Below are 55,062 nucleotides of genomic sequence, written 5' to 3'. Positions count from 1 at the left end.
CGCTCAGCGCCAGATGCAGGAAGATGTGGTCGGTGCGTTTGCCGCCGAAGGCGCCTGCGAGCACAAGGCTGGTCGCACCGCGTTCGAGCGCGGCGGCGATAGCGAGTTCACCGTCGGTCTTGTCCTTTTCAGCGGGAAATACCTGCCGTGGCACGGCGGCCAGATCCTCCGGCAAATCGGCAGGCACCGAATCGAAATCGCCGACCCAGAGTTCCGGCCTCAGGCCCAGCATGCGGGCATGACCGATGCCGGCATCGGCGGCGATGACGCGCGAGCCTTCGACCTGGCGGTCGAGCAGCGGCGTGCGGATGAGATCGCCGCCAAGCAGGATGGTGAATGTGCTCATATCTCGTGGCCCTTACCAGCCCTGCCCCGGAAACGGAAGATGAAACGGCAGACGAAACGGAAGGCTGGGCTTTGGATGCCCGGCAAACTTCCGCTTGCGCAGCACTTCGGCCGGGCCTATGTGTCGCAACGCTCTAACGGGGTGCCGGACGCGATTTTCGCGGACCGGCTGAGAGGCAAGACTGCCAACCCGCTGAACCTGATCCGGTTTGTACCGGCGGAGGGATTAGACGTTTCGGACAGCCCGACGCCTCAATTCCTTTCAACGCGAACGAAGGAGGCGCCGATGCGCAGTTTTTTCCACTCTCTTGTCTCAATTGTCCTGCTTGCGGCATCCGCGCTCGCCCTGCCAGGGCAGGCATCGGCACAGGATAGACTGACGGTCTATACCTATGAAAGCTTCACCGCCGATTGGGGTCCGGGACCGGCGGTGAAGAAGGCCTTCGAGGCCGAATGCAGTTGCGTCGTCGAATTCGTCTCGGTCGCCGACGGCGTGGCGCTGCTCAACCGTGTGAAGCTGGAAGGCGCCGCGACCAAGGCCGACATCGTACTTGGCCTCGATACCAACTTAACCGCCGACGCCAAGGCAACCGGCCTGTTTTCGCTGCACGGCACCGTGTCGGGCGTCAGTGTGCCGGGCGGCTGGAGCGACGATATTTTCGTGCCGTTCGACTATGGCTATTTCGCCGTCGTCTACGATACCGAAAAACTGAAGAGCCCGCCGAAGAGCCTCAGGGAATTGGTCGAGGGCGATGCCGGAGAGAAGATCGTCATCCAGGATCCGCGCACCTCGACGCCGGGCCTTGGCCTGCTGCTGTGGGTCAAGTCGGTCTATGGCGACAAGGCGCCGGAAGCCTGGGCCAAACTCAAGGCGAAGGTGCTGACGGTAACGCCGGGCTGGAGCGAGGCCTACGGCCTGTTCACCAAGGGCGAGGCGCCGATGGTGCTGTCCTACACCACCTCGCCGGCCTACCACATGGTCGCCGAAAACACCGAGCGCTACCAGGCGGCGTCCTTCGAGGAGGGCGAATATCTGCAGATCGAGGTTGCGGGGATCACCACCAAGGGTGCGAAGAACCCGCTGGCAGAAAAGTTCATTGCCTTCATGACCGGACCGAAATTTCAGGATGTCATTCCCGAAACCAACTGGATGTTCCCGGCCGGCAAAACCGACAAGCCGCTCAACCCGGCGTTCGACAAGCTGGTCAAGCCGACCAAGACCTTGCTGTTCAGCCCGGAAGACGTCGCGGCCAACCGCAAGGCCTGGGTCGATGAGTGGCTTGCGGCGATGAGCAAGTAGGGCTCAAGCCTCGTCGGATGTTTGCGCCAAGCCACCCCCCTCTGGCCTGCCGGCCATCTCCCCCTCAAGGGGGGAGATCGGCAGCTTTGTCGCCTCTCCTCGTCCTGCCACTTGTGAGATTGGCGAAGGCGGCTGAGTGCGCAATCTCCCCCCTTGAGGGGGAGATGGCCGGCAGGCCAGAGAGGGGTGGGCTCGGCCATTGCCAGGTATTTCCTTCGATCAACACCTGTCGTAGTGTCGGGTAGCGCGACATGCGTACGCGTCATCCGGCCGATCCCCGCGTCACTGCCGGCATCGTCGCGCTCGCCGCCATCGCGCTGCTGATCGGCGGTGCATTCGCCGGGCTCGTCGTCGAAGCCACACGCGACCTGTCCGGCGCCGCCTCCGCTTTCGATTCCTATCTCTTGCGCGTCGTCCGTTTCACGCTCTGGCAGGCTCTGCTGTCGACCCTGCTCTCCGTCGCACCGGCGCTGTTCGTCGCGCGCGCCCTGTCGCGGCATCCGCGTTTTTTCGGGCGAGGCTTCATCCTCCAGCTTTTCGCCGTGCCGCTGGCGCTGCCGGCCATTGTTGCCGCACTCGGTGTCTTGGCGCTCTATGGCCGCGCCGGCTATTTTGCCGGCACGCTCGGCGCGCTAGGCGGCCAGAGCTGGCCCGGCATCTATGGCCTGTCGGGCATACTCGTCGCCCATGTCTTCTTCAACCTGCCGCTGGCGACGCGGCTGTTCCTGGAGGCGTTGCAGACCGTGCCGGCCGACCAATGGCGGCTGGCGAGCCAGCTTGGCATGGGTGCTGTGCCGGCCTTCCGGCTGATCGAATGGCCGCCGCTGCGTGCGGCCTTGCCGGGCGTTGCCGGGCTCGTTTTCATGCTGTGCATCACCTCCTTCACCATCGTGCTTACGCTCGGCGGCGGACCCAGCGCGACCACGCTGGAGGTTGCCATCTACCAGGCGCTGCGTTTCGACTTCGACCCGGCGCGGGCTGTGACGCTGACCCTGCTGCAGATTGCCCTGACCTTCGTCGTCGTGCTGGCCTTGACGCGGCTCGGCGCCAATATGGTCGGGGATGCCAATCTGCCGGTGGCGCCGCGCCGGTATTTTTCAGCCGGTGCGGCCGAGACCGTGCTGAACGCATTGGCGATCGGGCTGGCACTGCTGTTTGTCGCCGGGCCGATGGCGGCCACGTTGGCAGCCGGGCTTGGCGCCGATCTCGTCCGCCTGGCCGGCGAGAGCGCGGTGCGGCAAGCGACGGCGACCAGTGCCGTGCTCTCCCTCCTATCGGCGCTGCTCTCTGTGGCGTTGTCGCTGTCGCTGGTCATGGCGCGCCGGGCGCTGGCGCTCACCCGGCGGACAGGCCGGCGGACACTGCTCGAACATCTGGCCGACACCGGTGCGGGGTTCGTCCTGGTGGTGCCGCCCATCGTCATCGGCGCCGGCTGGTTCCTGCTCCTGCGCACCGTCGGCGATGTCTTTGCGATCGCCCCTGTCATGGTCGTTGCGGTCAATGCGGTGATGGCGATGCCGTTCGCCATCCGCGCCATCCGCCCTGCCTATGACGCGGCGAGCGAACGCCACGAACGGCTCTGTGCACAGCTTGGTATCTCGGGCTGGAACCGGTTGCGGCTGGTCGACTGGCCGTCGCTACGGAGGCCACTCGCCACCGGCTTCGCTTTCGCCATGGCGCTGTCGCTCGGCGATCTCGGCGTCATTGCGCTATTCGGCAGCGATTCCGTGCAGACCTTGCCCTATCTGCTGCTGGCGCGCATGGGCAGTTACCGCACCGAGGATGCGGCCGGGCTGGCGCTGCTGCTCGGCCTTGTCTGCCTGGCGCTGGTGTTGGCCGCGGACTGGCTGGGAAGGAGCGAGAAATCATGATGCCGATCAGCCCGGAACGGTCCATTTCGGTGGAAAAAGGCGCGGCCGTGCGGCTCGATAATGTCTCGTTCAGCTATGGTGAAACGCCGCTTGTATTCGATGTCGATTTCCCGGCGTCGGAAATCACCGCCATCATGGGGCCGAGCGGTTCGGGAAAGTCGACGCTGCTCAATCTGGTGGCCGGCTTCGAGACGCCGCGGTCAGGCCGCGTGCTGATCGGCGGCGCCGAAGTCAGCACTGCGCCGCCATCAGCGCGGCCGGTATCGATGGTGTTCCAGGAAAACAACCTGTTTGCCCATCTTTCCCTCGAGCAGAATGTCGGGCTCGGCCGCTCGTCTTCGCTCAGGCTGAGCGAGGCTGACCGCGCCGCAATCGCCGCAGCGCTGAAGCGCGTCGGCCTTGCCGGCAAGGAAAGCCGGCTGCCGCGCGAACTCTCGGGCGGCGAGCGGCAGCGCGTCGCGCTCGCCCGTGTCCTGGTGCGCGACCGGCCGGTGTTGTTGCTCGACGAGCCGTTCGCTTCGCTCGGACCGGCACTGCGCGACGACATGCTCGACCTGGTGGCCGACGTCCATTCGGAGCAGCGCATGACGGTGCTATTCGTCACGCACCAGCCGGACGATGCGCGCCGTATCGGCCAAAACATGATTTTCCTGGATGGTGGCACGGTTGCCGCGACGGGCACCGCGGCCGATTTTTTCGTCGGGGCTGGACCGGAGGCATTCCGACGCTATATCGGCTCGGGTCCGTTTGCGGTTGGATCACGAGATGTTGCCCGGAAGCGGACATAATTTATGGTCAAACCGGCGGAAGGCGAAGCGGCGCTTGCTTGCCATGGTCGAGGTAGTGTGGCTAGGTCCGCCAGGAGCTGGTCCGGCCTAGACCGTGATTTGCCCTTGCTGCCTCGTATCTGTCGGACGCACGAAGGACGCCGTAGCACTTGATTTTGCGCGTGATGCTTTCCGGAAATCGCGCCCGATTTTCGCGGTCACGTGCCAGGACTTGAAAGGACGCCGATCTGCCGACCGGCATCGACAATCGGAGGGTGAAACCGCTGGCGCGCTTTCTGGCGCTGGCCGGTCTTGCCGTGGCGCTGGCAAGCTGCCAGATGTTCACGCCTCCCGACGTGCAGGAATCGGGCTTCCAGCCCTCCGACAAGCCGATCACGGTCGACAATGTCGCCGCCAACGGCAAGCTCGCTCAACTGGCGAAGGCGCAGCACCCGCGCATCCTCGCCACCTATGGCGGCGAGTATTCCGACCCCAAGCTCGAGCGCATGGTGGCCAAGATCGTCGGCAGACTGACAGTGGTGTCGGCCAACCCAACCCAGACCTACCGCATCACCATCCTCAACTCGCCCAACGTCAATGCCTTCGCGCTGCCGGGCGGCTATCTCTACATCACCCGCGGGCTGCTGGCGCTGGCCAACGATTCCGCCGAGCTTGCCGCCGTCATCGCGCATGAGATGGGCCACGTTACGGCCAACCACGGCCTGCAGCGCCAGCAGCTGGAAGCCGAGGAGGGGTTGGCGACCAAGGTCGTTTCGGATGTGCTCGGCGACAACCCGACGGCCAAGGCGGCGCTGATCCGCGGCAAGCTGAGGCTGGCCCAGTTCTCGCGCAATCAGGAGCTGGAGGCCGACGCCATCGGCATCAAGTCGATCGGCGAAGCCGGTTTCGATCCCTACGCCGCCGGCCGCTTCCTGCAGTCGATGTCGGCCTATACCGATTTCCGCTCAATCAGCGGCGCTACCGACGCCAGCCTCGACTTCCTGGCGACGCACCCCAACACGCCGCAGCGTATAGACCTCGCGCAGCGCCACGCCCGCCAGTTCGGCGCGCCCGGTGTCGGGTCGCGCGACCGCGATTCATTTCTTGCCGGCGTAGACGGGCTACTTTACGGCGACACGCCGGAGGAAGGCTATGTGCGCGGCGAAACCTTCCTGCACCCTGGCCTCGGCGTGTCGTTCTCGGTGCCCAACGGCTTCGTCATCGACAATTCGGCGGCGGCGGTGACGGCGACCGGCCCGGGCGACATGGCGATCCGCTTCGACGGCGTTTCGATCGACAAGAACCGCTCGCTGACCGACTACATCCGCAGCGGTTGGGTTGCCGGCCTCAACGACAGCAGCGTGCGCCAGGAGACGATCAACGGCAACGAAGCGGCAACCGCGCATGCCGGCGCCGACGGCTGGCAATTCGATATTGCGGTGATCCGCGCCGGCGGCCAGGTCTACCGCTTGCTGACCGCGGCACCTTCGGCCAGCACCTCGCTGAGCACGGTGGCGCGCTCGGTCAGCGGCTCGTTCCGCATCCTGAGTGCTGCCGAGAAGGCGGCGTTGAAGCCACTGCGTATCCGCATCGTCACGGTGCAGCCCGGCCAGACAATGGGCTCCCTGGCCGCACAGATGGTCGGCGTCGACCGCAAGCTGGATTTGTTCAGGGTGCTCAACGCGCTGTCGCCGGGTGCCGCGGTTTCGGCCGGCGACAAGGTCAAGATCGTCACCGACAAATAGCAGCCGACGCGATTCAGGCTGCGAGAAATTCCGGATTCTGCTTTACCAGCGCCGCCTTGAGCTTTTCCATGGCGCGCGCCTCGATCTGCCGGACACGTTCCTTGGAGATGCCGAGCGTCTCGCCGAGCGCTTCGAGCGTCGCGCCCTCGTCGCTCAGCCGGCGCTCCTCGATAATCCTGAGCTCGCGCGCATTGAGAGCGCCGAGTGCCGTCTTCAGCCACACCGAGCGGCGTTCGACGTCGATCGTATCGCCGACGACCTCATCGGGCAGCGGGTCATCCGAAACCAGGAACTCCATCCGCTCGGTTGCGCCCGCATCGTCGGCTAGCGGCGTGTTGAGCGAGCTGTCCGGCGCCGAAAGGCGGGAATCCATCATCGCCACATCGGCCTCCGATACCCCGAGAGCCGCCGACACTTCGCGGTAGAGCGTGGCATTCGACATCTGCTCGGCGCCGTTTGCCAGGCGGGCGCGCAGACGCCGCAGGTTGAAGAACAGCGCCTTTTGCGCCGAGCTCGTGCCGCCGCGCACGATCGACCAGTTGCGCAGGATATAGTCCTGCATCGAGGCGCGAATCCACCAAGTCGCGTAGGTCGAGAACCGCACCTCGCGCTCGGGCTCGAAACGGGCCGCTGCCTCCAGCAGCCCGACATGGCCTTCCTGGATCAGGTCGCCCAGCGGAAGGCCGTAGTGGCGAAACCGCGACGCCATGGAAATGACCAACCGCATATGCGCGACGGTGATGCGGTGCAGCGCGTGCTGGTCATTGTTTTCCTTCCAGCGCAGCGCCAGGAGATGCTCTTCGTCACGTTCCAGATAAGGGGCTTTCATCGCCGCGCGAACCATGGTCCGTCCTGCACTGTCTTCCATCATGCCGCGCTCCTGCTCCAGGCGTTGCGGTGCGATCGAATCGTGAGTTGGCGCCGATGGTTGAAATGGCGGCGCCGCGCCCTACAACAGCGAAGAACGTGCCATGCGGGGGAATGTTCCCCCGGACTGTCATGTCGATTGCGCTGTTCCAGGCGATTCGCCACCGGCCTTGACTCAGCCGGATGGCGCCCGGAGATGCTGGTTGAGAATTGGATTTCAAGGGCGCGAGATTTTTGAAATTTAGTTTCTTATTCTGGCATCGCGCATCTGTCATTTTCCGGCACTCGCAATGACGCCGGACATCGGCCAAGGACGGGATCACAGAAAAATGAAATGGCTCAAATCGCTCATCATCGCCGGAACGCTGCAGGTTCTGGCCATCGCCGCCGGTCACGCCGGCGCCAATCTCGACCAGATCAAGCAGTCCGGCGTCTTCAAGGTCGGCACGGAAGGAACCTATGCGCCCTTCACCTATCATGATGCTTCCGGCGCGCTGGTCGGCTTCGACGTCGAGATCGCGCGGGCCATCGCCGAGCGCCTCGGCGTCAAAGCCCAGTTCCTCGAAGGCAAATGGGACGGGCTGATCGCCGGTCTCGATGCCAACCGCTACGATGCCGTCATCAACGAGGTCGGCATCACCGAGGCGCGCAAGGCCAAATATGACTTTTCGGATCCCTACATCGCCTCCAAGGCGGTGCTGATCGTGCGCGGCGACAACACCGATATTAAGAGCTTCGCCGATCTCAAGGGCAAGAAAGCGGCGCAATCGCTGACTTCGAACTTCGGCAAGCTGGCTGAAACCAACGGCGCCGAACTCGTCGGCACCGACGGCTTCGACCAGTCGATCCAGCTGCTTCTTACGGGCCGCGCCGACGCCACCATCAACGACAGCCTGTCCTTCCTCGACTTCAAGAAGCACAAGCCCGACGCCAATGTGAAGATTGCCGCCCAGGAAGAAAACGCCGACTATTCCGGCGTCATCGTGCGCAAGGGCGATCCGGAACTGGTGGCCGCCATCAATAAGGCGCTGGCCGACATCAAGGCCGACGGCACCTACAAGAAAATCGCCGACACCTATTTCGGCCAGGACGTTTCGAAGTAAAACGGCTTTCTCGTGTGGGCCGAATGCCGGCCCGCGTCGTTCGTATCGCGGCGAGCTGTCTTTCGACGGCCCGCCGCTTTCGCGTGATATGAGCGACGGCAATCTGGCAAGGAGGAGCCTTCGTGCCGCACTGGCTGCAATTGATGCTGGAATCCCTGCCTACGCTGCTGTGGGCTGCACTGATCTTCACCGTGCCGTTGACGCTGCTGTCGTTTGCATTCGGTCTTGTTCTCGGCCTGGTCGTGGCGCTTGTCCGGCTGTTCGGTCCCAAACCGCTGGTCGCCGTGGTCCGCTTCTACGTCTGGATCTTCCGCGGCACGCCGCTTCTCGTGCAACTGTTCCTTATCTTCTACGGCCTGCCATCGGTCGGCATCCTGCTCGACGCCTTTCCGGCAGCACTGATCGGCTTCACCTTGAACATCGGCGCCTATTCGTCGGAAATCATCCGCGCCGTCATCGGTTCGGTACCGAAGGGCCAGTGGGAAGCGGCCTATTCGATCGGCATGACCTGGGCCCAGGCAATGCGGCGCACCATTCTTCCACAGGCGGGGCGCGTCGCGGTGCCGCCGCTGTCCAACACCTTCATCTCGCTGGTCAAGGACACTTCGCTCGCCGCCGCCATCACCGTGCCCGAGATGTTCCAGGCAGCGCAGCGCATCGTCGCCACCACCTATGAGCCGCTGATCCTCTATGTTGAGGCAGCGGCCCTCTATCTGGTCATGAGCTCCGTGCTGTCGGCCTTGCAGGCGCGGCTGGAAACGCGGCTCAACCGTTATGGCGGCTTCCTGGAGGCGCGCGCATGATCGGCCTCACCAACATCGAAAAGCGTTTCGGCGACAATTTGGTGCTGAAGGGCGTCACCGTCACCATCGAGGAAGGCAGCGTTACGGCGCTTGTCGGGCCGTCGGGCGGAGGGAAGAGCACGCTTTTGCGCTGCATCAACCTGCTCGAGCTGCCGACTTCAGGCACGGTACGGATCGGCGACGATGCACTCGAATTCCACCCCGGCGGCAGGGTCTCGACCAGGGATATCCAGCGGCTGCGGCTGCAGACCGGCATGGTGTTCCAGAATTTCCAGTTGTTTCCGCATCGCACTGCGATCGAGAACATCATGGAGGGGCTGGTGACGGTGCTGAAATGGCCCAAGGAGAGGGCGCGCGAACGGGCGCTGGCCCTGCTCGAAAAAGTCGGCATGGCGCACAAGGCCGATGCCTGGCCGGCGACCCTGTCAGGTGGCCAGCAGCAGCGCGTGGCGATTGCCCGGGCGCTGGCGCCTTCGCCGAAGGTCCTGCTCTGCGACGAGCCGACCTCGGCACTCGATCCGGAACTGGCGCAGGAGGTGGTCGACGTGCTCGGCAAGCTCGCCAGCGAGGGCACGACCATGGTGATGGCGACGCATGACCTGCGGCTCGCCTCCAAGATCGCGCGGGAAGTGGTGTTCCTCGATGCCGGCAACATCGTCGAACAAGGCCCGGCCGCGGTGCTGTTCAGCAACCCGGAACGCCAGCGGACCAAGCGGTTCATTGCCACGCTGAAGCACGAGGCGGAAAGGGAGGGCGGCGAAGGTTAGATATGCCCGTCGCCGGTCAGCTAAGACAAAAAAACCCGGCGCGAGGCCGGGTTTTTCTGAATTCGAAGACGAGAAAAGCTCAAGCAGCTTCTTCCTGCTCGGCTTCCTCGTTGTCGGCCTTGGCGCCGCGCTTCGGGCCCTTGTTGAGGTTCACCTCGATGAGACGGACCGCTTCGGTCTCCGACATGCGGTTGACGGCCGCGATCTCGCGGGCCATGCGGTCGAGGGCCGCCTCGTAGAGCTGGCGCTCGGAATAGGACTGCTCCGGCTGGTTATCGGCGCGGTAAAGATCGCGCACCACTTCCGAGATCGAGATCAGATCGCCGGAGTTGATCTTGGCATCATATTCCTGGGCACGGCGTGACCACATGGTGCGCTTGACGCGGGCGCGGCCCTGCACGACCTTCAGCGCGCGCTCGACATAATCCTCTTCCGACAGCTTGCGCATGCCGATCGAGGTCGCCTTGGCGACCGGCACCTTGAGGCGCATCTTGTCCTTCTGGAAGTCGATGACGAACAGCTCCAGCTTGTGGCCCGCGACTTCCTGCTCATCGATCGAGACGATCTGGCCGACACCATGCGCCGGATAGACGATGTACTCGCCGGTCTTGAAACCGTGGCGCGCTGCGGTGGACTTCTTCTGCGGGGTGATCGTTGCCATTACGCCCTGAACTCCTTGTTGTGGTACCGGCATCGTGCCGGCCCGAACTCGTGCGACCGGGGTGACCGGTCCTTAGCCACACAACGATGAACTCACCGGAAAGGCCAGGACCGGCAAATCGCAACATTGCGACCGCCTGCCCCAGATCGCTCTGGTCCGGATTGAGAAATTCACCTTTCAGTGATTTGGGGCGTTTGCGCCATAAATCGACGTTGTGTCACCGGCATGTTTGGTTGATATAACACAAAAAGTCGGAAGAATCAAGGTTTTGCTGCACGCGCGAAGGCCACGCGCCGTCGCCGCCTGTCAAGGCAGTTAATGTATCACGTCTGTTACGCGGCGTCAGGCCGCCGCAGCCGGCAGGCTCGTCAGTCGCCTTCGCCGGGCTCGGCGGAGAAATATTTCTCGAACTTGCCAGTTTCGCCATCGAAATTTTTAGCGTCGGCCGGCGGCTCCTTCTTGGCGGTGATGTTGGGCCATTTGTCGGCATATTCGGTGTTGATCTGCAGCCATTTGTCGAGGCCCGACTCGGTGTCGGGCTTGATCGCGTCGGCCGGGCATTCCGGTTCACAGACGCCGCAATCGATGCACTCGTCCGGGTGGATGACGAGCATGTTCTCACCTTCGTAGAAGCAGTCGACCGGACAGACCTCGATGCAGTCCATGTATTTGCATTTTATGCAATTGTCGGTCACGACATAGGTCATTGGTCGGCTCCGGGACGTCCCATTTTATTGGGCTTTTTTGGTGAGGTAACGCCTTTGTCCGCTGGTGGCAAGGGCGGCCCCTGCCAGCGGTGCCGCGGTTTCCGGAATGGAATTCCGGAAGGCCGGCAAAGCGGGCGTTCGACCTTGCTCAATCGTCGCCGAGCAGGTGGTCGGTCTGGCGGCGTTCCTTCTTGGTCGGGCGACCGCTGCCGGCCTCGCGCAACGGCGGCACCGCATCCGGAAGCGCCTCGCCCTTGGGCGCGGGGGGCGGCGACATGTCCTCGTAGAGCAGGCGGGCCTCTTCGGCCGGGCCACGCCGTACGCCGGTGCCAAGGACCTTCCAGACGAAGATCCGCCGCTCCAGCGTGATGGTCAAAACGTCGCCCGGCCGGACCGTATCGGAGGCCTGCGCTGCTTTGTCGCGATTGATGCGGACGCGTCCGGCGACGACCAGCTTGGCTGCCAGCGTGCGCGATTTTACCGCGCGCGAGAAGAACAGCCACTTGTCGATGCGCTGGCGGGCATCAGTGACCATTGGACGAGCAGCCTACTTCTTCAGCTGGTCGCGCAACGCGGCGAGCTTGGCGAAGGGCGAGTCCGGGTCGAAGCGGACCGGGCGTTCCTCACGCGGCTTTGGCTGGAAGGCGGGTTTTGCGCCTTGGGCGCCGCCTTTGCCGTCCTGCCGGCCAGCCTTCCAGTCGGGCCGGTTTTCGCGCCGGTCGGGGCGTTCGCCTTGCGGCTTGCCGGCGCGCTGCTCTGCCGCCTCGCCTTGCGGCCTGGGCTTGAACTTGCTGCGGTCGAAGCGTGGCTTGCCGGCGCCGTCGCGCTGATCGTGACGCCCCTGACGGGCGGGCCGGTCGCCCGGCGTCGGCTGCCCGCCGGCATCTGCCGGCGCATCGCTGCGGCCGCCCGGCGCAGCTTGACCATTGCGCGCGCGACCGTCCCGATGATTGTCCCGGGGGCGGTTGTCATGCTGGCGATGACGCGGGCGCTGGTCGAAACGGCCCTGCCGCCATAACAGGATGGGTTTTGGCTCCTCGGCTTCTGGAGCAGCTTCGCCGGCGACGGCTCCTGCCGTCGCTGCAGGTTCGGCCGGCGATGCTTCCGTAGTGTCGGAAACCGGCGGTTCTGCCGGTGCCGCAGCCTCAGTTTCTGCCCCAAGTTCCGCCGTTGGCTCGGCCGCTGGTTCCGCAGGCGCTTCAGCAGTCGCCTCCGCGGCGGGCCGGGTCTCTTGCGTGACTTCTGCCGCAGCTTCAGGGGCTGGAGCTTCCGCGACAGGCTCTGCCGTCGCTTCGGTCACAGCTTCGGCCGCCGCCTCCGCAACAGGAGCCGCATCCGACACAGGTTCCGAAGCCTCCGCCGGCGGCTCTGCCGCGGCAGATGCTTCCGCCATCCTCGCCTGCTCGACTCGCGCAGCCTCTTCCGCCGCCTGCTTTGCAGCGGCAGCTTCACGCGCGGCATTGTCCTGTGCTTCGAGCCGCGCCTTGACCTCGGCCGCCGGTTTGGCATCGGCGCGATAGCCGAGTCCCTTCAGGATTTCTTCCATGTCGTCGGCGGTGGCGCCGAGGATCGACATCATCGGCGGCGTGACCATGAAGGACTGACCGTCATAGGCGCCGTCGGGGCGAGGGCCGAGGCCCGGCTTCCAGTTGGTCGCCGGCCGGATCAGGTCGGCCAGCCGTTCGAGAATATCGACGCGTACAGCACGCCGGCCAAGATTGCGGTAGCCGGCAAGCTTGTAGAAGGTCTTGTCGAAGGTCGGATCGATGACCACCGAGGTGCGGCCGGAGGCCAGTGCGTGAACGACATCGCCGAAGCCGGGCTTGTCCTTACCGTCGTTTCTCAGCGCCCACAGCAGCGTTATCAGCCCGGCCGGCGCCGGTTTGATCAGCGCCGGCACGAAGACATGGTAGGCGCCGAAGCGCACTCCGAGACGGCGAAGCGCCGCGCGGCCTTCCTGGTCGAGCGACTTCATCTCGTCGGCGATGTCGCGACGGTTGATGAGGCCGAGATGCTCGACAAGCTGGAAAGCGATGCCGCGGCCGATGCCGGTGATCTGCTCCGCATTCTTGAGGTCGACCAGCGGCTTCAGCAGGGATTCGATCTGGAAATTGACGAAGCGCTCGGCGCGCGCCGCAACCTTGTCGCGGGCCGGGCCGGTGAGTTGCTCGTCGGCGAGCAGAACGAGACGCGGCTTCAAAGCGTCTTCGCCGGCAACCAACGTGCCGATCGGGGCGCCGATCCAGCGCAGCGTGCCATCCGAACCCAGCGCAATGTCGCCATTGGCAGAGGCGCCGAAACGCTCGGCCCGCGACTCGAACTCGGCGGCAAGCGCCTTCTGCGCCGCCGCCCGCACCGCCTTGGCGTCTTCGCCGCCGGCGCTCTGGTCGGCGGTGAAGCGGAAACCTTGCAACTCGCCGACGTGATGGCCTTCGACGAGGACGGTTCCGGTTGGGCTGATTTCGGCTTCAGGCATCGTGTTTTCTCTAAGGCGCCGCATGAGGACGGAAGTCCTGCGGTCTACAAAACGTTTCGTCAACCGCTCATGCAGCGCATCCGACAATCTGTCTTCGATTTCGCGCGTCTTTTCCTGCCAGTGTGCCCGATCGGCCAGCCAGCCGGGCCGGTTGGAGACGAAGGTCCATGTGCGGATCTGGGCAATCCTGTGCGATAACGTGTCGATGTCGCCTTCGGTGGTGTCGGCACGGCGCACCTGCTCGGCCATGTAGTTCTCGTCGACATGGCCATGCCTGGCAAGGTCCATGTAAATGGAGGCAATCAAGTCGGCGTGCTGGGCCGGCGCGATCTTCCTGTAGTCGGGCAGCGCGCAGGCTTCCCACAGCAGCGCCACGCGCCTGGCATCGGTGGTGAGTGCCCGGACGTCCTCGTCGCGCGACAGATGCTCGAGCGCCTGCGCGTCTACTGCCGGCAGCGCGCGCGTCAGGCCTTCGACCGGGGCGTTGGTCTCAATCGAGCGCTTCAGCGCATCGAGGTTGGCGAAATCGAAATGCGCGGTACGCCACTGCAGCACTTTCACCGGGTCGAAATCATGCGCCTCGATCTTGTTGACCAGTTCATCATCCAGCGGATCGACCTGGCCGGTGACGCCGAAGGTGCCGTCGCGCAGATGCCGGCCGGCGCGGCCGGCAATCTGGCCGAGCTCGGCCGCCGTCAGGTTGCGGTACTGGTAGCCGTCGAATTTGCGATTCTGGGCGAAGGCGACGTGGTCGAGGTCGAGGTTGAGGCCCATGCCGATGGCGTCGGTGGCGACGAGGTAGTCGACGTCGCCCGACTGGAACAGCGCCACCTGGGCGTTGCGGGTGCGCGGGCTGAGTGCGCCGAGCACGACCGCGGCACCGCCCTGCTGGCGGCGGATCAGCTCGGCGATGGCATAGACCTCGTCGGCCGAGAAGGCGACAATCGCGGTGCGCCGCGGCAGGCGGGTCAGCTTCTTCGAGCCGGCATAGGCAAGATGCGACAGGCGTGGCCGGGTCACCACCGACACACCCCGCAGCAGGCGCTGCAGGATGCCGTGCATGGTAGCGGCGCCAAGCAGCAGCGTCTCCTGGCGGCCGCGCAGATGCAGGATGCGATCGGTGAAGATGTGGCCGCGTTCGAGATCGCCGGCGAGCTGGACCTCGTCGATGGCAACGAAGGCGGCGTCGGTCTCGCGCGGCATCGCTTCCACGGTGCAGACCGAGTATTTCGCGCCAGCCGGCTGGATCTTTTCCTCGCCGGTGATGAGCGCAACCTTATGGGCGCCGACCTTCTCGCAGACGCGCGTATAGACCTCGCGGGCAAGCAGCCTGAGCGGCAGGCCGATGACGCCGCTTTCGTGCGCCACCATGCGTTCGATGGCGAGGTGGGTCTTGCCGGTGTTGGTCGGGCCGAGCACGGCCGTCACGTCTCGACCCGACAGGATCAGCGGTTCAGTGTGTTTCGGATAGATGTTCATTGGCCTGGAAATAAGGCTCTCTGCCTCGCATTGTCGGGAGCGCGCCCATATTGGCCGCGTATGACAGGCGACACATAGGGATTTCGGGCACGAAGCGAAAGCGGAATATGCCGAGGGCAGGCCGATTGGTTGGTTCGAAGCCAGAAAATCTGTTCCCGATTAACAGTTGGAACGAGTCTGGAACGAATCAGCGACGAATCACTGACTCGCGCTGATTCAGGGTTTGTTCACGGCTACATCTGGGTTTTCTGTCGGCGTACCTCACCACATGCTGAATCACGGAAACTGGCCCGATTTATGCAGGCGGCATCCACGCGAGCACTGCGGTTAACCTCTGCCGGTGAATGGTCGTGGCTGGCCAATCTGCTTCGCACAACATTATGAAATTATTGATGTTTCCTAACGCGCTTTAATCATTTCGAGGGTGTTTTCAGCTCTCGCCGTTAACGTTCCGCTCAAAGCCGGAACGAATCGGCGACGAATCAGAGATAGCCGAAGTTTCTTGGTTTGTTCACCGCAGCATGTTGTGTTGTGAACAGCTTTTCCACCTAGAATCCACAGGCTGCCGGGCGGTTTTTGCACAGGCTGCGAGTTTGCCGTTAACCTTTGCGTGCCGGATTGGGGCAGCGTGCTGCATCGAGATCTTGCAACGGGAAGACCGCTATACACGGGCCGTTTTGCAGGCCCGTTCGTCCAAGCGCGTATCTGTCTCAACGTAAAGATAAACGATCAGGCGATGTACTGGCCGCCATTGGCTGATATGGTCGAGCCGGTGATGAAACCGGCATCGTCGGAAGCGAGGAAGACGACGCAGCGCGCGATTTCCTCCGGCTCGCCGAGACGGCCGACCGGGATGTGCGGGATGACGCGCTCGTTGAGGACCTTCTCGTCCATTGCCTTGACCATCTCGGTGGCGATGTACCCGGGGCAAATGACGTTGACGGTGATGCCGGCGCGCGCGCCTTCCTGGGCCAGTGCCTTGGTGAAGCCGATATCGCCGGCCTTCGAGGCCGAATAATTGACCTGGCCGGCCTGGCCTTTCTGGCCGTTGATCGAGGAGATGGTGATGATGCGACCGAACTTGCGGTCGCGCATGCCGCCCCACAACGGATGCGTCATGTTGAAGACGCCGGAAAGGTTGGTGTCGAGGACCTCTTTCCATTGCTCGCGCGTCATCTTGTGGAACATCGCGTCGCGAGTGATGCCGGCATTGTTGACCAGCACCGAGACGGGACCGAGATCGGCTTCGATCTGTTTGATGCCGGCGGCGCAGGCCTCGTAGTCGGCGACCGACCATCTATAGACCGGGATGCCGGTCGCGGCCTTGAACTTTGCCGCCGCTTCCTCATTGCCGGCGTAGTTTGCGGCGACCGAATAGCCGGCGCTTTTCAAGGCGACCGATATCGCCGCGCCGATGCCGCGCGACCCGCCTGTGACGATTGCAACCTTTGTCATGCGTTTCCCTCCCAGAGTGAATGGTGAATGGTGAATGGTTATTGCGTAAGCCCTCCGATCTTCCATTCACCATTCACCATTCACCATTCACAATTTGCCATTCATCCCATTGCTTCCACGCACATGGCAACACCCATGCCGCCGCCGATGCACAGCGTGGCAAGGCCTTTCTTGGCACTTCTGCGGCGCATCTCGTAGACCAGCGTGTTGAAGATGCGGGCGCCCGAGGCGCCGACCGGATGGCCGATGGCGATGGCGCCGCCATTGACGTTGACGATGGCCGGATCCCAGCCCATGTCCTTGTTGACGGCGCAGGCCTGCGCGGCAAAGGCCTCGTTGGCTTCGACCAGATCGAGGTCGCCGACCGACCAGCCGGCCTTGGCCAGCGCCTTGCGCGAGGAGGGGATCGGTCCCGTCCCCATGATCTGCGGGTCGACACCGGCGGTCGCCCAGGAAACGATACGCACCAGCGGTGTGATGCCGCGCCTTGCGGCTTCCGCTTCGGTCATCAGCACCACGGCGGCGGCACCGTCGTTGATGCCGGAAGCATTGGCAGCAGTCACCGTGCCTTCCTTATCGAAGGCGGGCTTGAGCTTGGTCATGGCATCGATTGTCGCGCCGTGGCGGATGTATTCATCCTGGTCGACTACGGTGTCGCCCTTCCTGCCCTTGACTGTAAAGGCAACGATCTCGTCCTTGAATTTCCCGGCTTTCTGCGCGGCCTCGGCCTTGTTCTGGGAAGCCAGTGCGAACTGGTCCTGGTCGTCGCGGGTGATCTGGAACTGGCGGGCGACGTTCTCAGCGGTGTTGCCCATATGATAGCCATAGAAGGCATCGGTCAGGCCGTCCTTGATCATGGTGTCGATCAGCTTGAAATCGCCCATCTTGACGCCACCGCGCAGATGCTGTGCATGCGGAGCCATCGACATCGATTCCTGGCCGCCGGCAACGATGATCCTCGCGTCGCCCTGGGCGATCTGCTGCATGCCGAGCGCGATGGCGCGCAAGCCCGAGCCGCAGAGCTGGTTCAGGCCCCAGGAGGTCGCCTCCTGCGGTACGCCGGCAGCCATTGCCGCCTGCCGCGCCGGGTTCTGCCCTTGAGCCGCGGTCAGGATCTGGCCGAGGATGACCTCGTCCACCTCCTTGCCGTCGACGCCGGCACGGACCAGCGCTTCCCTGACGGCGACGGCACCCAATTCATGGGCTGGGGTGTTGGCGAAGGCGCCGTTGAAGGAGCCGACGGGCGTGCGCGCTGCACTGGCGACAACGATGGCGTTGGAAGCGGACATGTTCTTCTCCAGGCTTTCGGGGAACGATTTCGGGTGCCGTCGGGGACTTTTCTTGCCCTTTCCACAACCCGAGTCAAACCCGAAATGGGCATGGCGTTCCTCCGCGGCAAGCAGGCCGCGCGTCGCTGCGATGACGGCCCATCCGTGCTGCGCAGCATAAAATGGTCCCGCACTGCACAAACTGCTTGGATTCATGACGCTTTTGCGCATATCCTTTAAAAAGGCGCAATCGTTACCGGCGGCTTACTTAAGCTGCCCGGTGTCCGGGGAGGATGCAGATGGCCGCAAAAGACGAACCTATTGTTATCAAGAAATATGCCAATCGCCGTCTCTACAATACGGGCACCAGCACCTATGTGACGCTCGAGGATCTCGCTGAAATGGTCAAAAGAGGCGAGGACTTTACTGTCCAGGACGCCAAGACCGGTGACGACATCACGCATCCGGTACTGACCCAGATCATCTTCGAGCTGGAGAACAAGGACGGGCAGAACATGCTGCCGATCCCGTTCCTGCGTCAGCTCATCGCCTATTACGGCGACCAGATGCAGATGATCGTGCCGAGCTTTCTCGAGCAGTCGATGCTGGCCTTCTCTAAGGAGCAGGAACGCTTTCGCGAGCAGATGAAAGATGCGCTCGGCAAGTCGCCGATGGACATGATGAAGATCGCGACACCAATCAAGGTGCTGGAGGAGCAGACGCGGCGCAACATGGAAATGTTCCAGAACGCCATGCGGCTGTTCACGCCGTTCCCGCCCGCGGGCTCGGCGCCGGCAGCAGCGCCGGCCGAACCGGCCAGGAAGGAAACGCCGGAAAAACCCGACGACCTCCAGGAGCTGAAGGAGCAGATCGCCGCGATGCAGCGTAAGCTCGACACGATGTCCTGACTGCCGGCTGGCGAAGTGCAGCGTCGAATCTCTCTTCAGGTGCCGCTGAGACTTCGCAAGCAGCGCGGCTAGAGCTGCTCCGGCAGCGGTCCCTGGTAGCGGGCGCGTGGCCGGATCAGGCCGTTGCTCGTCACCTGCTCCACGGCATGCGCGGCCCAGCCGACGCTGCGGCCGAGTGCGAACAGGCGGAACGGCGCATCGGACGGCAAACGGAGGCCGCGCGTCAGCGCAGCCAAGGCGAAATCGACGTTCGGGCGCATGCCCGTTGCCGCAAAGGCCACATCGCAAAGCCGTAACAGCCCATCATCGACATCTATCGCGGCCAGCAACGGTTCCGCACGCGGATCGCCGTCGGGATAAAGCGGATGGCCAAATCCGGGCAGCGGCCTGTCGTGACCGAGCCAGCGTCCGACAGCCGCATCCGGCCCCAATCTCTGCGCATCCTCCGCCAGCATCATGACCGCCTCCGCGGCGCCGCCATGACGCGGCCCGGAGAGCGTGGCGAGGCCGGCAAGCAGGCAGGCCGAAACAGGTGCGCCGGTGGACGCGGCGACCCGTGCGGCGAAGGTCGATGCGTTCAATTCGTGATCGGCCAACAGCACGAGCGAGCGGCGGATCAAGTCTGCGCCGGCCGCATCAAGCGACCATCCCTGCGCCAGCCTTTCGTGCACGGCACCAGTTCCGGGAATCGCGCCGAGCGCCTGGGCCAAAGCGGCGATGGCGCCGGCCGCATCGTGGTTGAGCGAAGCCGATCTTCGGCCGAGCGAAGGCCGGCCGTTGGCCGCCAACGCGGCCCATTCCGCGAAGGCAGCCGGCCGGCCAGTTGCGCCGTTGCCATGGCGGCTCGCCGAGACGAACGACACTGGTGCGCCAGATGCCCAAAGCAGGTTTGCCGTCTGCTCCAGCGTGGCAGCCTCGCAGAGAGCAACCGCATCCTGGCCGCGATAGACAAGGCGGCCATGCAAAACGGTCGAGATCGTGGTGGCGATCGCCGGCTCACCCCAGGCAATTGCACTTTCGGCGATTGCCTGGGGATTTCGGCCACGAGCCCGGCGGCTCGCCAGCGCCGCGATATCGTCGGCGCGATACTGGCTGCGGCGTGGATCCGCCCGGTCCGGCCGCACGCCGATGCGTCCGCGGCTGACATAGGCATAGAGGGTCTGGGCTCGCACCTTGAGACGCTCCAGGGCTTCGTCCCGCGTCAGCCACTCCGTCATGTCAGCCTTGTCATGTTGATTCCGTTGATCAAGATTGATGGTCCAGTCACCAACCCTTATCTTCCACCCGGAAAGGGTCAAGGAGAAAACCAATGGCGAATGGGCTCGATGATGTGGTGGCGGCGGAAACGGTGCTCTCCGATGTTGACGGTCTTGGTGGCCGCCTGACCATCCGGGGCCATTCGTTGCCCGAACTGGCAGGCCGCTGGAAATACGCCGAGGTGGTTCATCTGCTGTTCGACGGCTTTTTCGACGATCTTCCCGACGGCAGGGAGCTGGCGAACGCGATCGGTCGGGCGCGCAGCGAAGTGTTCGAGCAGATCAAACCCTTGCTGCCGTTTCTCGCATCCGTCGATATCTACAGCGCGATGCGCGCCGGTATTGCCCTGCTGCCGGATGGTGACAAATTGTCGGACGCGCTGCGGCTGGTTGCGGCACCTGCCGTGCTGACGCCGGCCTTGCTGCGCTTGCAGCGCGGCGAAAGCCCGATTGCGCCCGATAGCAAGGCCGATCATGCAGCCGACATGCTGCGGATGCTGACCGGCATTGTGGCCTCGCCTAAATTGGCGAAGGCGCTCGATGCCTATCTCGTGACGGTTTGCGACCACGGCCTCAACGCATCGACCTTCGCCGCGCGCGTGGTCGCTTCGACGCAGGCCGGGCTTACTTCGGCGGTGCTGGCCGGGCTCGGAGCGCTCAAGGGGCCGCTGCATGGCGGCGCGCCAGGTCCGGTGATCGAGATGCTGGATGCGATCGAGGTGCATGGCGACGCCGCCGGCTGGCTGCGTGGCGAGATCGCGCGTGGCGGCCGCATCATGGGCTTCGGCCATCGCATCTATCGCGTGCGCGATCCGCGTGCCGACGTGCTGAAAGCCGTCGTGCGCCAGCTCGGCGCCGAGGGCGAAAGCGGCCACCGGCTGGCCTTCGCCGAAAGCGTGGAGCAGGCGGCGCTCGAAGTGCTCCGCATCGCCAAGCCGTCACGCTCGCTCCAGACCAACGTCGAGTTCTTCACAGCGCTCCTGCTGGAAGCGGCGGGCTTTCCGAAAGAGGCGTTCACCAATGTCTTTGCTGCCGGGCGCGTCGCCGGCTGGATTGCCCATGCGCGCGAGCAGCAAACGAGCGGACGGCTGATCCGGCCGCAGTCGCGCTATATCGGGACGGTGCCGGACCTCGTCGCCTGACGAGCTTTCAGCGCATGCTTTGCGAAACGAGGCGACGACCTCTCTTAGGGGACGAGAGAGGTCTACATGACAAAAATTTCATGTCATTGCTCCACACATCCGCTGTTCTTGGGTGACAGAGAGCCTATATGCTGCAGTGCAGCATGGTTCCACGGGAGCCCGCCTCGAAAGGAATAAAGCCGCCTTGACCGCCAGAAAAACCGCCATCGTCACCGGTTCCACCTCGGGCATCGGCCTGGCCATTGCCCACGCGCTCGCGGCCGAAGGCTGCAACGTCGTCGTCAATTCCTTTTCCGACACCGCCGACGACCGCGCCATCGCAGACGCGATCGCGAAGCACCACAAGGTGAAGACCGCCTATGTCAAAGCCGACATGTCGAAGCCGGCCGAGTGCCGGGCTTTGGTGGCGAAGGCAGCCGAGGCATTCGGCTCGGTCGACATCCTGATCAACAATGCCGGCATCCAGCATGTCGCGCCGGTGGAAAGCTTCCCGATCGAGAAGTGGGATGCGATCATCGCCATTAACCTGTCATCGGCCTTCCACACCATCGCAGCCGCCATCCCGTTGATGAAACAGGCCGGTGGCGGCCGGATCGTCAACGTCGCCTCGGCCCACGGCCTTGTCGCCTCGCCGTTCAAGTCGGCCTATGTCTCGGCCAAGCATGGCATTATGGGCTTGACCAAGACTGTCGCCCTGGAACTGGCGCGCGACAAGATCACCTGCAATGCCATTTGTCCGGGCTATGTGTTGACGCCGCTGGTCGAGGCGCAGATCCCCGACCAGATGAAGGCCAACAAGATGGACCGCGAGACGGTGGTCCGTGAGGTAATGCTCGAAAAGCAACCGACCAAGGAGTTCGTCACCGTCGAGCAGGTTGCGGCGGCCGCGGTGTTCCTATGCTCGGATGCGGCGGCGCAGATCAACGGCGCGCACATCTCTGTCGATGGCGGCTGGACCGCTCAGTGAGGCTTCCAGCGGTCAAGGGCCACGCCATGCCGAAAAATGGCAAGGCGGAAGAGCCAAAGAAGATCAATGTCGCGCTGCAAGGCGGCGGTTCGCACGGGGCGTTTTCCTGGGGCGTGCTCGATCGGCTGCTCGAGGACGGGCGCCTCGACATAACGGCGGTTTCGGGCACCAGCGCCGGCGCCATGAATGCCGTGGCGCTGGCCGACGGCTTTGTCCGCGGCGGTGTCGAGGGCGCGCGGCGGAAGCTCGACGATTTCTGGCGTGCGGTGGCGGCAAAGGGCCGCTTCAGCCCGGTACAGCGCATGCCTTGGGACGTCGCCTGGGGCAATTGGTCGATCGAGAACACGCCCGGCTATTTCCTGTTCGATACGATGTCTCGGGTATTTTCGCCCTATGTCGCCAATCCGCTCGCCATCAATCCGCTGCGCGACGTGGTCGAACGTGAGATCGATTTCGACAATGTGCGCGCCTGCAAGTCGATGGAACTGTTCATTTCCGCTACCAATGTCGAGACCGGCCAGTTGCGGGTCTTCTCGGACGGCGAGATCGACCTCGACACGGTGATGGCGTCGGCCTGCTTGCCGCAATTGTTCCGTGCCGTCGAGATCAAGGGCGTGCCCTATTGGGATGGCGGTTATGGCGGCAACCCGGCACTGTTCCCGTTCTTCAAGACGGCGGCCACCGAGGACGTGCTTTTGGTGCAGATCAATCCGGTGGTCCGCGAGGGAACGCCGAAGAGCGCCAATGAGATCCAGAACCGCATCGACGAGATCACCTTCAATGCCGGGCTGTTGCGCGAATTCCGCTCGATCGCCTTCGTCAAGGAACTGATCGCCGCCGGCCGATTGCCGCACGGCGAATATCGCGACATCCGCATGCACCGCATCGATGCCGACGAAGCGTTCAAGGATCTGTCGGCATCGTCCAAGGTCAATGCCGAATGGGCGTTCCTTGCCTATCTGCGCGACCTCGGCCGCACCGCAGCCAGTGATTGGCTGGAAGAAAATTATGACGCCGTCGGCAAGCGGCCGACGATCGATCTGTCCGGCGAACTCGACGACGGCTTGAAGCCGGTGACCGGGCCGGCGCCGGGCCGGCGGGTCAAGGAATTTCTTGCGGCGCGCAAGCAGCCCGAGGCCGCCCGCCGTCCGGCCTAGCTGCTTCGCAAGCAGATGGCATTCGCAATCCGTCAATCATCCTGACACTTGCTGCCATACCGCTGTTTTGGCGATCAACAGCCGATGCTGCAGCCGCATCTTTGCGGACAAAGCAACAACCCATCAACTTTTCTGACTATATTGCGCTGCAACTTTGAGGTAGAAGCGCGCTTCGCCGATCACGGCAATTTGAATACGGCCTCGCGCGCACCCATATCGGCGACGCGCCCCAAGTAGAAGATGCGGCCTGGCCGAACCCCGCGCACTGGAAAAATGACGATGCCGAAATTCAGGTTTCACAAGCTTGCAGCCATTGTTGTGCTCATCGGGTTCGCCGGCTGGATGGCGACAGGCGAGTTCTCGTCCGTCGGCAGCGCGTCCGCCGACAACAAGCCCAAGGCAGGAGAGGTCGAGCAGCCCAAGGCAGCCGACGCAGGCAAGCCCCAAGCTGGCGAACAGGGGGCTGCCAAACCGGGGACTGCCGAGGCGGAACAGCCCAAGGCGCCGTTGCGCACGGTCGCGGTCATAACCCCGCCGCGGCGCACCTATGCACGCGCTATCCGCATTTCCGGACTGACCGAAGCCGACAAGCGCGCCGTCCTGGCGACACGCGTCGCCGGCGTCATCGACAAGCTGCCGGTCAAGCAGGGCCAGCACGTCAAGACCGGCGACCTGATCCTGATGCTTGCCGCCGAGGAAAAAATCTCGGCGGTCGACAATGCCAAGCAGCTTGTCGTGCAACGTGAGGCAGAGCTGGCAGCTGCCCTGCGGCTGATGAAAACCGGCAATCTGCCCAAGTTGCAGCTCGATACAACCCGCTCCAACCTGACGCTGGCCAAGTCGCAACTGGACGCAGCGCAAGCCGAGCTCGACCGCAACGAGGTGAAGGCGCCCTTCGACGGCGTCATCGACCGGGTGCCGGTGGAGCTTGGCAGTTCCGTGATGCAGGGCGGCGAGGTGGCGACCATTCTCAAGCTCGATCCGGTGATCGCACGCGGCGAAGTCAGCGAACGCGATCTCGGCTATCTGAAGATCGGTGACGAAGCCAATGTGCGCCTGGTCAGTGGCCAGACCGTCAAGGGTACGGTGCGCTACATCAGCCGGGATGCATCTTCGGCAACCCGTACCTTTCGGGTTGAAGTCGCTATCCCCAATGCCGATGGGTCCGTACCGGCCGGCATGACGGCAGAAATCGCGCTCAGCGCCCAGCCGACCGACGCCGTGATGCTGCCGCGCTCGGTGGTGACGCTCGGCGACAAGGGCGACCTCGGCATCCGCGCCGTCGACAAGGATGACAAGGTCGTGTTCTTCCCGATCGATCTGGTCGACGACACGCCAACCGGCCTGGTGCTCGGCGGCATTGCGGCCGACGCCCGCATCATCGTCGCCGGCCAGGAGCTGGTGAAGGAAGGCGAGGTGGTCAAGCCGGTCGCAGCCGACCAGGCGACCATCCAAAAGCTGTTGGGCGAAGCGACGGCCGGGACGCAGTAATCATGGACATCGTCAAACTTGCTATCAGCAATGCCCGGCTGACCATTGCGGTCCTGGTCTTTCTCATCCTTGCCGGTGCGGTCGCCTACCAGTCGACGCCGAAGGAAGCGGAACCGGACGTTCCGATTCCGATGATGTATGTCAGCCTGATCTACCAGGGCATCTCGCCGGAAGACTCCGAGCGCCTCCTGCTGCGGCCGATGGAAGCCAAGCTGAAGAGCCTGAAAGGCCTCAAGGAGATGCGCTCGGCCGCCTTCCAGGGCGGCGGTTATGTGCTGGTCGAATTCCAGCCACAGACGGATCTCGCCACCGCGCTGCAGGACACACGCAGCAAGGTGCAGGACGGCAAGGCCGACCTGCCGCAAGCGGCTGAGGAGCCCGTGGTCTCCGAGGTCAATATCTCCGAGTTCCCCGTCCTGGTCGTGACGCTGTCGGGCGAGGTGCCCGAGCGCGTGCTGACGGCGGCGGCGCGCGAGCTGCGCGACCGCATCGAGGAAGTGCCTGGCGTGCTCGAGGGCTCGCTGCAGGGTGCGCGCGACGACCTCGTCGAAGTGGTCATCGATCCGATGAAGCTGTCTTCCTACGGGCTGCAGCTCGACCAGTTGATCGGTGCGGTCGGCGCTTCCAACAGTCTTGTCGCCGCCGGCAACATCGAAGGATCCGAGGGCAAATACGCGGTCAAGGTGCCCTCGCTTATCGAGACACCGGAGGATGTGGCGGCGCTTCCGGTCGTCGCCGGCCCCAATGCGGTGGTGCAGGCCAAGGACATTGCCACCATCCGCTCCACATTCAAGGACGCCGAGACGGTCACCCGCCTCGACGGCAAGCCGGCGATCGCCATCGAGGTGAAGAAGCGCATCGGCTCCAACCTGATCGATACGATTGGCAAGGTCAGGGAGGTGTCCGACGCCTTCATCAAGACGATGCCGGAGGGCATGCACGTCACCTACACGCAAGACAAGTCCGTCTTCGTGAACCAGTTGCTCGGCGACCTGCAGAACCACGTGATGATCGCCGTCATCCTGGTGTTCATCGTCATTCTCTACGCGCTGTCTGGCCGTGCCTCGCTGCTGATCGGATTGGCCATCCCCTCGTCCTTCCTGATCGGCATCCTGTTGCTGGCAATGATGGGCTACACGATCAACATGATCGTGCTGTTCAGCCTCATCCTGGCGGTCGGCATGCTGGTCGACGACGCCATCATCGTCACCGAATTCGCCGAGCGACGCATGAGCGAGGGCATGCCGAAGGAGCAAGCGTTCGCGCTTGCCGCCAAGCGCATGGCCGGCCCGGTCATCGCGGCGACGATGACGCGCATTGCCGCCTTCTCGCCGCTGTTGTTCTGGCCGGGCATTATCGGCGACTTCATGAAATACATGCCGATCACGCTGATCGTGACGCTCTCGGCCTCGATGCTCTATGCGCTGGTCTTCGCGCCGACGCTGGGCGCGATATTTGCCAAGGCGCCGGCCCATCACCCCGACGACAATCGCGACGGCTGGTACATGGCCGTGGTCAAGCAGGCGGTGCATTATCCCATCACCGTGCTTGTCCTCACTGTGGCGCTGTTGTTCGGCGTCGGCTACGCCTATTCGAAATTCGGCGCCGGCGTCGAATTCTTCCCGAATGTCGAGCCTGACTACGGCCTGCTCTATGTCCACGCCCGCGGCAATCTTTCGCTTGCCGAAATGGACGCGGCCACCAAGACCGCGGAAAATCGGCTGCTCGGTTGGCCGGGCGTGAAGTCTGTCTATACCCGTGTCGGCAAGACGCAGGGCGGCGGCCAGGATGTTCCGGAAGACGTGGTTGGCGTGATCCAGTACGAATTCGTCGACTGGCGCGAGCGTAAATCGGCGAACTCAATCCTGGACGAACTGCGCGGCGTGATGGCTGGCATTCCCGGTGTCGACGTCGAGGTTCGCGTGCCGGAAGCCGGCCCGCCTACAGGCAAGCCGATCCAGATCAGGCTTTCGGCCGTCGATCCGAAGGGCCTTGACGACAAGGCCCGCGCGGTCGCCGCGCGCATTGCCAAGGTGCCCGGCGTCATCGATATTTCCGACGGTCTGGCGCCGCCCGGCGTCGACTGGGCGCTCGAGGTCGATCGCGCCAAGGCGGCGCAGTACGGCATCAGCCCAACCGCGGTCGGGACGGTCGTGCAACTGGTGACCAACGGGCTGAAGCTCAGCGAATACCGGCCCGCCGGCGCCGACGATGCAGTCGACATCAGGCTGCGCCTGCCCGAGGATCGGCGCACGCTGTCAACGCTCGACGAACTGCGGGTGCAGACCGCGCAAGGCTCGGTGCCGATCTCGAACTTCGTCGTGCGTAAGCCGGAGCCGACGGTCGGTATCCTCAACCGCATCGACGGCGCGCGAACTGTGGTCGTCCAGGCCAACGTCGCTGCCGGCGCCCAGGTGGCAGCCGTCCAGCAGGAGGTCACCAAAGCTGTCGCCGACATGAACCTCGGCAGCGGCATTCGCTGGAAGCTTGCCGGCTCGAATGAGGACAGCGCGGAGGCCGGCGCCTTCCTCAGCAAAGCCTTCGGTGCGGCGATCTTCCTGATTTTCATCGTGCTTCTGGCGCAGTTCAACAAGTTCACCAGCGTCTGGCTGGTGCTGTCCTGCGTGGTCATGGCGACGATCGGCGTGTTCCTCGGGCTGCTGCTGACGGGAGAGGCATTCGGCATCGTCATGTCGGGCATCGGTGTCATCGCGCTGGCCGGGGTGGTGGTGAACAACAACATCGTGCTGATCGACACCTATGACCGGTTGCGCGAAGAGGGCTGGGACAAATACGAAGCCGTGCTGCAGACCTGCCGCGAGCGTGCCCGCCCGGTGGTGCTGACGGCGGTATCGGCGATCCTCGGTGTGCTGCCGATCGCCTTCGGCCTCGGCCTCGAAATCTTCCATCACGAGACGACGATCAACGCGCCGTCGACGCAATGGTGGATTTCGCTGTCTTCGGCGATCGTCTTCGGGCTGTCCTTCGCCACCGTGCTGACGCTGGTGGTGACGCCGTCGATGCTGATGGTGTTCACTCGCGCCAAGGTCAAACCCGGTGCGCGTCGTGGCTGGTTCAGTCGCCTGTTGGGGCGTCGAAAGGCCGAAATCCCGTCGAAAGGCCTGGACGCCGATCTGGGCGCCGAACCGGCGATCGCCTTCCCGAAGGCCGCCGAATAGAGTCCGGATCGCCGTCCTGATCAAGCAAAGGCCGCCCGGGAACAATGGGCGGCCTTCTGCATTGTTCCGTCATTGCAACCTCAAAGCGAGGATTTTCTGATGACGATCAGCACCATTCTCATCATTATCCTTATTCTTATTCTGATCGGCGCGGTTCCGGCGTGGCCGCATTCCCGGTCCTGGGGTTACGGACCATCCGGCATCGTCGGCGTCATTCTGATCGTTGTCCTGGTGCTGCTGTTGATGGGCCGGATCTGACCGCAATCATTGGTCGTGACAAGCGGCGGATGACCATCTGGCCATCCGCCTTTTTTTGGTTTGTTGTTAGGCAACTTTTTGCGTCGTCTTGAGCGTGGCGATGCCGATATCCTCGAGCGCTTCCGACACTGCATTTTCCAGCGGCGTGTGCGGGATCGTACCGATAACGCTTTCCAGCCTGCCTGAAACCAGCCGGTGCGGCTCGAAGCGGAGATAGGACATCGAAACGATCTCGCGCCACATCGCCACGAACGGGCCGCCGGCACGCAGCACCCACCACGGCATCGACGTCAGTTTCAGCGTGCGTCCGAGCGCCTTCTCCGCGGCCGCCTTGATGTCCAGATCGGTCACCGCATGGCCAGGAAAGTTCAGCGCCTCGTAGGAGCCGAGCTTGTCGAGATTGTCAGCCAGCCCGACGAAGGCCTTGGCCAGGTCGGGCAGATAGGCCCATTCATGCACGAGATCGACCGGCCCTGGGGCGGTATAGACACCCTTGGTTATCTTGGCGGCAACAACCAGATCGAACCACGATCCGCTGCCGCTGCCGCCGAAGAAATCACCAGCGCGCAGCAGGATCGTGCGCACCCGACCCGCATCGGCCTCGCGGCGAAACAGATCTTCCATGGCGACGCGGATGCGGCCCTTTTCCGTTGTCGGGCGAAACGGCGTGTCTTCGGCGATCACCGCCGGCATCGGCGAGCCGTAATTGTAGACGGTGCCCGGGAAGAGATGCAGCGCGCCGTTCGCCCGGCAGGCAGCCATCACATTCTCGGCCATCGGCAGGCATTTGCTCCAGTCGGTGTAGAGCGGGTTGAGGCCGTTGAAAATGATATCGACGCCTTCGGTCGCGCGGATCAGCGCAGCACGGTCGAGCGCGTCGCCGGCGATCGCCGTAGCGCCTTTGAGCTCGGCCGGCACCTTGCCGCTGCGGGTGACAGCGCGGACATCGTAGCCGGCATCGAGGAAGGCCATGGCGACCGTGCGGCCGAGGCGGCCATTGGCGCCGAGAATTGCGATCGTGGTCATTGTTCGTCTCCGTGTTGCGTTACGACCCCAATATTGTATCTTCGCAAACGAATGAAAATTGACTATGATTGGCGATATGATATTCAATTTTGAATGGATATTGACTGGAACCTGATCAAGAGTTTCGTCACCGTGGCGGAGACCGGCAGCCTGTCGGCCGCCGCGCGAAAACTTGCCGCGAGCCAGCCGACGCTCGGCCGCCACATCACCGAGCTGGAACAGGCGCTCGGTGTCACGCTCTTCCGGCGCGGGCGGCGTGGCTACGCGCTCACGGAAGCGGGCAGCACGCTCTTTGAACGGGGCCGCGCGGTGAGCGAGCAGGCGAGCGCCTTTTCGCTGCTGGCGCTGGGATCGGTCGAGGCGATCGAGGGTACGGTGCGCATTGCCGCCAGCGAAGTGGTGGCGGCCTATGTGCTGCCGGAAATCACAGCGAGGCTTGGGTTCGAGGAGCCGGGCATCGAGGTCGAGATCGTCGCCTCGAACCAGGTCGAGAATCTGCTGCGTCGCGACGCCGATATCGCCATTCGCATGGTCAAGCCGGCGCAGAATGAGCTGGTCGCGCGCAAGGTGACCGACATTCCGCTCCGCGCCTGCGCGGCAAAATCCTATCTGGACCGGCGTGGCCGTCCGCGCGAGGCCCGCGATCTTGCCGGCCATGATCTGGTCGGCTTCGACCGCAGCGATGAGATCATTCGCGGCTTTGCCCAGTTCGGCGTCCCGCTCGCCCGCAATGCCTTCCGCTTCAGGACCGATAATCAGATCGTGCTGTGGGAAGCGGTGCGGGCGGGAAACGGCATCGGCTTTGGCCAGGAGCCGCTCGCCGACCGTGATCCGCTGGTCGAGACAGTGCTGCCGGGTCTCCCGCTGCCGACGCTGCCGGTGTGGCTGGCCATGCACCGCGACGTGCGTACCAGCGTGCGCATCCGCCGCGTCGCGGATTTCCTCTACGAAGAGTTCAAGCGCTATTCAGCCGGTGCAGGCTCGGCAGCGAATTCGGCGCGGTGAGCGAGGCCGGCCATCAACAGCACGACGACCAGCAGCCCGGAGAGTGCGACGAAGATCGGGCCGAAGCTCGAGTGCTCGGCGACGAAGCCGATCGCCGACGGCGCCACCAGAATGCCTGAGTAACCCATTGTTGTGACGACGCTCATGCCTGTGCCGGACGCCATGCCCTCCTGGTTGCCGCCGGCCGAAAAAATGATCGGCACCATGTTGGCAATGCCGAGGCCGCAAAAGGCGAAGGCGGCAATGGCCAGCCAAGGCGAGGGAGCCAGCCCGGCCACCAGCATGCCGGCAGCAGCGGCAAGGGCCGAGGCGCGCAATGTCGTAACGGCACCGAAACGGTTGCGGACGCCATCGCCGAGAAAGCGCATGATGGCCATGACTCCGGAAAAGGCGGCATAGGCCAAGCCTGCGATGGCAAGATCGGCGCCGAGCTCCTGCCTGAGATACAGCGCCGCCCAGTCGAGTACCGCACCTTCGGAGATCATCGTCAGCAGCGCCATCAGCCCAACCAGATAGACCAGCGGGTTTGCTGGCAGCGCGAATTTGTGATGCTCGGCGACTGGGTGCTTGTCCTCGGCGATCAGGTAGCGGATCGCGACGGCGATGACGGCAAAGGCAAGAGCCGTCACCACTGTCGCATGGGCGAGGTGACCGTAGTTCTGGATGGCGAAACCGCCCAAAGCGCCGCCAGCGAAACCGCCAAGACTCCAGAAGCCGTGCGAGGACGACATGATGGCACGGGACAGCCGCCGTTCGACTGCCACTGCGTTGGCATTCATGGCGACGTCCATGCCGCCGATCGAACCGCCGAAGATGAACATGGCGACGGCCGCAAGGGGCACGTTGGGGGCCAGAGCCACAACCAAAAGGCCGAAGCTGCCGGCAAGTCCGAACCAGCGCAGCACCGTGCGCGAGCCATGCTTCGAGATCAGATGGCCGCACCAGGTCATGGCAGTGACGGCGCCGGCACCGAACAACAGAATCAGCAAGCCGAGCGTGAACTTCGAAATGTCGAGTCGCGTCAGGAACACCGGGATCTGCGGCGCCCAACTGCCGGTCAAGAAGCCGTTGGCGAGGAAGATGCCGGCCACTGCCCAGCGTCCACGAATCGCGATCTGCGTGATTTTCTGCGCGTCCATCGGGTAGAATCCGGTCCGGAAATGGCGTTGCGCGGCAAATTAGATCGATTCAATTCACAGTCAAGCGCTCTTCGCCGAAAGTGCTTGGACCAGACGCTACGTCCTCTCGCGTCGGCCAACCACCTCGGCGGTCCACTCCGAAATCCCTACGACTCGGGATAAGGCGCGCCATCCTTGTGCACAAACCGGCCGTCAGCGTTGGTGCTCATCATGTCGATGTCGGAGCAGGTGGCGACGTCGTCGGGCCAGCGCGAACCGACTTCGAGATAGATCGCCATCGCGCCCGATTTATTGATCATGTGATGGCCGTTGCCTGATCCTTTCGGAAAGGCCGCGCAATCACCGGCGCGCAGCACCGTCTCGCCGGCATCTTCGACGAGCGTCAGCTCGCCTTCAAGCACGTAGACGAATTCGTCTTCGTGCGAATGCCAGTGGCGCTGGCTCGACCAGTTGCCCGGCGGCAGGCGCATGAGATTGATGCCGAAGTCGGTGAGCCCGCCTGCGTTGCCTAGCCGCTGCCGCACGCGTTCGGCACAGGGTGCATCGAACGGCGGTGGATAGGATGAGCCCTTGCGTCCGGGCACGTCGGCAACGTCGATCTTAGGCACGGCGTCCTCCCCTAGTGATCCCTAGGGCGTCTTGCCTCGAACTCGGCCTTCTTGGCGTCGGAGGCTTCGACCTGGTTCAGTGCCTGCCACTCGGCATAGGGCATGCCGTAGATGATTTCGCGCGACCGGTCCTTGCTGAGTTCGACACCTTCGGCTTGCGCCGCGTCGCGGTACCAGTTGGACAGGCAGTTGCGGCAGAAGCCGGCGAGGTTCATCAGGTCGATGTTCTGTACGTCGGAACGCTCGCGCAGATGCGCGACCAGCCGGCGGAAGGCAGCGGCTTCGAAATCGCGCTTTTGTTCTTCGCTGAGTTCGGTCATGTCATGTTGGCCTCCCTTGGGCCTCATCATACCGGCCCGGTGCGCGAGCCGAATATTTTCACCGCATGTATATCGGCACGTCGATCTATCGCGTCAACGATCGGCGCCAGCCGTTCGGCCCAGGCGAGGGCACCCTTGCGGTCGGCGATCAGGTCCTGGCGGACCTCGAGCAGCGCATGGGCAAAGCCGTTGACGATGGCATGCCTGAACATGGTATCGCCGCGCAGTGCGCCGTCATAGGGTTCGTTGTCGCCGACGATGAGGCTCTTGTCCTCGGCGAGCATGTCGATCAGCGGCCGCGCAACGCGGTCGTCCAGGTCCCACAATATGCCGGCGTGCCACGGCCGCACGAATCCCTGCATGGTCGGTGTGAAGGAATGCACCGAAAAGATGAAGGGTGCCCGCGCGGATGCTCGCGCCACAGAGGCGATCATGGCGCCGACGGCATCATGATAGGGGCGGTAAAAGCGGTCCAGCCGCCTTTCGCGCTCCTCCGGGGCCATGGGATAATTTCCCGGGATGACGGTGCCGTCATAGAGCTGGCGAATCAGCGTTGGATCGTCTTCGCCGCGATTGGGGTCGATCAGCAGTCGCGAAAAATTGGCAAGCACCGCCGGAACGCCGAGCAGACTTGCGAGTTCGCGGGTTACAGTCTCGACGCCGATGTCGTAGGCGATGTGGCGGTCGAACTCCGCCGCCGGCAGGCCGAGACTGCCATACTCCTCCGGCAGGTCGCGGCGGGCGTGATCGGCCAGAAGCACCATGCCGCGCTTGCGATCGCCTTCGACGATATCGAAAGGCGCGAAAACTGTGGATCGGGTCATTGGCGGGAAAGGTCTGTTCGCTGGCTTTCGGGGAGGGTGGTATCGTCATTCCACGAAGAGAACGCTTGCGCAATGCCGTTGTTTGGCCACGGTTTCTGCCAAAAAACTGAGCAGGGGCGACCGCAAGCGCGCCAGAGCCTTCTAAATCGATTGGAATTGGACAGATCGGCGCGTTGACATGCGTACGGACTTTTCCGAAAAGGGGCGTTGAGAGATGCAAATGTGGTTCTTGAGGGGTTTCAGGATGGGTTTCGCCGGCAGGCTGCGTGTGCGCCACGCCTTGGCCATGCCGCTCCTGGTACCGGCCATGGCTCTTTTCGCGGTGATTTCGGCCTCGCCGGCACGGGCCGATTTCCGGGTCTGCAACGCCACGCAGAACCTGGTCGGTGTCGGCATCGGCTATCGCGCCAAAGCCGGCTGGATCACCGAAGGCTGGTGGCACATCGAAGGATCGAGCTGCAAGACGCTGATCGAGGGACCGTTGTCATCAAGGTTTTACTATCTTTATGCAGAAGACGCCGAGCGCGGCGGACGCTGGGATGGCCCGATCAACATGTGCGTGGCCGAAAAAGAGTTCAAGATCGCCGGCGTTACCGATTGCGTCGCCCGGGGCTTTCAGCGCGCCGGATTCCAGGAATATGACACGGGCGAGCAGGCAAGCTGGATGGTCCAGCTGACTGACGAGCCCGCAACGGATGGCGCTCCAGCCGCCCCGGGAACAAACAGTCAATGAGACGCAGCCGCAAGGTCAAGATCCTCGCCACCATCGGTCCGGCCTCCTCGTCCGAGGAGATGCTGAAGAAGCTGTTCGAAGCCGGCGCCGACGTGTTCCGCATCAATATGAGCCACACCGACCATGAATTGATGCGTACGCTTGTCGGCCGCATTCGTGCCGTCGAGGAGGCGGTCGGCCGGCCGATCGGCGTTCTCGCCGACCTGCAAGGGCCAAAGCTGCGCGTCGGCAAGTTCGCCAACGGCAAAGAGGTGCTGACCGTCGGTCAGACCTTCACGCTTGACGACAATCCCGAGCCCGGCAATTCGACGAGGGTCTACCTGCCGCATCCCGAAATCCTGCGTTCGGTCGAGGCTGGTCATCGCCTGCTGATCGACGACGGCAAGCTCGAGCTCAAGGCGGTCAGCAGCAACGGCAAGGCGATCGTCTGCACCGTCGTCGCCGGCACCACCATTTCCGACAAGAAGGGCGTCAGCCTGCCCGACACCGACCTGCCGGTCGGCGCGCTGACGGAAAAGGACCGCCGGGATCTCGACGCGGTTCTGGCGACCGGCGTCGACTGGGTGGCGCTGTCCTTCGTGCAGCGGCCCGAGGACCTGGCCGAAGCGCGCAAGATCGCACGCGGCCGGGCGCTGATCATGGCCAAGATCGAAAAGCCGCAGGCCGTCGCCCGGCTGGCCGAGATCATCGAGCTTTCGGATGCGCTGATGGTCGCCCGCGGCGATCTCGGCGTCGAGATGCCTCTCGAAGCCGTGCCTGGCATTCAGAAGCAGATCACCCGCGCCGCGCGCCGTGCCGGCAAGCCGGTGGTGGTCGCCACGCAGATGCTGGAATCGATGATCACCGCGCCGGTGCCGACGCGGGCCGAGGTGTCGGACGTGTCGATCGCCGTGTTTGAAGGCGCCGACGCGATCATGCTTTCGGCGGAGTCCGCCGCCGGCGCCTATCCGGTCGAGGCGGTGGCGATGATGAACCGGATCGCCACCAAGGTCGAAACCGACCCGACCTATGCCGGAATTATCAACGCGCAGCGCTCGGAACCGGAAGCGACCGGAGCCGACGCGATCTCGCTCGCCGCCCGCGAAATAGCCGAGACGCTGAAGCTGTCGGCGATCATCACCTATACCGCGTCCGGCACGACCGGCTTGCGCGCCGCGCGCGAGCGGCCGCAAGTGCCGATCGTGGCGCTGTCGCCGATCCTCAACACGGCGCGGCGGCTGTCGCTGTTGTGGGGCACGCATTGCGTCGTTTCCCCCGACGCCAGCGACCTCGACGACATGGTCGACCGCGCCTGCCGCATCGCCTTCGATGAAGGTTTCGGCAAGCCGGGCGACCGCGTCATCATCACGGCCGGCGTGCCGCTGAGGACGCCGGGCTCGACCAACATGTTGCGCATCGCCTATGTCGGATCGGAAGTCGGCCGCTAATGTCGGCCGCGGCTGCCGGACAGGCCGGCTGCATGGCGCGTCGTAAACACGGCGCCAGCCGGGCGCATCGACGGCAGTCGGGTTAGGATAGACGCCGAACTCCGCCAGCTTGCATCAGCCTGTGACCGGTTCAGGAGTAGGGGAGTAGGGCGCATGTGTTCCACAGTGCAATCTGCACCTCTCACATACTACCTTGCTACCTTGCTCCCCTATTCCCCTACTCCCTTACTGGTCTCAAATGCCTTCGCCGGCAAGCTCCTCGGAAAGTGCGGCGACCTGGTCCTGGGCGCTGCGCATCATCGGATAGATGCCGAGCACGCGCTGCCAGGCCTCGAGTGCCGACTGCTTGTGGCCGGTTTCGGCCATGATCTGAGCCAGGCCGGAAAGCGCGCCGAAATGGCGTGGTTCGAGCTGCAGGGTGCGGTCGATGTCCGCCATCGACTTCCCGTAGTTCTTCATCATGAAATGAACAGTGGCGCGGCGGTTCCAGCCTTCCGCATAGGTCGGCTGCAAAGTCACCACCTGATCGAGGAAATCGAGTGCAACATCGAATTTCTGGTTTTCGATCGCCTTCTGCGACCATTGCATCATCAGGTCGATAGAGGCGCTGCCCGACTGGGACCACTCGCTGCCGATCCGTCCGGCGATGCGCTCGGCCGCCCTTTCATTGCGTTCGCGCTTGAGATCGGCAAACAGCTGATCGAGCCGCGCCTGTTTCGTCTTGACGACCGGAGGTGCTGTCGGCGGTGTTGTGGTCGGATCTTCAGCCCACGCCGGCAGCGAGACAGCGCCGGAAACGAGGAAAGCCGTGAAAAATGCAAAAAGAATCCGCATCGCGGGAATCTAGCCCCCGACGCCGGATCGTCAAACTGAATTTAGCGTGAGAGTCGTATCATGCGGACGGAGGCGCGCAGCCTCCGTCGAAAACTCAACCCTGGCGCGCCTTGTAGCGCGGCGCGGTCTTGTTGATGATGTAGATGCGGCCCTTGCGACGAACCAGCTGGTTGTCGCGGTGACGCGCCTTCAACGCCTTGAGCGAATTCTTGATCTTCATGGTCTTGCCCGTCGGTCTGGGCCCGGTCACGGGCCGAATTATTAAGGCGCGCCCACAGACGCGCCTTTGAACTGTGCGTGGCTCATAGACGAGGAGCGTTGCCCGTGTCAACCGCAAGCGCGTTGCCTAAACGATACGGACCGTTTCGTATCATCAAATATCCGCCACTGGCGTCTTGCGGCGTTGCGCAGGCTTGAGACGGCTGGAATGATGCGGTTGCGAATTGGAGATCGTCATGCGCCGAATTCTTGTGTCCGCCTGTCTTGTCGTCCTCGCGGCAGGTTCTGTTGCCTATGCGCAGGAATGCGACCGCAACGACGACAGCCAGCAGATGATGAACATCTGCGCCGACGCGGACTACAAATCCGCCGACGCCAAGCTCAACAAGGCCTACCAGGATCTCATCGGCGGAAGTGACGCAAAAGCCAGGAAGCTGTTGCAGACGGCGCAGCGCGCCTGGATCGCTTTTCGCGACGCGGAATGCAGCTATTCCGCCGCGGACAGCGAAGGCGGCTCGATCTATCCGATGCTGATATCGGAATGCCTGACGCGGCTGACCGACGATCGCACCAAGCAGCTCACCGTCGATTCGACCTGCGCGGAAGGCGATGTGAGCTGCGCCAGCCCCGACGAGGACGAGAGCGGCGAAATCCAGTAAGCGTAGGTTCTAACTTGTGTTTGAGCATGATCTTTTCCGAAAACCGGATTCCACTTTTCGCTAGCGCGGACCTTCGGTTCGGGATCATGCTCTAGCTGCGGCGGCTCACGCGCGTAAAATGGCCCATCTTGCGGCCGGGCCGCGCCTCGGCCTTGCCATAGAGGTGCAGCATCAGATCGGGCTCGGCGAGCAGCTCAGGAACGCGCCTGACATCGTCGCCGATAAGGTTTTCCATGACGCAGTCGAACCGCCGGGCGGGATTTCCCAGCGGCAGGCCGGCGACGGCGCGGATGTGCTGCTCGAATTGCGAGACGGTGCAGGCGGCCTCCGTCCAGTGGCCGGAATTGTGGACGCGCGGCGCTATCTCGTTGGCCAACAGCGAACCGTCGGCAAGGACAAAGAATTCGACGCCGATGACGCCGACATAGTCGAGCGCTGCAAGGATCTCTGCCGCCGCCGTTTGAGCCGCAGCCGCCGTCTCGGATTTTACTCCGGCCGGCAGCGTCGAGCTGTGAAGAATACCGTTGCGATGGACATTCCACGCTGGATCGTAGGCGGCGAGCGAGCCGTCGCTGCCGCGCGCGGCGATCACCGAAATCTCGCGCTCGAAGGTGACGAAGGATTCCAGGATCAACGGCACGTTGCCCATCGCCTCGCAAGTGCCGGCAAAGCCGCCTGTTTCTATGTTGCGGAAGACACGCTGGCCCTTGCCGTCATAGCCCATGCGGCGCGTCTTCAATATGCCGCTGCCGTTGAACTGTTTCAGCGCAGCCGTCAGTTCCTCGTCATTGTCGACGGGGCTGAAATCCGCGGTCGGTATGCCGATGCCGTTGAGGAATTTCTTTTCCGCTAGCCGGTCCTGCGCCACTTCCAGTGCGCGTGCCGGCGGATAGACCGGCACCGTAGAGGCAAGTGCCGCGGCGGCCGCGACCGGTACGTTCTCGAATTCATACGTAACGACGGCACTGGCCGCAGCCAGCTCGCTAAGCGCGGCCGCGTCGTCATAGGCGGCGACGATCTGCCGGTTGGCGACCTGTGCCGCCGGGCAATCCGGCTGCGGTTCCAGCACGACGATGCGGTAGCCGAGGCGGGCCGCGGCCATCGCCAGCATGCGGCCAAGCTGGCCGCCGCCGATGATGCCGATGCTCGATCCCGCCGGCAGGCTCACGGCGCATCCGTGGGCTCGGCGGCCACCTTGGCGGTCTGCGCGGCGCGCCAGCTATCCAGCCGGGCGGCGAGCTTTTCGTCGCTCAGCGCCAGCACCGCGGCGGCCAGAAGGGCAGCGTTGGCAGCGCCGGCCTTGCCGATGGCCAAAGTGCCGACCGGAATGCCGGCCGGCATCTGCACGATTGATAGCAGCGAGTCCTGGCCCGACAGCGTCTTTGATTCCACCGGCACGCCGAACACCGGCAGCGGCGTCATCGCCGCCGTCATGCCGGGCAGATGCGCCGCACCGCCGGCACCGGCGATGATCACCTTGTAGCCGGCCGCCTTGGCGCCCTTGGCGAAGTCATAGAGCCGGTCGGGCGTGCGGTGGGCCGAGACGATCAGGCGCTTGTGCGGAATTCCAAGCGCCTCAAGCGTTTCGGCGGCGTGGCGCATCGTCGCCCAGTCGGACTGGCTGCCCATGATGATGGCGACGTCGGCGCGGTGATCGTCCAAGCTTCTGCTCTCCGGCGGCAAAAGCGCGCATTAGCTGAAATCGAGGGGAGCCGCAAGGATGGCCGGAAACGGCAAAGCCGCTTGTGCCGTCTCCGTGGCTACGCACATGGACAGGGGCGGTCTGTCATCGGGCGGCCGCTGCTCGGAAGCGGTTGACGAAGTCGTCAAGTTCAGGCCGTTCGGTATCGGAAATCGCCCAGTAGGAAAAGGCGCTGTCGCTCCAGTGGACCAGCGAGAAGCCACCAGCAGAAAGATCGACCGGTCCGGCTGTCGAGCCGGTTTCCTCGGGCGCGGCGACGAGAGTGATCAGGTGCTCGCGGTGCCTGTAGACCAGTGCCGGCACTGGCTGGTCGGCGATCACCTCGACCCGACCGCCGAGCAACGCGAAGCCGTCACTGGCAAGATCAGGTGCCGGCGGCGACAGGCCGACCCTGCGATCCAGCCAGGGTTTGACCGTGTGCCGGTCCGACGAGACGACGTCCACGGGGCTGGCTGCCAGCAGGCTGCGGCGATGGCCGCTGGCGACCGCGGCGGCAAAGCTGTCGGGCGCCCTGCTCAGCATCATCCATTGCGTCGCGCCGCTGGCCAGCACGGCGGTAACGATGATCGACGCCGCCAGCGCGCGCCAGTCGAACGCGCCAAATCGGTGCACCGCTCTGTGTGCCGGCGGCACTCGAGCGGCGGGCGCCGGCGCCGGCAGCACTTTCTCCGTACCGGCTGTCCCGATTGCAGCGATGCGAGCCTTGAAATCCTCACGGACATCGAGCCTCGGCAGCCCGCTGACGACCGTCTGCAGCGCAGCGATGCGGGCATGCTCGGCGGCGAGCGCCGGATCGGCCGCGATGCGTCGCTCGACAGCCAATGCTGCTGCTGCGTCGAGCTCGCCATCGACCAAGGCATGGATCATCAGCTCCACGCCCGCCGGGTCATCGGGCAGTCCATCGTTGTGCGCGATCATGGCGCCCTCCCAAGTTGGGATATCAGCAGACCGCGCGCCCTCGCCAGCCGCGACATCACCGTGCCTAGCGGCACGCCAAGCAGCGTCGCGATCTCGCGATAGCTGAGGCCGTTGATGTCGCGCAGCACCACAGTCTCGCGAAATTGGTGCGGCAGCGCGGCGATCGCCGCCTCGAGTGCGGCCGTGTCGGCCTTGGCGATCAGGCTTGCCTCAGGACTATCCGTATCCGGCAGGCCGGCGCCATATGCAGCCGTCATGTCATCGAGGTCGCTCAGGTCGCCGACGGCGACGATACTGCGCGGCCGGTTGCGCGCCAGCCAGGAGTAAGAGGCGTTGCGCACGATCGCCAGCAGCCAGGCGCGCGCATTGCCGCCGGCATAGCCGGCGATGCCCGCATGCGCCTTCAAACAGGCCTCCTGCACCACATCCTCCGCGTCGGCGGCGTTGCCGGTCAGCCAGCGGGCAAGCGCAAGCGCATCCGCGAGATGGGGCAGAACCACCTCGCGAAAGCGCTCGGTCGCGGCCTCTTGGTTCAACACCGTCGCATCGCCCGGCATCCCGGGCAGAACCGTCCGAAAATCCTCACGGAGCGACGGTGATCCTGCCCTGCATGTGCGGGTGAAGCCCGCAGAAATAGGCATAGTCGCCCACTTTGGTGAAGGTGAAGGCATATGTGTCACCGGTGTCAAGCGCCTTGGAGCGAAACGAGACATCGTTGGCGACCACCAGATGCGGGATGTCGTCGTCATTCTCGAAGGTCACGGTAGTGCCCTGCTTTACCGTCAGCACCGCCGGTGTGAAGGCAAAGTTCTCGATCTTGACCATTGGCTGGTCAGCTGCGTTCAGTGGCATGGCAACCATTATCAGGATCGCCGCCAAACCGAACGTGACAGAGGATACGACCAAGACGCGGGATGGGAAGCGGATCATCGCATTTCCCCTCAGGCCAGCGTGCTGTCGATGATGGCGAGGTCCTGCCCGCCTTGCTTGACTGTCACGCTGCTTGTGCCGAGCAGGCTGCGCAACTGGCCGGCAGGTACCGTCATCGGCCCGGGTGAGGCTGCGGTGCCCGGCGCCGGTTGCGGGAAAGCGGTCGAGCGCGCGGTATGAAAGGTAACGTTGCCTTCGACCTTCTGCATGATCTGGTGGATATGGCCGTTGAGTACGGTGACAGAGCCGAAGCGCTTGAGCAGGGCCAAGGCCTGCGCCGCGTCGTCGGTGCCCCAGCCCCATTCGGGATAAACAGCCCATAGCGGAATGTGGGCAAAGACGACGATTGGCGTCGAGGCGGTGACCGCCTTCAGATCATCGGCCAACCATGCCAACTGGTCGGCGCCGAGATTGCCCAGCCCGCCAGCCTTCAGGTTGACGACGTTGACCAGCCCGATGAAATGGACGCCGTTCTGGTCGAACGAATACCAGCCAGCGCCCTTGGTGCCCTTGCCGTAGCGGTCGAGATAGGCCTGGCCATTGCCGTCATCGATCAGGTCGTGCTCACCGGGCACATAATGCACGTCGAAGCCTGCGCCGCCGATGATCTGGGCAGCGTTGTCGAACTGCGCGGCTTTCGACAAATGGGTGATGTCGCCGGTGTGGATCATGAAAGCGGGCTTTTGCGGCAACGCCTGGATCTTGCCGATGGCCTCCTTCAGCGTGTCGATGGCGTGCGGGTTGGCAGCCTTGTCGAAGCCGATGTGGCTGTCGGAGATCTGGAGGAAAGTGAAGCCGGTGGCCAAGGCCTCGGCGGCTTGCGACGCACCGAGCAGGCTGAGCGAAACCGGCACGCCGGCCGAAATTGTCCACAGCACTCCCGTGCCGGCCCAGATCATGCATTCCAGTGCATGACGGCGGCTGATGCCGTCAGCTTCATTGTCGTGGTGGTGGGTCATACCGGTCTCCTGCACGCCGGAAATGGCGTCTGTTTGGGAGACCAATGGGCGGGGTGGTTTATTCCGCCCGAAGACTAAAAGTTCATTCACACTGCCGTGATGGCGCACTGGCCCGATGCGAAGCCGGCGCTGGAAGGCACTGGCTCGACCACGCTCTGGCGATGTCTAGTCCGGCCAGCGCAGCGCTCCGGCGGACTGCTTGCGAGCGGGTTTCATCGCATCCGCGGGCCGATCGGCAGCACTCAACACCGCCCGCAGGCGTTCGGCAACGATCTCCGCCTCGCCGGGATGGAGATTGCACGGATCAAGGAAGAAGTGACCGCGCTCGACCTCGTGGTTGCGCACGAGCACGGGCGGCGAACCCGCCGCAAGCGCCGAGGCGAGGCCGGCGGCGGTGAAGCGGCTTTCCGGCGCAACAAACACCTGCAGGCGGTCGAGAGGATTTCCGGTCGGATCTGGAATGACACGTGCCTCGATGCCAGGCAGGCCCTGCAATGCGGTTTGCCACAGATGCAGTGCGGCTTCTTCCCGCTGGCGAATGCCGGCATGGTCGCGCCGCTCCCAGGCTTCCAGGGCCGCCATAGTGCCGGCAATGCTCTCCTTGCCGACTTTCATGGCGCGCGCAACGCCCCGGTTCTGGAGATAGGCGGCCCGTACCAGATCCTTGCGGCCGGCAACGATGCCGCTTGTCGGCCCTGAGAGAAATTTGTGCCCGCTGTAGACAACAATGTCGGCGCCGCGCGCCAGAAAGCCACGCAAATCGTATTCCGAGGCGGCGTCGACGATCACCGGCACGCCCTTGGCGTGGCAAATCTCGCAGAACTCCTCAAGCGAGAGCATGCCGTATTGCACGGTGTGGTGCGCAACGACGTAGAGGGCTGCCGCCGTCCGGTCCCGGATCGCCTCGGCAACATGATAATCCTGGGTGACGCTGACCGTGCCGGCAGGCACTGCCTTGGCTCCGGCAAGCCGGATCGACTGGTCGATCGGCGCGCCATAATTGACGATGTGACCAAGCTGAACGATGACCTCCGATTTGAGGCCCTCGGTGTCGTCCGGCAGCCGCTCGATCGCAAGAAGGCTGGTCCCGGTCATCGCGCCGGCAATCGCCATTGTTATGCCGCTGGCGCAGCATGCGGTGATGAAGCCGGCCTCGCCGCCGGTAAGGCGTGCAATCACCCTACTTGCGGCGCGCTGCAGATCGTCCATCTCGACCCATTGCGAGGCCATTTCCGACATTGCGGCAATCGCTTCTGGCACGATGATCGAAGCACCGAGTGCCGTCATCGTGCCGGAGACATTGATGATTGGGCGAAGGCCAAGCCGTTCGCGGATTGTCGTGTTGGAACGGTCAGCGGCATAGGTCGTCATCTCTGTAGATCCTGTTTAAGATTTCAGGCGGCGATCTCGACGACCGCCTCGATTTCAACTGTGATGTTGCCCGGCAGCGAGCCGACACCGATCGCGGAACGGGCATGTCCGCCAAGCGTATCAAAGACGGCCGCGAAAAGATCGGAACAGCCGTTCACCACCTTGGGGTGCTCGCTGAATGTCGGCGTCGCATTGACAAAGCCAAGCAGCTTGACGACGCGCACGATGCGGCCGAGGTCGCCGGCCGCCGCATGCATGACGGCGAGCAGGTTCAGGCCGGTCAGACGCGCATGCCCGTAGGCCTCTTCAACGCTGACATCCTCTCCGACCTTGCCGGTGCAGAGCGCGCCATCGGCGCGCAACGGCCCCTGGCCGGAGAGGAAGATCAGCCGTCCGCTCTCGGCATAGGTGACGAAGTTGGCGATGGGCTTCGGCGGCTCGGGCAGTGTCAGGCCCAATTCCGCGAGCCGGATGTAAGGCGTCATAAAAGCTCCTTGCGACAGCTTTCGCCGTCCGATGTCAAAAATGCGAGGCGCGAAACCGCGCCAGGAAACTGCGAAGGCGTTCATTGTCGAACCCCGCCGCCAGAATCTCGGCGGGTGGTCCGACGGCACTGACGCCGCCATCCGCCATGAAAACGATGCGGCTCGATGCGTCGCGCGCAAAAGCCATTTCATGCGTGACCATCAGCATCGTCATGCCGTCTTCGGCGAGGCTGCGCACGACCTCGAGCACCTCGCCAACCAGTTCGGGGTCGAGCGCCGAGGTTATCTCGTCGAGAAGCAATATCTTCGGCTCCATCGCCACGGCGCGGGCGATGCCGACGCGCTGCTGCTGGCCGCCGGAAAGCTCGGCCGGCAGACTGTCGGCTTTGTGGGCGAGGCCTACGCGGCCGAGCCAGTGCTCGGCAATGGTGCGGGCCTCGGCATTGCTCTTGCCGCGCACCTTGCGCAGGCCAAGCATGATGTTGCCGGTCGCAGTCAAATGCGGAAACAGATTGAAGCTCTGGAACACCATTCCGGTCTCGGCTCGCATCGCCGCCAGGTCGCGCTCGCTGCGTCGCTGGCGTGTTCCCGTCTCGCGATAGCCGACTTCTTTGCCGTCGATACGGATCGAGCCGCTGTCGTAGCTCTCCAGGAAATTGACGCAGCGCAGTAGCGTGGTCTTGCCGCTGCCGGAGGGGCCGATGATAGTCACGACCTCGCCGCGTGTCACTTGCAGGCTGACGGAGCGCAGGACCTCGACGGATCCAAAGGCTTTGGAAACCTCGGTGACATCGAGAAGTGCCGGATTCTGGTGCGAGGCGTTGGACATCGTGCTATTCCCGGATGAAGGAGAAACGCCGCTCCAGGCGCCGGCTGGCCAAGGAGAGGGCGTAGTTGACGGCGAAGTAGACGAGCGCACCGAGAATGTAGAGTGGCATCGCCTCATAGGTGCGGCCGATGACCTGGTTGATTGCCTGCATGAGGTCGGTGATGCCGAGCAGCGAGACCAGCGCGCTGCCCTTCACCGCGTCGGTGACGCCATTGATCCAGGGTGGCAGGAAGCGCCTGAACGCCTGCGGAAAAATGACGTAGACCAGCCGCTGGCGAAAGGTCAGTCCGATCGCCATCGCCGCCTCGGACTGACCCTTGGGAATCGAGCCGACGGCGCCCCTGAGATACTCGACGACTTGTGCGGTCTTGAAGAGGGTGAGGGCGAACACGGCCGCCCAAAAGGATTCCAGATGCAGCCCCACCGCGGGCAGGCCGTAATAGACGAAGAAGATTAGCACCAGGATCGGAATGCCGCGTATGGTGTCGCTGAAGATGCGCACTGCCCAGCGCAGCGGAAAAGGACCATAGACAAGGCCGACGCCCATCAGCACGCCGGCGATGAGCGATAACACCACGACCAGCAGCGACACCCACAAGGTTACGGCAAAGCCTTCGGCGAGGAACGGCAAGGCGTAGATGATCTGGCTCAGCATGTCAGCGCGCCGCCTTGAACCGGCGCTCGACGAGCCGCAGCGCGAAAAGCAGCGTGTAGCCGGTCAACAGGTACATTGCCGTCACCACCAGATAGACTTCGACAATGCGGAACGTGTTGAAGTTGATCCACTGGGCGCCATAGGTGAGTTCGGGTACCGAGATGACCGACGCCACGGACGTATCCTTGAAGAGCGATATGAATGTGTTGGAAAGCGCCGGCAGGGTTATGCGCAGCATCGTCGGCAGGCGCACATCGAGCAGCCTTTGCCATGGCGTCAGGCCGATTGCCTTGCCGGCGTCGAGCTGACCGCGCGGCACCGCCTCGAGCCCCGAGCGAAACACCTCGACCAGGTAGGCGCCGCTGTAGAGCGACAGCGTGGCAATGAATGAGGTTTGCGCGCTGTAGGCAATGTCGACCACCGTCGGCAAGCCGTAGAAGACCAGATAGACGAGCAGGATCAGCGGCACGTTGCGGATGAACTCGACATACCCCGCGATGATGGTCCGCACCGCACGTCCGGCCGACACGTACCAGACCGCCAGAACGAGCCCGATGACGATGCCGATCGCGATCGAGATGACGGCAAGTTCGAGGCTTAGCAGCAGTCCGCCCCAGAGCTTGTCGAAATGCCGCCAGATAAGGTTGAAGTTGAGAGTATAACCCATGCGTCCTCGTCATGGAGGGCTGTGATGAGAGAAGGCGGAAGGACGTTGTCCTTCCGCCTGCTTGCATCAAATGACCGGGAAACCGGGATGGCGCGCCGGCGGCTCCTGTCCGAAATAATCCTTGAACGCAGCGTCGTAGAGTGCCGTTTCATGGCCGAACATGGCGATGGTGAAGGTCTGGTTGACGAAGGTCAGCCAGTCGAGGTCGCCCTGCCGCAGCGCGGCACCATAAAGCATCGAGAACCAGCTCTTGCCGGCATCGAAGTACTTATCCGGATTGCGCGAGGCGAGCCAGCGCACCGTTGACAGATCGACCGCGGCGGCGTCGACGCGCTTCGATTCCAAGGCCTGCAGCACGTTGGCCTGCGTGTCTATCTGCATCACCTGCGACTCCGGCAGGACGATATGCACGTTAGCCTCGGCATCGACATTTTGCAGGATGGAAATCCGCGTCGCCGAACCGCCGGCAAGCAGCTTGTCGAAGGTCTTGTTTTCGGCGTTCGGAAGGGTCAGCAAGGCGATGCCTTCGACGTAGTAGGGTCGGGAGAAGTGGATCAGCTGCGAGCGCTGGGCGGTCATGGTCATGAACTGGATGGTGATGTCGACCTTGTTGGTGGTCACGTTTGGAATGCGCTGAGCCGGATCCTGCATGACGAATTCCACTTTGGTCGGATCGTCGAAAAGCCCCTTGGCGAGAATGCGACCCATGGTGATGTCCATGCCCACCAGTTCGCCGGCGTCGTTCTCGAAATGCCAGGGCGCATTGGTACTGCCGGTGCCGACGATTACCTTGCCGCGCTCGAGGACGGTGCGCAGCAGGCTGTCCGGCGCTGCCTGGGCCGCCGCTTTCTGAACGTCGACCGCGGTAGCGGCGCTCATCACTCCGGCCGTTGCAAGCCCGGCCATTCCCAGTTTCAGAAATTCACGCCTTTTGGATGTGTCGTTCACGGCGACCTCCTTTCGTGTTGTGTTCCCCTTTGGATCAGCAGTACAGGCATCGGTTGCAACTGACGTCATTGTCCCTTACAAGAGACGCCTGTACTCTGTACAAGACAGATTAACATCAGGAATCGATAATGCAAGATGGCAATGCCTTGGCCGCTCGACCGGACGCCGGTCTGGACGAAGACAAGAACTCGGGTTCTCGGGAGAAGGGCCTCAACCGGGTCCTCCAGATTCTGGAGTTTCTCCACACGACCCAGCGTGCGATCGGCATTGGCGACCTTGCCAGAGGGGTGAATGCACCGCGGTCGACGACCTATACGCTGGTGCGCTCGCTGGTCGACGCAGGCCTGCTGGAAATGGCCGGGGACGGCAATCGGGTCTATTTCGGAAAGAAGCTCTACCTCTACGGAATGGACTATGTGCGGGGCAACGACCTGCTCAGGCGAGGGCGCCAGGAAGTCGACCATCTGTCACGCGAGACCGGCGAGACCTCGGAGTTGTGCATGCTGCAAAGCGGCCGCTACACCATCGTCCATTCAAGCCCGGGAACGAGGCCATTCCGGATCAGCTCGGCGACCGGTCTGCAAATACCGCTCCCCTGGACAGCTTCCGGGCGACTGCTCCTCGCCGGCTTCGACAGGGCAGCGATTGAGGATATGGTCTCCGAGGACGATCTCGTGCTGCCGGACGGCCGCAGATTGCAGCTCGACGATTTCATAGACGACATCGCCGTCGCCAAGTCGGCCGGCTACTGCGTCACCTCCGGCCTTGTCGATGCCTACACGAAATGTCTGGCCGCGCCGGTCTTTTCAGCGCCGGGCAGGGTCGAGGCGACGATGTGCCTGGTGGTTCCCATCGATACCTCGACCGAAAAGACCGATGACCTGATAGAGCTGTTGCTCGAGCGCGCCGCGCGGCTTTCGATCGCGGCATAGGCCGCCTTTCCAGCAGGCCAGCGCCGGCGTCCGTTCAAGCGATAATGTCTGGAATGATCTTGTCTTCCAGCGCCATCAGCCTGTCCTTAAGGAAGAGCTTCTTTTTCTTCATGCGCTGGATCTGCAGCGGGTCGCAATTCATGGCAATCATCGCATTGATTGCCGCGTCGAAATCGGCGTGTTCCTGCTTCAGCCGGGAATATTCGAGGCGGATATCTGCCTGTTCCTGATCGGACATTTTTACCGTCTGCACGTCTGCGGCGCCCAAACTATGGGCCTGATTGGGCGGGACCGGGTCTTCTTGCACCGGCGCGCAGCCCATATCACATTTCATATTGGCGTGGAATGCTACCACGCAGCATTCGACATCGGTGCGCGATGGTGGCACACTGTCATTATGCCGTCACAGAAGCGAGCCTGCGGTGGACGTGCCATGACGGCTGCAATCCGAGGAAATCATGAACGGGAGAACCAATCATGTCTCTTGCATCCCATCTTGATGAGCTGCAGCGGAAACACGGCGACATCGAACGGGAAATCGACGATGCGATGACCCATCCGTCGGTAGACGACCTCGAAATCGTGAATCTCAAGCGGCGCAAGCTGGCGCTCAAGGACGAGATTGAAAAACTGAAGGCGAAACCGACGACCCACTGAAGCCCTTCCAGGACTAGAAGCGCCGCCCGGCGCGCGATCTTTCCGGTGGCATCGCTATGCTGCCGGAAACGCTCGCGGATTTGCGGCAAGCTGCCGTCTTGTTGTTTCCGATTTGCTGGGCCTGCGCGCCAGTCGCCATTGACAAGCCATCTTTGCTCCTCCACCTCATGCCCGGACCTTCAAGATTAAAGGCAGCCGGCATGACCGGATATTTTTCCTCACCCTTCCCGCGCCGCAGGTCGGTCGGTGTCGACGTCGGCGGCGTGATGGTCGGCGGCGGCGCCCCAGTCGTCGTCCAGTCGATGACCAACACCGACACGGCCGATGTCGACCAGACGGTCGCGCAAGTGGCGGCCCTGCATCGCGCCGGCTCCGAGATCGTGCGCATAACGGTCGATCGCGACGAAAGCGCTGCCGCCGTACCGGCCATCCGCGAGCGACTGGAGCGGCTCGGCATCGACGTGCCGCTGGTCGGCGATTTCCATTATATCGGCCACAAGCTCCTGGCCGATCATCCGGCCTGCGCCGCGGCCTTGGCCAAGTACCGCATCAACCCCGGCAATGTCGGTTTCAAGGACAAGAAGGACCGGCAGTTCGCGGCAATCGTCGAGATGGCGATCCGATACGACAAGCCGGTGCGCATCGGCGTCAACTGGGGTTCGCTCGACCAGGAGCTGCTGACCCGGCTGATGGATGACAACCAGGCCCAAGGCTTTCCGCTGACCGCGCAGGAAGTGACGCGCGAGGCAATCGTGCAATCGGCGATCCTGTCGGCCGAAATGGCCGAAGAGATCGGCCTTGCGCGCGAGAAAATCATCCTGTCGGCCAAGGTCAGCGGCGTGCAGGATCTGATCGCCGTCTACACCGAGCTTGCCACCCGATCCGACCATGCGCTGCACCTCGGCCTGACGGAGGCCGGCATGGGCTCGAAAGGCATCGTCGCCTCGTCCGCTGCCATGGGCATCCTGCTCCAGCAAGGCATCGGCGACACCATCCGCATCTCGCTGACGCCGGAGCCGAACGGCGACCGCACGCGCGAGGTGCAGGTGTCGCAGGAGCTGTTGCAGACCATGGGCTTCAGGCAGTTCGTGCCGATCGTCGCCGCCTGCCCTGGTTGCGGCCGCACGACCTCGACCGTGTTCCAGGAGCTTGCCCAGAACATCCAGGCCGACCTGCGCAAGAACATGCCGGTGTGGCGTGAACAATATCCCGGCGTCGAGAACCTCAAGGTCGCGGTGATGGGTTGCATCGTCAACGGTCCGGGCGAATCCAAACATGCCGATATCGGCATTTCGCTGCCCGGCACCGGCGAGATGCCGACCGCCCCGGTATTCGTCGACGGCAAGAAGGCGGCGACGCTGCGCGGCCCATCGATTGCCGCGGATTTCGAGAAGATGGTCGCCGACTATATCGAACGGCGGTTCGGGCAGCACGACAAAGCCGCGGCGGAGTAGTTGAATGCGGCGTTTGCTCGGCGCGGCGCTGGTTCTCATTTGCGGGCTGATCTGGGCGACAGCCGTTCAGGCCGATCCACCACGGCCCGCCAAAAAGAAGCTGATCGACCAGGTTTGCAACCTGATCGAGGCCCATGCCGACCGGAACGGGCTGCCCAGGGATTTCTTTGCCCGGCTGATCTGGAAGGAAAGCCGTTTCGATCCCAATGCGGTCAGCCCGGTCGGCGCCGAAGGCATTGCCCAGTTCATGCCGGGCACCGCCAGGATGCGCGGGCTCGCCAATTCCTTCGACATCGAACAGGCGATCCCGGCCTCGGCAAAGTACCTCGCCGAAATGAAATCCGGTTTCGGCAATCTGGGCCTCGCCGCAGCCGCCTACAACGCTGGCGAGACCCGGGTGTCGCGCTGGCTGAATTCCGGCGGCTTCTTGCCGATGGAGACCGAAAGCTACGTTCTGGACGTCATGGGCGAGCCGGCCGACAACTTCACCAATACCGCCTACGCCGGCGTCATCCGGCCGCTCGACAAGAAGGCGAGTTTCGCTGCCGCTTGCCGCGAGCTGCCGGTGATCATGTCCAGAACCGTGCCGATGTCGTCGATCAACATCAAGCCGTGGGGGGTGCAGGTGGCCGGCAATTTCCGCCGCGCCGCGGCGCTCAACCAGTGGCTGAGAGTGAAAAGCCGGTTCCCGGCACTGCTTGCCGGCCACGATCCGGTGGTCAGCCGGGTACGTACCCCGATCGGTAGGCGCGGCATCTATGCCGTGCGGATCGGCGCCGATAGCAGAGCCAAGGCCGACACGATCTGCGACAAGCTGCAAAGCGTGGGCGGCGCATGCATCGTGGTGCGCAATCGGTAAGCCATATGTCGGTGCGTTTCGCGCCATTGCTGCCATCTTGCTCCCCGTGGGCACTTCGTCCTCGACACGTGAATCATATTTTCGGCGAACCGTTAGCCAGGTCTTGCATCGTCGTCGATGCGGGGTAAGGTCCCCGCGATTTTTCGCGAAAGGGATCAGCATGGCCGGCTTCAAGACACTGGACGACATCGGCAATATCAGCGGCAAGCGTCTGCTGGTGCGTGTCGACCTCAACGTTCCCGTCACCGAGGGCAAGGTCACCGACGCCACCCGCATCGAGCGCATTGCGCCGACCATCGCCGAGCTCTCCGGCAAGGGCGCCAAGGTCATCCTGCTTGCCCATTTCGGCCGGCCCAAGGATGGACCGGCGGCGGAATTCTCGCTCGAGCCGATCGCCAAGGCGACGGCGGACGTGCTCGGCCGTCCGGTTGGCTTTGCCTCCGACTGCATCGGTGACAAGGCGGCAAATGCCGTTGCTGCCATGAATAACGGCGACGTGCTGCTGCTCGAGAACACCCGCTTCTACAAAGCTGAGGAGAAGAACGACCCGACCTTCACCGAAAAGCTCGCCGCCAACGGCGACATCTTCGTCAACGACGCCTTCTCGGCTGCGCACCGCGCCCATTCGTCCACGGAAGGCCTGGCGAATGTGCTGCCGGCGTTCGCCGGGCGCACCATGCAGGCCGAGCTCGATGCGCTGGAAAAGGGTCTCGGCAATCCTGTCCGTCCGGTTGTCGCCATCGTCGGCGGGGCCAAGGTCTCGACCAAGATCGACCTGTTGATGAACCTGGTGAAGAAGGTCGATGCGCTGGTCATCGGCGGCGGCATGGCCAACACGTTTCTCGCGGCACGCGGCACCGACGTCGGGAAATCCTTGTGCGAGCATGATCTCGCGACCACCGCCAAGCAGATCATGATCGAGGCGGCCGAGGCCGGCTGCGCCATCATCCTGCCCGCCGACGGCGTTGTCGCCAGGGAGTTCAGGGCCGGCGCCGTCAGCGAGACCGTCGCCATAGCAGACGTGCCGGCCGACGGCATGATCCTCGACGTCGGCGCAAAGACCGTGAAAACCATTGCCGAATGGATCGACCGCGCCGCGACGCTGGTCTGGAACGGGCCGCTCGGCGCCTTCGAGATCGAGCCATTCGACCACGCAACGGTGGCGACGGCCAGGCACGCGGCAGCGCGCACCAGGGCCGGCAGACTGATCTCGGTCGCTGGCGGCGGCGACACGGTGGCGGCGCTCAACCATGCCGGCATCAGCGATGATTTCACCTATGTCTCGACGGCCGGCGGCGCTTTCCTCGAATGGATGGAAGGCAAGCCCTTGCCCGGCGTCGACGTATTGAAGCGCTGAGCGCGGCCGCAAGAGCAGCGCGAAGGAGTGCGCCCGCGACTTTCAATCGATTCGCGCTTGTTTGACGAAATGGTTCGACTTGAACCTGCGTTGCTCTGGTGGTCTGCTGGGCGCGGATCAATTCTTTCAGGAGAAGCACGATGAGCGAACGTCTCGAGGACATTGCCGCCGCGATGGTGGCCAATGGCAAGGGCCTGCTGGCTGCCGACGAGAGCTCCGGCACCATCAAGAAGCGCTTCGACGTCATCGGTGTCGAGTCGACCGCCGACAGTCGCCGCGACTATCGCGAGATGATGTTCCGCGCCAGCGATGCAATGACCAAGTACATTTCCGGCGTCATCCTCTACGACGAGACCATTCACCAGAAGGCCGCCGACGGCACACCGCTGGTCGACATCATCAAGGCATCAGGCGCTATCCCCGGCATCAAGGTCGACGCCGGCGCCAAGCCGCTGGCCGGCTTTCCCGGCGACACCATCACCGAGGGCCTCGACGGCCTGCGCGAACGCCTTGCCGACTATTACAAGCTCGGCGCCCGCTTTGCCAAATGGCGCGCGGTGATCGACATCGATGTTGCCAAGGGCGTGCCTTCCGCCACCTCGATCGGCTCGAACGCCCATGCGCTCGCCCGTTACGCCGCGCTTTGCCAGGAGGCCGGCATCGTGCCGATCGTCGAGCCGGAGGTGCTGATGGACGGCGCCCACGACATCGACACCTGCTACGAGATCAGCAAGGCGACGCTGACAAAGTTGTACACCGAGCTCTATGCGGCCCGCGTCGTGCTCGAAGGCACCATCCTGAAACCGAACATGGTCCTTGCCGGCAAGAAATCGGGCAAGGTCAGCAGCCCCGAGGAAGTCGCCGAAAAGACCATAAAACTGTTCCGCGAGACGGTGCCGGCGGCGATTGGAGGCATCGCCTTCCTTTCGGGCGGACAATCGGACGAGCAGGCGACCGCCAACCTCAATGCCATCAACGCCATCGGCCCGCATCCGTGGAAGCTGACCTTCTCCTACGGCCGCGCCTTGCAGGCCGCTCCGCAGAAGGCCTGGGGCGGCAAGGCAGCGAACGTCGCCGCCGCGCAGGCCGCCTTCGCCCATCGCGCCCACATGAACCATCTGGCAGCGCTTGGACAATGGCAGCCGACGCTTGAGCAAGCCGCCTGACGGAATTCAGGTTGCGTTCCCTCCGACCCGGGCCATGTGCCCGGGTTCGTTTGAAAGCAGCAAGGTCTGCAATTTCCTGCTACTGAAAATGCAGCTCGGTGTCGGTATTCCTCGCTGCCGAACGTCCTCCGTGAAAAGAGGAGCAGACCGATGCCAAACAACAAGACCGTTTCGCAGGAAGAGTGGTTTCAGGCGCACAAGGCGCATCTGGCGCGCGAAAAGGAATTGACGCGCTTTCGCGACCGCGTCGCCGCCGAACGCCGCGAACTGCCGTGGCTGAAGATCCGCAAGGACTATGTCTTCGAGACCGAGCAAGGGCCAAAGAAACTGCCCGACCTGTTCGGCGGCAACAGCCAGCTGATCGTCTACCATTTCATGTTCGGGCCGGGCGCCGATTATCGTTGCGAGGGCTGCTCGTTCCTTGCCGACCACATTGACGGTGCCAACCAGCATCTCAGGCACCACGATGTCTCGCTCGTGGTGGTGGCGCGGGCGCCGCTGGCCGAGCTTCTGCCCTACAAGCAGCGCATGGGCTGGAAATTCGACTGGGTGTCGTCGTACGCTTCGGACTTCAACTTCGACATGCAGGTGTCATTCACCGACAAGCAGATCGCGGCCGGCGACACGACCTACAATTTCGAGCGGCGCGCGCGGCAATCGAAGGATCTTCCCGGCACCAGCGTGTTCTATCGCGACGAGAAAGGCGACATCTTCCTGACTTTTATCTCGCGCTCCAGAGGCGGCGATCCGCTGATCGGCGCCTATCACTATCTCGACCTGACACCGAAGGGTCGCAACGAAACCGGTCCCCACCATAGCCTGGTGGACTGGGTGCGGCTGCACGACGAATATGCGGATACGCCCGAAATGCAGGACAGCTGCTGCCATTGACGACAGGCGGTCACCCAAGGTCTTTCGTCTTCGGCCCGACATGCGCTAAGTGCTGTTCGCTATGCCCTAAAAGGGACTTGCCATGCGGCGCTTTCCGACCCTTCTCACCTGGCTCGCCTTTCCGGTCTATGTCTGGCAAGGACTTGGCGTGCGTCGCCGCACCGCCCGCATGCTGCCGGCACAAGGTCCGGTCATGCACGAGATATCTGGCCTGGCGCCAGCAATCTCGGTTCTGGTGCTTGGCGATTCCTCCGCCGCCTCGGTAGGCATCGGCAATTCCGAAAACGGATTGGCCGCGCAACTGGCAGTTCTGATTGCGCAACGCACCGGCCGCACCGTGCGCTGGCGGGCGGCCGGCTTCAACTCGGCAACCTCTGGCCAGATCCGCGATCATGTGCTGCCCAATCTATCGGCCGATCCGTGGACGCATATCGTGCTGGCCATCGGTACCAACGACACCAAGAATTTTCATTCGGTACCGCGCTTCAAGCGCGAGTTTGGCGGCCTGCTCTACGCGCTGCGCGCCAAATGGCCGGAAGCGCGCGTCGTGTGGTCGCCGGTGCTGGAGTTCACCCGGGCTCCGGCAATGCCGCCGCTGCTCGGCAAGATCCTCGAAATCCGCGCCGTCGAAATGAACCGGATGGGCGAGCGCCTTTGCCTCGAACGCGGCGCCATACCGGCGCCCCGGCTGCCGATCACGGATGCCGATGCCGGCTTCGCATCGGATGGATTTCACGCTTCGGAAGCCGGCTACCGAGCCTGGGCGGAACATCTGGTCAGCCTGGTGCTCGCCAACGAACCGGGCGTCGCGTAGCGGGCCGCCCGCACTACGTCCAGTGCCCGAGCACCGCCGTAATCGAAATCGCCGCCATCGCCAGCAGCGCCAGCTTCCAGAAATCGCTGCGCCGCTTCAGCCCGGGCCAGCCGAGCGGCTTGATGAGCTGGATGACCATCATGAGGATGATGACGAGCGCGAGAAGTTTCGACATGCAGCCTTTGATCAGCATCGCGGCTGGCTGTCAAAGCGGCTCCGGGATCGCCGGCTTCCACTGCGGCAAGCCTCTTTTCAGCACTGCCTTGTCACTTCGATGGATAAATCGGAACGCCGGTCATGAGAGCCGCACCCTCCTGACAGACTGCTGTCAGCAGGGGTGTGCGATAGTGCCTGCATCGAAAGAGAGGAGACCAGCCATGAACGGTATTACCATTCTGCGTAGCGTGCAGCACTATGTCGGCAAGATCCGGACGATCCGCAATGAGATCCGCACCCAGCGATTCATGAACACCCTGCCGGCGGACATCCGCAAGGATATTGGTTGGCCGGACATGTATGGCGACCGCCGCAATGGCGGCAATTGAGGCAAGCTTTCTGCGTGGCGTTTGGATGCGACCTGGCGACGAGCTGAAATGGGCATGCTGAAGCCTCCTGACAGTATGGTGTCAGGAGGCTCGTGCCATAGTGCGATGGCCGCCGGAGCCGGATGGCCGAGAGGACGATCGATGAAAAGCTGGAACG

Annotated in this window: 58 protein-coding genes and 1 riboswitch (2 of these 59 cut by a window edge); of the genes, 28 read left to right on the top strand and 30 right to left on the bottom strand. The window is 63.5% G+C overall.

Features of this window, described 5'->3' with window-relative positions; translation table 11 throughout:
- Positions 1-346, bottom strand: the 5' portion of a protein-coding gene (locus NKI67_RS04535; protein ID WP_352644542.1) for a thiamine diphosphokinase. Its footprint begins 299 nt before the window's first position; 346 of the gene's 645 nt are visible here — the first part of the coding sequence; it begins with the start codon at positions 344-346; the stop codon falls past the left edge of the window.
- A 127-nt stretch (positions 347-473) separates the two neighbouring features.
- Positions 474-588, top strand: a riboswitch (TPP riboswitch).
- Between the two features lie 43 nt (positions 589-631).
- Between NKI67_RS04535 and thiB the strand changes: the two genes are divergently transcribed.
- From thiB to NKI67_RS04515, 4 genes are all read left to right on the top strand, one after another.
- Positions 632-1,645, top strand: a complete 1,014-nt coding sequence (thiB, locus tag NKI67_RS04530; protein ID WP_352454878.1) for a thiamine ABC transporter substrate binding subunit — start codon at positions 632-634, stop codon at positions 1,643-1,645.
- A 251-nt stretch (positions 1,646-1,896) separates the two neighbouring features.
- Positions 1,897-3,516: a thiamine/thiamine pyrophosphate ABC transporter permease gene (gene thiP, locus NKI67_RS04525; RefSeq protein WP_352454877.1), complete on the top strand. Its 1,620-nt coding sequence runs from the start codon at positions 1,897-1,899 to the stop codon at positions 3,514-3,516.
- A complete protein-coding gene (gene thiQ / locus NKI67_RS04520) occupies positions 3,513-4,304 on the top strand; it encodes a thiamine ABC transporter ATP-binding protein (protein WP_352454876.1) in 792 nt (263 codons plus the stop codon). Before thiP ends, thiQ begins: the two co-directional genes overlap by 4 nt.
- A 254-nt stretch (positions 4,305-4,558) precedes the next feature.
- Positions 4,559-6,028 (top strand): M48 family metalloprotease, encoded by a 1,470-nt coding sequence (locus NKI67_RS04515; RefSeq protein ID WP_352454875.1) that lies wholly within the window; start codon positions 4,559-4,561, stop codon positions 6,026-6,028.
- Positions 6,029-6,041: 13 nt separating this feature from the next.
- Here the strand turns inward: NKI67_RS04515 and NKI67_RS04510 are convergent, their stop codons facing one another.
- Positions 6,042-6,899, bottom strand: coding sequence for an RNA polymerase factor sigma-32 (locus NKI67_RS04510; RefSeq protein ID WP_023680558.1), 858 nt, complete (start codon positions 6,897-6,899; stop codon positions 6,042-6,044).
- A gap of 325 nt (positions 6,900-7,224) precedes the next feature.
- On the opposite strand from NKI67_RS04510, the gene NKI67_RS04505 reads away from it, so the two are divergent.
- The 3 genes from NKI67_RS04505 (at position 7,225) to NKI67_RS04495 (ending at position 9,568) form a co-directional block, all read left to right on the top strand.
- Positions 7,225-7,998: an amino acid ABC transporter substrate-binding protein gene (locus tag NKI67_RS04505; RefSeq protein WP_352454874.1), complete on the top strand. Its 774-nt coding sequence runs from the start codon at positions 7,225-7,227 to the stop codon at positions 7,996-7,998.
- 122 nt (positions 7,999-8,120) lie between these two features.
- A complete protein-coding gene (locus tag NKI67_RS04500) occupies positions 8,121-8,801 on the top strand; it encodes an ABC transporter permease subunit (protein WP_023721020.1) in 681 nt (226 codons plus the stop codon).
- Positions 8,798-9,568 carry an amino acid ABC transporter ATP-binding protein gene (locus NKI67_RS04495; protein ID WP_352452513.1) on the top strand — a complete coding sequence of 257 codons (771 nt, stop codon included), beginning with the start codon at positions 8,798-8,800 and terminating at the stop codon, positions 9,566-9,568. The genes NKI67_RS04500 and NKI67_RS04495 overlap by 4 nt, the downstream gene beginning before the upstream one ends.
- A 79-nt stretch (positions 9,569-9,647) precedes the next feature.
- On the opposite strand, the gene NKI67_RS04490 is transcribed toward NKI67_RS04495, so the two are convergent.
- The 6 genes from NKI67_RS04490 to NKI67_RS04465 all read right to left on the bottom strand — a co-directional run bounded on the left by NKI67_RS04490 (position 9,648) and on the right by NKI67_RS04465 (position 17,635).
- Entirely contained in the window at positions 9,648-10,229 is a 582-nt protein-coding gene (locus NKI67_RS04490) for a CarD family transcriptional regulator (protein WP_006327799.1), read from the bottom strand.
- 368 nt (positions 10,230-10,597) lie between these two features.
- Positions 10,598-10,936, bottom strand: coding sequence for a ferredoxin FdxA (gene fdxA, locus NKI67_RS04485; RefSeq protein ID WP_023680554.1), 339 nt, complete (start codon positions 10,934-10,936; stop codon positions 10,598-10,600).
- Positions 10,937-11,084: 148 nt separating this feature from the next.
- Positions 11,085-11,471, bottom strand: a complete 387-nt coding sequence (locus NKI67_RS04480) for an RNA-binding S4 domain-containing protein (RefSeq protein WP_023680553.1) — start codon at positions 11,469-11,471, stop codon at positions 11,085-11,087.
- Between the two features lie 12 nt (positions 11,472-11,483).
- Positions 11,484-14,891, bottom strand: a complete 3,408-nt coding sequence (locus NKI67_RS04475; RefSeq protein ID WP_352644539.1) for a helicase-related protein — start codon at positions 14,889-14,891, stop codon at positions 11,484-11,486.
- Between the two features lie 729 nt (positions 14,892-15,620).
- On the bottom strand, positions 15,621-16,346 hold the full coding sequence (gene phbB, locus NKI67_RS04470; RefSeq protein WP_352572008.1) for an acetoacetyl-CoA reductase: 726 nt from the start codon (positions 16,344-16,346) through the stop codon (positions 15,621-15,623).
- 101 nt (positions 16,347-16,447) lie between these two features.
- On the bottom strand, positions 16,448-17,635 hold the full coding sequence (locus NKI67_RS04465) for an acetyl-CoA C-acetyltransferase (protein ID WP_352572007.1): 1,188 nt from the start codon (positions 17,633-17,635) through the stop codon (positions 16,448-16,450).
- 278 nt (positions 17,636-17,913) lie between these two features.
- Between NKI67_RS04465 and phaR the strand changes: the two genes are divergently transcribed.
- A complete protein-coding gene (phaR, locus tag NKI67_RS04460) occupies positions 17,914-18,522 on the top strand; it encodes a polyhydroxyalkanoate synthesis repressor PhaR (protein ID WP_023678449.1) in 609 nt (202 codons plus the stop codon).
- Positions 18,523-18,590: 68 nt separating this feature from the next.
- Here the strand turns inward: phaR and NKI67_RS04455 are convergent, their stop codons facing one another.
- Positions 18,591-19,739: a citrate/2-methylcitrate synthase gene (locus tag NKI67_RS04455; protein WP_352644536.1), complete on the bottom strand. Its 1,149-nt coding sequence runs from the start codon at positions 19,737-19,739 to the stop codon at positions 18,591-18,593.
- 92 nt (positions 19,740-19,831) lie between these two features.
- Here NKI67_RS04455 and NKI67_RS04450 point away from each other — a divergent pair, with 92 nt between their 5' ends.
- From NKI67_RS04450 to NKI67_RS04425, 6 genes are all read left to right on the top strand, one after another.
- A complete protein-coding gene (locus NKI67_RS04450) occupies positions 19,832-20,920 on the top strand; it encodes a citrate synthase/methylcitrate synthase (RefSeq protein ID WP_023678451.1) in 1,089 nt (362 codons plus the stop codon).
- A 184-nt stretch (positions 20,921-21,104) separates the two neighbouring features.
- Positions 21,105-21,887, top strand: coding sequence for a 3-hydroxybutyrate dehydrogenase (locus NKI67_RS04445; RefSeq protein ID WP_023678452.1), 783 nt, complete (start codon positions 21,105-21,107; stop codon positions 21,885-21,887).
- 26 nt (positions 21,888-21,913) lie between these two features.
- Positions 21,914-23,044 carry a patatin-like phospholipase family protein gene (locus NKI67_RS04440; protein WP_023678453.1) on the top strand — a complete coding sequence of 377 codons (1,131 nt, stop codon included), beginning with the start codon at positions 21,914-21,916 and terminating at the stop codon, positions 23,042-23,044.
- 279 nt (positions 23,045-23,323) lie between these two features.
- A complete protein-coding gene (locus NKI67_RS04435) occupies positions 23,324-24,535 on the top strand; it encodes an efflux RND transporter periplasmic adaptor subunit (protein ID WP_023678454.1) in 1,212 nt (403 codons plus the stop codon).
- 2 nt (positions 24,536-24,537) lie between these two features.
- Positions 24,538-27,714, top strand: coding sequence for an efflux RND transporter permease subunit (locus tag NKI67_RS04430; RefSeq protein WP_023678455.1), 3,177 nt, complete (start codon positions 24,538-24,540; stop codon positions 27,712-27,714).
- Positions 27,715-27,813: 99 nt separating this feature from the next.
- Positions 27,814-27,972 carry a DUF3309 family protein gene (locus NKI67_RS04425; RefSeq protein ID WP_023678456.1) on the top strand — a complete coding sequence of 53 codons (159 nt, stop codon included), beginning with the start codon at positions 27,814-27,816 and terminating at the stop codon, positions 27,970-27,972.
- A 66-nt stretch (positions 27,973-28,038) separates the two neighbouring features.
- Here the strand turns inward: NKI67_RS04425 and NKI67_RS04420 are convergent, their stop codons facing one another.
- A complete protein-coding gene (locus NKI67_RS04420) occupies positions 28,039-28,998 on the bottom strand; it encodes an NAD-dependent epimerase/dehydratase family protein (RefSeq protein WP_352634174.1) in 960 nt (319 codons plus the stop codon).
- A 93-nt stretch (positions 28,999-29,091) separates the two neighbouring features.
- Here NKI67_RS04420 and NKI67_RS04415 point away from each other — a divergent pair, with 93 nt between their 5' ends.
- On the top strand, positions 29,092-30,003 hold the full coding sequence (locus NKI67_RS04415) for a LysR family transcriptional regulator (RefSeq protein ID WP_352572004.1): 912 nt from the start codon (positions 29,092-29,094) through the stop codon (positions 30,001-30,003).
- Here the strand turns inward: NKI67_RS04415 and NKI67_RS04410 are convergent.
- The 4 genes from NKI67_RS04410 to NKI67_RS04395 form a co-directional block, all read right to left on the bottom strand.
- Positions 29,961-31,142 carry an MFS transporter gene (locus tag NKI67_RS04410; RefSeq protein ID WP_352644533.1) on the bottom strand — a complete coding sequence of 394 codons (1,182 nt, stop codon included), beginning with the start codon at positions 31,140-31,142 and terminating at the stop codon, positions 29,961-29,963. The genes NKI67_RS04415 and NKI67_RS04410 overlap by 43 nt on opposite strands.
- A gap of 146 nt (positions 31,143-31,288) precedes the next feature.
- Positions 31,289-31,750, bottom strand: coding sequence for a cupin domain-containing protein (locus tag NKI67_RS04405; protein ID WP_352589896.1), 462 nt, complete (start codon positions 31,748-31,750; stop codon positions 31,289-31,291).
- An 11-nt stretch (positions 31,751-31,761) separates the two neighbouring features.
- On the bottom strand, positions 31,762-32,070 hold the full coding sequence (locus NKI67_RS04400; RefSeq protein ID WP_352589894.1) for a DUF1244 domain-containing protein: 309 nt from the start codon (positions 32,068-32,070) through the stop codon (positions 31,762-31,764).
- 26 nt (positions 32,071-32,096) lie between these two features.
- Complete coding sequence (locus NKI67_RS04395; protein ID WP_352572000.1) at positions 32,097-32,894, bottom strand: N-formylglutamate amidohydrolase; 798 nt, start codon at positions 32,892-32,894, stop codon at positions 32,097-32,099.
- Between the two features lie 286 nt (positions 32,895-33,180).
- On the opposite strand from NKI67_RS04395, the gene NKI67_RS04390 reads away from it, so the two are divergent.
- Together NKI67_RS04390 and pyk are read left to right on the top strand one after the other, a co-directional pair.
- Positions 33,181-33,627: a DUF1036 domain-containing protein gene (locus tag NKI67_RS04390; protein WP_352489443.1), complete on the top strand. Its 447-nt coding sequence runs from the start codon at positions 33,181-33,183 to the stop codon at positions 33,625-33,627.
- Positions 33,624-35,054: a pyruvate kinase gene (gene pyk, locus NKI67_RS04385; RefSeq protein ID WP_352454861.1), complete on the top strand. Its 1,431-nt coding sequence runs from the start codon at positions 33,624-33,626 to the stop codon at positions 35,052-35,054. The genes NKI67_RS04390 and pyk overlap by 4 nt, the downstream gene beginning before the upstream one ends.
- Positions 35,055-35,288: 234 nt before the next feature.
- Here pyk and NKI67_RS04380 read toward each other — a convergent pair whose 3' ends face one another.
- Positions 35,289-35,888: a tetratricopeptide repeat protein gene (locus NKI67_RS04380; RefSeq protein WP_352571998.1), complete on the bottom strand. Its 600-nt coding sequence runs from the start codon at positions 35,886-35,888 to the stop codon at positions 35,289-35,291.
- A 94-nt stretch (positions 35,889-35,982) separates the two neighbouring features.
- Positions 35,983-36,108, bottom strand: coding sequence for a type B 50S ribosomal protein L36 (ykgO, locus tag NKI67_RS04375; protein ID WP_006203764.1), 126 nt, complete (start codon positions 36,106-36,108; stop codon positions 35,983-35,985).
- Positions 36,109-36,343: 235 nt separating this feature from the next.
- On the opposite strand from ykgO, the gene NKI67_RS04370 reads away from it, so the two are divergent.
- Entirely contained in the window at positions 36,344-36,766 is a 423-nt protein-coding gene (locus tag NKI67_RS04370; RefSeq protein WP_352571997.1) for a lysozyme inhibitor LprI family protein, read from the top strand.
- A gap of 91 nt (positions 36,767-36,857) precedes the next feature.
- On the opposite strand, the gene NKI67_RS04365 is transcribed toward NKI67_RS04370, so the two are convergent.
- The 12 genes from NKI67_RS04365 to NKI67_RS04310 form a co-directional block, all read right to left on the bottom strand.
- Positions 36,858-37,934, bottom strand: coding sequence for a 5-(carboxyamino)imidazole ribonucleotide synthase (locus NKI67_RS04365; RefSeq protein WP_352571996.1), 1,077 nt, complete (start codon positions 37,932-37,934; stop codon positions 36,858-36,860).
- Positions 37,931-38,428: a 5-(carboxyamino)imidazole ribonucleotide mutase gene (purE, locus tag NKI67_RS04360; protein ID WP_023678468.1), complete on the bottom strand. Its 498-nt coding sequence runs from the start codon at positions 38,426-38,428 to the stop codon at positions 37,931-37,933. Before purE ends, NKI67_RS04365 begins: the two co-directional genes overlap by 4 nt.
- Before the next feature lie 124 nt (positions 38,429-38,552).
- Entirely contained in the window at positions 38,553-39,386 is an 834-nt protein-coding gene (locus NKI67_RS04355; protein WP_352571995.1) for an anti-sigma factor family protein, read from the bottom strand.
- Complete coding sequence (locus NKI67_RS04350; protein WP_352817726.1) at positions 39,383-39,943, bottom strand: sigma-70 family RNA polymerase sigma factor; 561 nt, start codon at positions 39,941-39,943, stop codon at positions 39,383-39,385. The genes NKI67_RS04355 and NKI67_RS04350 overlap by 4 nt, the downstream gene beginning before the upstream one ends.
- Before the next feature lie 25 nt (positions 39,944-39,968).
- Positions 39,969-40,316, bottom strand: a complete 348-nt coding sequence (locus NKI67_RS04345) for a cupredoxin domain-containing protein (RefSeq protein WP_352571994.1) — start codon at positions 40,314-40,316, stop codon at positions 39,969-39,971.
- 11 nt (positions 40,317-40,327) lie between these two features.
- Positions 40,328-41,275 carry a metallophosphoesterase family protein gene (locus NKI67_RS04340; protein ID WP_023678472.1) on the bottom strand — a complete coding sequence of 316 codons (948 nt, stop codon included), beginning with the start codon at positions 41,273-41,275 and terminating at the stop codon, positions 40,328-40,330.
- A 165-nt stretch (positions 41,276-41,440) separates the two neighbouring features.
- The gene (locus tag NKI67_RS04335) at positions 41,441-42,646 is read right to left on the bottom strand and encodes an aminotransferase class V-fold PLP-dependent enzyme (protein ID WP_352571993.1); all 1,206 of its coding nucleotides are present in this window, start codon (positions 42,644-42,646) and stop codon (positions 41,441-41,443) included.
- 23 nt (positions 42,647-42,669) lie between these two features.
- Entirely contained in the window at positions 42,670-43,131 is a 462-nt protein-coding gene (locus NKI67_RS04330; protein WP_023678474.1) for a RidA family protein, read from the bottom strand.
- A 34-nt stretch (positions 43,132-43,165) separates the two neighbouring features.
- A complete protein-coding gene (locus NKI67_RS04325; RefSeq protein ID WP_352644529.1) occupies positions 43,166-43,960 on the bottom strand; it encodes an amino acid ABC transporter ATP-binding protein in 795 nt (264 codons plus the stop codon).
- A 4-nt stretch (positions 43,961-43,964) separates the two neighbouring features.
- A complete protein-coding gene (locus tag NKI67_RS04320; protein ID WP_023678476.1) occupies positions 43,965-44,615 on the bottom strand; it encodes an amino acid ABC transporter permease in 651 nt (216 codons plus the stop codon).
- Position 44,616: 1 nt separating this feature from the next.
- The gene (locus tag NKI67_RS04315) at positions 44,617-45,282 is read right to left on the bottom strand and encodes an amino acid ABC transporter permease (protein ID WP_023678477.1); all 666 of its coding nucleotides are present in this window, start codon (positions 45,280-45,282) and stop codon (positions 44,617-44,619) included.
- A gap of 66 nt (positions 45,283-45,348) precedes the next feature.
- Entirely contained in the window at positions 45,349-46,230 is an 882-nt protein-coding gene (locus NKI67_RS04310) for a transporter substrate-binding protein (RefSeq protein ID WP_031212143.1), read from the bottom strand.
- A gap of 128 nt (positions 46,231-46,358) precedes the next feature.
- Between NKI67_RS04310 and NKI67_RS04305 the strand changes: the two genes are divergently transcribed.
- Positions 46,359-47,162, top strand: coding sequence for an IclR family transcriptional regulator (locus tag NKI67_RS04305; protein ID WP_352589863.1), 804 nt, complete (start codon positions 46,359-46,361; stop codon positions 47,160-47,162).
- Between the two features lie 34 nt (positions 47,163-47,196).
- On the opposite strand, the gene NKI67_RS04300 is transcribed toward NKI67_RS04305, so the two are convergent.
- Positions 47,197-47,400, bottom strand: coding sequence for a YdcH family protein (locus NKI67_RS04300; protein ID WP_023678480.1), 204 nt, complete (start codon positions 47,398-47,400; stop codon positions 47,197-47,199).
- A 239-nt stretch (positions 47,401-47,639) separates the two neighbouring features.
- Between NKI67_RS04300 and NKI67_RS04295 the strand changes: the two genes are divergently transcribed.
- The 7 genes from NKI67_RS04295 to NKI67_RS04265 all read left to right on the top strand — a co-directional run bounded on the left by NKI67_RS04295 (position 47,640) and on the right by NKI67_RS04265 (position 54,360).
- Positions 47,640-47,819, top strand: a complete 180-nt coding sequence (locus NKI67_RS04295; RefSeq protein WP_023678481.1) for a YdcH family protein — start codon at positions 47,640-47,642, stop codon at positions 47,817-47,819.
- Positions 47,820-48,019: 200 nt separating this feature from the next.
- Entirely contained in the window at positions 48,020-49,273 is a 1,254-nt protein-coding gene (gene ispG, locus NKI67_RS04290) for a flavodoxin-dependent (E)-4-hydroxy-3-methylbut-2-enyl-diphosphate synthase (RefSeq protein WP_352589860.1), read from the top strand.
- Between the two features lie 4 nt (positions 49,274-49,277).
- Positions 49,278-50,132: a lytic transglycosylase domain-containing protein gene (locus tag NKI67_RS04285; RefSeq protein ID WP_023678483.1), complete on the top strand. Its 855-nt coding sequence runs from the start codon at positions 49,278-49,280 to the stop codon at positions 50,130-50,132.
- Between the two features lie 160 nt (positions 50,133-50,292).
- Positions 50,293-51,489 (top strand): phosphoglycerate kinase, encoded by a 1,197-nt coding sequence (locus NKI67_RS04280; protein WP_352644527.1) that lies wholly within the window; start codon positions 50,293-50,295, stop codon positions 51,487-51,489.
- A 140-nt stretch (positions 51,490-51,629) separates the two neighbouring features.
- Entirely contained in the window at positions 51,630-52,655 is a 1,026-nt protein-coding gene (locus NKI67_RS04275; RefSeq protein WP_352644525.1) for a class I fructose-bisphosphate aldolase, read from the top strand.
- Between the two features lie 150 nt (positions 52,656-52,805).
- Positions 52,806-53,546 carry a DUF899 domain-containing protein gene (locus NKI67_RS04270; protein ID WP_023678486.1) on the top strand — a complete coding sequence of 247 codons (741 nt, stop codon included), beginning with the start codon at positions 52,806-52,808 and terminating at the stop codon, positions 53,544-53,546.
- A gap of 82 nt (positions 53,547-53,628) precedes the next feature.
- Entirely contained in the window at positions 53,629-54,360 is a 732-nt protein-coding gene (locus NKI67_RS04265; RefSeq protein ID WP_023678487.1) for an SGNH/GDSL hydrolase family protein, read from the top strand.
- Between the two features lie 13 nt (positions 54,361-54,373).
- On the opposite strand, the gene NKI67_RS04260 is transcribed toward NKI67_RS04265, so the two are convergent.
- The gene (locus NKI67_RS04260) at positions 54,374-54,535 is read right to left on the bottom strand and encodes a hypothetical protein (RefSeq protein ID WP_352454847.1); all 162 of its coding nucleotides are present in this window, start codon (positions 54,533-54,535) and stop codon (positions 54,374-54,376) included.
- Between the two features lie 202 nt (positions 54,536-54,737).
- Between NKI67_RS04260 and NKI67_RS04255 the strand changes: the two genes are divergently transcribed.
- Positions 54,738-54,905 (top strand): hypothetical protein, encoded by a 168-nt coding sequence (locus NKI67_RS04255; RefSeq protein ID WP_023678489.1) that lies wholly within the window; start codon positions 54,738-54,740, stop codon positions 54,903-54,905.
- Between the two features lie 141 nt (positions 54,906-55,046).
- Positions 55,047-55,062, top strand: partial view of a hypothetical protein gene (locus NKI67_RS04250; protein ID WP_023678490.1) — the start only. Its footprint extends 392 nt past the window's final position; 16 of the gene's 408 nt are visible here — the first part of the coding sequence; it begins with the start codon at positions 55,047-55,049; its stop codon lies off the right edge, out of view.

The organism is Mesorhizobium sp. M0408, from assembly GCF_040321495.1.
In the GTDB taxonomy this organism is placed as follows: Bacteria; Pseudomonadota; Alphaproteobacteria; order Rhizobiales; family Rhizobiaceae; genus Mesorhizobium.
Note: the sequence above shows the minus strand (reverse complement) of the source record. Positions and strands in the feature narration are given on the sequence as shown.

Bases quoted from the DNA above. Each gene is read 5' to 3' on its own strand.
- NKI67_RS04345 (WP_352571994.1), bottom strand. From the start codon at position 40,316: ATGATCCGCTTCCCATCCCGCGTCTTGGTCGTATCCTCTGTCACGTTC.
- NKI67_RS04415 (WP_352572004.1), top strand. From the start codon at position 29,092: ATGGATATTGACTGGAACCTGATCAAGAGTTTCGTCACCGTGGCGGAG.
- NKI67_RS04505 (WP_352454874.1), top strand. From the start codon at position 7,225: ATGAAATGGCTCAAATCGCTCATCATCGCCGGAACGCTGCAGGTTCTG.
- NKI67_RS04350 (WP_352817726.1), bottom strand. From the start codon at position 39,943: ATGCCGGGCGATGCGACGGTGTTGAACCAAGAGGCCGCGACCGAGCGC.
- NKI67_RS04270 (WP_023678486.1), top strand. From the start codon at position 52,806: ATGCCAAACAACAAGACCGTTTCGCAGGAAGAGTGGTTTCAGGCGCAC.
- thiQ (WP_352454876.1), top strand. From the start codon at position 3,513: ATGATGCCGATCAGCCCGGAACGGTCCATTTCGGTGGAAAAAGGCGCG.
- NKI67_RS04475 (WP_352644539.1), bottom strand. From the start codon at position 14,891: ATGAACATCTATCCGAAACACACTGAACCGCTGATCCTGTCGGGTCGA.
- NKI67_RS04295 (WP_023678481.1), top strand. From the start codon at position 47,640: ATGTCTCTTGCATCCCATCTTGATGAGCTGCAGCGGAAACACGGCGAC.
- NKI67_RS04370 (WP_352571997.1), top strand. From the start codon at position 36,344: ATGCGCCGAATTCTTGTGTCCGCCTGTCTTGTCGTCCTCGCGGCAGGT.
- pyk (WP_352454861.1), top strand. From the start codon at position 33,624: ATGAGACGCAGCCGCAAGGTCAAGATCCTCGCCACCATCGGTCCGGCC.
- thiP (WP_352454877.1), top strand. From the start codon at position 1,897: ATGCGTACGCGTCATCCGGCCGATCCCCGCGTCACTGCCGGCATCGTC.
- NKI67_RS04325 (WP_352644529.1), bottom strand. From the start codon at position 43,960: ATGTCCAACGCCTCGCACCAGAATCCGGCACTTCTCGATGTCACCGAG.
- NKI67_RS04490 (WP_006327799.1), bottom strand. From the start codon at position 10,229: ATGGCAACGATCACCCCGCAGAAGAAGTCCACCGCAGCGCGCCACGGT.
- NKI67_RS04510 (WP_023680558.1), bottom strand. From the start codon at position 6,899: ATGATGGAAGACAGTGCAGGACGGACCATGGTTCGCGCGGCGATGAAA.
- phaR (WP_023678449.1), top strand. From the start codon at position 17,914: ATGGCCGCAAAAGACGAACCTATTGTTATCAAGAAATATGCCAATCGC.
- NKI67_RS04340 (WP_023678472.1), bottom strand. From the start codon at position 41,275: ATGACCCACCACCACGACAATGAAGCTGACGGCATCAGCCGCCGTCAT.
- NKI67_RS04285 (WP_023678483.1), top strand. From the start codon at position 49,278: ATGCGGCGTTTGCTCGGCGCGGCGCTGGTTCTCATTTGCGGGCTGATC.
- NKI67_RS04395 (WP_352572000.1), bottom strand. From the start codon at position 32,894: ATGACCCGATCCACAGTTTTCGCGCCTTTCGATATCGTCGAAGGCGAT.
- NKI67_RS04265 (WP_023678487.1), top strand. From the start codon at position 53,629: ATGCGGCGCTTTCCGACCCTTCTCACCTGGCTCGCCTTTCCGGTCTAT.
- NKI67_RS04430 (WP_023678455.1), top strand. From the start codon at position 24,538: ATGGACATCGTCAAACTTGCTATCAGCAATGCCCGGCTGACCATTGCG.
- NKI67_RS04390 (WP_352489443.1), top strand. From the start codon at position 33,181: ATGCCGCTCCTGGTACCGGCCATGGCTCTTTTCGCGGTGATTTCGGCC.
- NKI67_RS04410 (WP_352644533.1), bottom strand. From the start codon at position 31,142: ATGGACGCGCAGAAAATCACGCAGATCGCGATTCGTGGACGCTGGGCA.
- NKI67_RS04255 (WP_023678489.1), top strand. From the start codon at position 54,738: ATGAACGGTATTACCATTCTGCGTAGCGTGCAGCACTATGTCGGCAAG.
- NKI67_RS04315 (WP_023678477.1), bottom strand. From the start codon at position 45,282: ATGGGTTATACTCTCAACTTCAACCTTATCTGGCGGCATTTCGACAAG.
- NKI67_RS04305 (WP_352589863.1), top strand. From the start codon at position 46,359: ATGCAAGATGGCAATGCCTTGGCCGCTCGACCGGACGCCGGTCTGGAC.
- NKI67_RS04440 (WP_023678453.1), top strand. From the start codon at position 21,914: ATGCCGAAAAATGGCAAGGCGGAAGAGCCAAAGAAGATCAATGTCGCG.
- NKI67_RS04330 (WP_023678474.1), bottom strand. From the start codon at position 43,131: ATGACGCCTTACATCCGGCTCGCGGAATTGGGCCTGACACTGCCCGAG.
- NKI67_RS04480 (WP_023680553.1), bottom strand. From the start codon at position 11,471: ATGGTCACTGATGCCCGCCAGCGCATCGACAAGTGGCTGTTCTTCTCG.
- fdxA (WP_023680554.1), bottom strand. From the start codon at position 10,936: ATGACCTATGTCGTGACCGACAATTGCATAAAATGCAAATACATGGAC.
- NKI67_RS04275 (WP_352644525.1), top strand. From the start codon at position 51,630: ATGAGCGAACGTCTCGAGGACATTGCCGCCGCGATGGTGGCCAATGGC.
- NKI67_RS04380 (WP_352571998.1), bottom strand. From the start codon at position 35,888: ATGCGGATTCTTTTTGCATTTTTCACGGCTTTCCTCGTTTCCGGCGCT.
- NKI67_RS04465 (WP_352572007.1), bottom strand. From the start codon at position 17,635: ATGTCCGCTTCCAACGCCATCGTTGTCGCCAGTGCAGCGCGCACGCCC.
- NKI67_RS04450 (WP_023678451.1), top strand. From the start codon at position 19,832: ATGGCGAATGGGCTCGATGATGTGGTGGCGGCGGAAACGGTGCTCTCC.
- NKI67_RS04320 (WP_023678476.1), bottom strand. From the start codon at position 44,615: ATGCTGAGCCAGATCATCTACGCCTTGCCGTTCCTCGCCGAAGGCTTT.
- NKI67_RS04495 (WP_352452513.1), top strand. From the start codon at position 8,798: ATGATCGGCCTCACCAACATCGAAAAGCGTTTCGGCGACAATTTGGTG.
- NKI67_RS04300 (WP_023678480.1), bottom strand. From the start codon at position 47,400: ATGTCCGATCAGGAACAGGCAGATATCCGCCTCGAATATTCCCGGCTG.
- NKI67_RS04280 (WP_352644527.1), top strand. From the start codon at position 50,293: ATGGCCGGCTTCAAGACACTGGACGACATCGGCAATATCAGCGGCAAG.
- NKI67_RS04455 (WP_352644536.1), bottom strand. From the start codon at position 19,739: ATGACGGAGTGGCTGACGCGGGACGAAGCCCTGGAGCGTCTCAAGGTG.
- NKI67_RS04355 (WP_352571995.1), bottom strand. From the start codon at position 39,386: ATGATCGCGCACAACGATGGACTGCCCGATGACCCGGCGGGCGTGGAG.
- NKI67_RS04335 (WP_352571993.1), bottom strand. From the start codon at position 42,646: ATGACGACCTATGCCGCTGACCGTTCCAACACGACAATCCGCGAACGG.
- NKI67_RS04400 (WP_352589894.1), bottom strand. From the start codon at position 32,070: ATGACCGAACTCAGCGAAGAACAAAAGCGCGATTTCGAAGCCGCTGCC.
- thiB (WP_352454878.1), top strand. From the start codon at position 632: ATGCGCAGTTTTTTCCACTCTCTTGTCTCAATTGTCCTGCTTGCGGCA.
- ykgO (WP_006203764.1), bottom strand. From the start codon at position 36,108: ATGAAGATCAAGAATTCGCTCAAGGCGTTGAAGGCGCGTCACCGCGAC.
- NKI67_RS04425 (WP_023678456.1), top strand. From the start codon at position 27,814: ATGACGATCAGCACCATTCTCATCATTATCCTTATTCTTATTCTGATC.
- NKI67_RS04420 (WP_352634174.1), bottom strand. From the start codon at position 28,998: ATGACCACGATCGCAATTCTCGGCGCCAATGGCCGCCTCGGCCGCACG.
- ispG (WP_352589860.1), top strand. From the start codon at position 48,020: ATGACCGGATATTTTTCCTCACCCTTCCCGCGCCGCAGGTCGGTCGGT.
- NKI67_RS04435 (WP_023678454.1), top strand. From the start codon at position 23,324: ATGCCGAAATTCAGGTTTCACAAGCTTGCAGCCATTGTTGTGCTCATC.
- phbB (WP_352572008.1), bottom strand. From the start codon at position 16,346: ATGACAAAGGTTGCAATCGTCACAGGCGGGTCGCGCGGCATCGGCGCG.
- NKI67_RS04260 (WP_352454847.1), bottom strand. From the start codon at position 54,535: ATGTCGAAACTTCTCGCGCTCGTCATCATCCTCATGATGGTCATCCAG.